Below are 57,671 nucleotides of genomic sequence, written 5' to 3' on the forward strand. Positions count from 1 at the left end.
CATACCCCGTACGCCGGATCCAGTGCCTGTATCAGCACCACCAGGGTCAGCAGTGCCGCGCAAAACGCGAAGGTGCGGATGTGCCCGATGCGATGGGTCAGCCGGGGAACCGTATAGGTGCCAATCAGGAAGCCGGCGTAATACGCCGAGGTCAACACACCGATCATCGCCACCGAAAAGCCGAGCGTGCGGCCTTCCAATGCAATGTGTGTGTGCAGCAGACCCACCCCCATCAGCAGAAAGGCGGTGCTCAACAGCAGCGGCGTGGAAGAGCGGAGACTGGTCAACATGGGCAATCGTCAAGATGAGCGCCTGCCACATGCCCGGGCGGGATGCTTGCGGCGGCAGCGGTGGCGAGGGAACGCGATGGCGCCGGCAGAAAAGAAAGCTGACTGTACGCCAGGCCTCCCCTGAAGCTCCACCCATCGGTGACCACGCCGGGCCAAGCCGCGGGCACGCGTGACACGCTTCGTGCCTGTGAAAGGGTACGGCGCGTTGGGGCAACTCGCACTGAATGCGCCGGCCTCGTCGTTCGATACGAGTCGTCGCACACTCGTTCGGTGGCGCTGAATCCGCTACTGCAGCCACGCCTGCAGATTCAGGCCAGACTGACTACGCATCGACTACCGGCTTGCCGGCCGCAGTGCGGGGACGATCGAACTCGACGTACGTCTCAACGCAATTTCGGCCGCGATCCTTGGCCCGATACAACGCCGCGTCGGCATTCGCCATCAAGGTTGCCAACGCGTATCCGCTAGCCTCGGTCGAGGCCAGGCCGAAGCTCGCCGAGATCACCTCGGTGGAAACTTCACCGTCAAAAGCCAAGCTCGCCAGCGCCTCGCGCATGCGCTCGACAATCTCCCAGCCAACCTGCAACGAACAGTCCGCCAACACCACACCAAACTCCTCGCCGCCCAGCCGTCCAAACACGTCGATTGAGCGCAAATGACTCTGGCACAAACCCGCCACCCTGATCAGCACGGCGTCGCCGGCCGCGTGTCCATAGGTGTCGTTGACACGCTTGAAGTGATCCAGGTCGATCAGCACCACGCAGGCGTTGCGCGATGACTTTTCCGCGTAGCGCAACACGCGCGCAGCCTCGCTGACGAAATGCTGGTGGTTGAAAATGCCGGTAAGGCTGTCGCGACGAGCCAGCTTCTGGAAGCGCAACTGCGATCGCTTGATCCGCACCAGCAAGTAGACGATCGAGGCAAGCACCAGCAGCAACAGGGCGAAGTAGAGCCGGCTCGTCTCCATGGCCTTGCGGTCCAGTGCCTGCTGCAACTCCAACAAACGGTTCTGCTTGCTCAACTCATCCAGCTGCAATTTGCGTATCGCCAATTGCTGGTGGACGGTGTGATAGGCCAGCGCAATGGCCTGCGTATCGGTGACCGAACGCAGCTTCACGTTCTTGTAGTGCCGGTAGTAGTCCAACGCGGCGCGATAGTTGCCGGCCTGCTTTTCCAGCTCGTAAAGCACGCGATAGGTGTATTCGGACTGGCCTTCGAAATCTCCATCAGGGTCCATCGCCAGCGCTGCCAGCGCCCAACGTCGTGCCTGCTGGGCATTCCCGTCAGCCCAGTACGCGTAACCCAGCGTGCTGCGAAGTACGTAGACATGCACCTTGAAATCCTGCGCGAGGACGCTTGGTGCAATCCGCTTGAGCAAGGCCAGCGCATCGCTGGAGTTACCTGCATCCACCTGCCGCCGCGCCAGATCCAATTGCACGGTCTCGGCATACAGCGGCTCCTTCGCCGCGATGCAGGTATCGATCGCCTTGCGGAAAATCGGGTCGCCGGGTTTCAGATCGTCGCCGGCGTTCAACGCGCCAAACAGATAGACGTAGGGTCGGCACAACGAGCCGCCAGGCGGGCCAAAAAGCTCCATTTGTTTGGCATAGCCCACCGCGGGCTCCTTCTGCCCAGCCGATGCCATCAATTGCGACAATTGCGACAGCACCACATAGGTCGTGTGTTGGTCTCGCAGGTTCGGCAAAGTGGTCGCCAGTTGCTCGGCAAGGGTGAACGCCTCCTCATACTTGTCCTGGATCGCCAACATGTTGAGCAACATGCCGTTGGCCAGGCTGCGCTGGTCCAGATCGCGAGCATGCGCAGCCACGTCGCGAAGCAGCGGCTCGGCCTTTGGATAATCACCTTCGAACGATGCCTGCCAGGCATCCAGCAAGCGCAGACGCCATTGCTGATCGGTCGACAGCCGCTCCGGATGCTGGTGCAACTGCTGCAGCAATTGCAGAAACCGGGCGTGGTCGGTGGTACGCAGTGACTGAGCCTGCGTCAGCAGGGCCGCCACATCCACGCTGGGCGGCATCGCGGCACGAAGCGGCCCGCCGCACAAGAACAGTGCAGCAACCAGACCCAGACAGGACAGCCGTCGGCGCCAGGCAAGCTTCAGCCTCATGGAATCCCCCTGCCCGACGATGCCCCATCACCGCCGGTCGATCAGGCAAGTGTACATAGCCGCAGCCAAAAGCGCAGGCAGGCACGCGGAGGTGGACGTTGCCGGACTTCCCGCACGGCTCAAACCCTCGCTAGCGGATTGATTATGAAGGACAACGCGAGAGCAGGCACCGCCGCTGGAGCTGCCATGGCACTCAACGCCTAAAGGAGCGAACCCCGACGCCGTTACAGGGATGGCACAGTTGGCGAATACAGGCGCAGCTGGGCTACCGCCGGGCTATGCCTCTTGTCTCCATCCTTGAACTGACGGCTCCTCCGCACAACTTGATCCTGATGATTCACACCTTGCGAATCCTGTACGTCAAGGACTGCACGCTGACACCCGAGTCGGTGCATCGTGCGCTGGCGGCCGGACTCGACCCGTTCGATCTACAGGTCGCCCGCAACCGCGCGGAGTTCGAAGGGCAGCTTGCCAGCCACCGCTGGGACCTCGTGCTCAGCGGCTACCAGCCACCCGGCTTTGACAGGCTGGAGATTGTCGATGTCGTGCGCGCAGCGAATGCCCGCCTGGCCCTGCTGATTTTCACCGAGCACGGGCAGGAGGCGATTGCCGCCGAAGCGCTCAAGCGCGGTGCGACGGACTACTTCATCCGCCATGCCGAACCCATGTTGCGACTGCCGGAAGTCGCCCGCGCGGCCATGGCGCGGCAACGCGACGTGATGTCCGCCTCGGAATTGCAAGCCGTAGTGGAGGCGGCCGACGACGGCATCCTGGTGCTGTCGGCTGACGGTCGTGTGATCCACAGCAACCAACGCGCGCGTACGCTGTGGAAGCTCCCCGTGCACATGGCCGAGAGTACCGACTTCGGCGCATTGCAGCTGCTGGTCGCCGAGCAGCTGGTCGACCCCGCTGGATTCATCGAAGCTGCGCGCCATTCCTTGCGCTCCAATGCCAGCGCCGCCATGACGCTGGGCTTCCTCGATGGCCGCGTCGTCGAGCGCCACGTGCATCCTCAAATGCTGGGTGACAAACGCCTCGGCTGGGTCATCAGCTACCGCGATATCACCGCGTCGGTGCGTGTTCAAAAGGAGCTTCAGGCAGCGATTGCGCTGCAGCAGGCTACCCTGGACGCCACCGCTGACGGCATCCTGGTGGTCAACCCGCAAGGTCGCGTGGTCGGCAGCAACCGCAAATTCCAGGAGCTGTGGCGAGTACCGGATGCGCTGATGGATGCCGGTGATGACGCGCAGATCATTGCTGCCGTGCTGGACCAACTGGTCGACCCCGGCGCGTTCATCGGAATGGTGGAGTCCCTCTACGCAACGCCCGAAGCCAGCAGCCGTGACGTTCTGCAGTTTCGCGACGGTCGCGTGTTCGATCGCTATTCGCACCCGCAACTGGCAGATGGCGTGCCGGTGGGGCGGGTGTGGAGCTTTCGCGACATCACCGCGATCAAGGCGGTGGAGACGGCCCTGCGTGGCAGCGAGGCGCGCTTTCGCCTGATGTTCGAGCAAACCGCCGACGCGCTGATGATTCTCGATGCTGTCAAAGGACGGTTTCTTGATTGCAATCAGGCCGCCGTAGAGCTGTTTTTTTGCACCGACAAGCAGGAAATTCTGGCCCTGCATCCCTCCGAACTGTCGCCGCCACACCAGCCGGACGGCCGGGCGTCGCTGGAAAAAGCAGAGGCGATGATCGGGCTAGCGATACGCGAGGGCAGCCATCGCTTCGAATGGATGCATTGCAGTTCGAAGCGCGCGCCGTTTACCGCCGAGGTATTGCTGACACCGTTCATGTCGGGACAGCAAAACCTGGTGATTGCCACGTTACGCGACATTTCATCGCGCAAACACCAGGAACGCACCCAGCAAGCCGTGCTCGAAATTTCGCAAGCGGCGCAGTCGACCGAAACACTGGAAGAACTGTACCCACGCATTCATCAGATCGTCAGCGGATTGCTTCCGGCGCGCAATTTCTATGTCGCCATACGCGACGAGAAACGTGGTGAGATCACCTTTCCCTACTACGAGGACGAGTTCGACCCGAATCCTGGCGTGATGAAAACGTCCGACGGCACCATCACGGCGTGGTTGATCGAGCAGGGAGAGGCCAAGCTGTTCACTCCGGAAAGTACCAACGAAGGCGTTCTGGAGGAGCTGCCGTTCGTGGGAACCGGCTCGCTGGACTGGCTTGGCGTACCACTGAAATCCAAGTCGCGCACCTTGGGCGCACTGGTGGTGCAAAGTTATGACGGTAGCGTTCGCTACACCGAAGCGGACCGTGTGCTGCTGGAGTTTGTTTCCAGCCAGGTGGCGGCGGCGATCGAGCGCAAGACGGCGGAAATCAATCTGCGCGAGAGTGAGGCCCGGCTGGAAGAGGCGCAACATCTGGCGCATCTGGGCAGCTGGGAGTGGGACATCCCGGGAAATGTCTGCACGTGGTCAGACGAACTGTTTCGAATCTTTGGCGTCTCGCCGGAACATCACCAGGTCAGCCTGCGTGACTCACTTGAACGCATCCACCCTGACGATCACGTGTCGGTCAGGTCGATGATGGCCAGGGCATTCAAAGAGTGTCGGCCGTTCCGGCTGGAGACCCGCATCATTCGTCCAGACGGCGAAATTCGGCACCTGCACAATGAAGTGGAAGTCCGCGTGGACGCCAGCGGTCGCGTTGCCAGCATGGTCGGCGCGTGTCTGGACATCAGCGCACGCAAGCTGGAGGAGGGGGTGGAACGCGACCGCCGCCAGGTGCTGGAACAGGTCGCCAAGAACGAACCCCTGCAAGAAGTATTGGGCGGCGTGGTCAGCATGCTGGAGCGGCAGATTCCCGGCTCTCGCTGCACCGTCCTGATACTGCGCGACGGTCGGCTGTATGACGGCAGCTCGCTGCACATACCCAAGGCTTATTCCAGTGCGCTGGAAGGATTGCCCATTGGACCGGCGGTGGGCAGTTGCGGCACTGCCTGCTACACCAACAAAACGGTGATCGTCGAGGACATCGCCAGCGATCCGCTGTGGGATGGCTACCGCGACGTGGCCTTGCCACACGGCCTGCGCGCCTGCTGGTCGATGCCGATACCGTCCAGCGACGGTGGTGCGTTGGGGTCATTCGCGGTCTATCTCGATCACCCGTGCGCGCCCAGTGCCGCCGAGCTGGATTTCCTGACCGCGGCAAGCCGACTTGCCGCCGTGGCGATCGAACATCGACTGCTCACCGACCGACTGGCCCATCAAGGCCAGCACGACGCACTCACCGGCTTGCCGAATCGACTGCTGTTGCAGGACCGTCTCGGTCAGGCGCTGGCGCTGGCCCAGCGCAAGCAACATCAGGTGGCGGTGCTGTTCATGGACCTGGATCACTTCAAGCAGATCAACGACACACTCGGCCATTCGCACGGCGACATCCTGCTGCGCGAGGTGGCGCATCGCCTGGAAGGCTGCGTTCGCAAGAGCGATACGCTGGCGCGACTGGGCGGCGACGAATTCATGGTGGTGTTGCCGGAACTGGACAACGCGCAGGATGCCATGCACGTGGCCAGCAAGTTGATCGAGTGTCTACGCGAACCCTTCCGCGTCGAACAACATGAATTTGTGGTCAGCGTTTCGCTCGGCATCAGCATCTACCCGGCCGACGGTCAGACTGCCGATACGCTGATGGCCAACGCCGACGCGGCCATGTATCGCGCCAAGGAAACCGGCCGCGACAACTGCATGTGGTTCACGCCGCAGATGAATACGCGAATGATGGAACGCGTCGAACTGGAGAGTCAGTTGCGCCACGCCCTGGTGCTGGGCCAGTTGAGCTTGCACTACCAGCCACTCTGCGGTGCGTCGGGCGAGATCAAGGGCTTTGAAGCGCTGTTGCGCTGGCAGCATCCCACCCTGGGCATGGTCTCGCCAGGGCGCTTCATTCCGATTGCCGAGGAAAGCGGGCTGATTGTGCCGATGGGTGCCTGGGTACTGCATGAAGCCTGCGCGCGCACGGCTGCATGGCATCGTGCCGGGTATACCGACTTGAGCATTTCGGTGAACGTCTCGGCCGTGCAATTTCGTCGCGGCAATCTGCTGGAAGTGGTGCAGCGCGTGCTGCAGGAAACCGGGCTGGAGCCGACTGCGCTGGTATTGGAAATCACCGAAAGCCTGCTGCTGCAAAACGCCGCCGATGCCTCGGTCAACCTGAGTGAATTGCGCAAGCTCGGCGTAGGCGTCGCGATCGATGATTTCGGTACCGGCTATTCGTCCTTGAGCTATCTGCACAAATTGCCGGTAACCACGCTGAAGATCGACCAGTCCTTCGTTTGCGAAATTGGCACGCCCTCACCGGACGGCCGCGAAGAAGCACCCATCATCCGCACGATTATCGCCCTGGCCCGCAACCTCGGCTTGACCGTGGTAGCCGAAGGCGTGGAAACCGCGGCGCAGTTCAACCTGCTGAAGACGCTGGACTGCGATACGTACCAGGGATTCCTGCTGCACCGACCACTCACCGCAGACGCGGCGAACGACTTGCTGGTTCGGTTGCGCTGAGACCCATCGTCGCTGCGAGGGAGCGGATCAAGCACCTGCGTGTTCCGCGCTGAAGTCTGAAAACGCATGGCGCATCGGTTTTGGGATCACATTGCGTTTTGACCGAACCTGTCGCACGACCGATGGCTCACCCACGCTCTCCGACACCGACTGGCGTGCTCACGGCGCTCTGCGCAAGCAGCGCGGGCGACGTCTGCAGCAACCCCACGCAACCGACCACCGCCGACATCCCGGCAAGAAATAAGCGTCTGCTCAGCGCCCTGTGGCGCATACCCGTAAGTGTCGATGATGCGATGAAGCCTCGAACACACAAGCACCAGACAAAACGTGCCGGTCCGACAGCAAGAGCCACTGCTCTGCTCGGCAGGTGCGTAGCCAACGGCAGCTCATGCTGGCTTGGCCGTTACTTTCTGGCCGCATCGAGCTCGGCCGCTTTCAGCGCGACTTCCTTGATCTTGAGCAAACGCATCTGCTCCGACTTCTTCAATCCTTCGCGCGCCTCCTTGATCACCTCATGGGCCAGATTCTGGCTGGTGTGATGCCGCTTCGCATCGATCGCGGCATCCAGTCGCTGCTGGGCTGCCCTGATCGCCTTGTCGACGCGATAGAGCGGGTCATGCGGGTTCGTAACCAGAGGTGGAGCGTAGCTTTTCGTCATGGTGATTCTTCGTGATCAGGACGGCACGATAGCCCGGTTGACTGCGCGGCGCACGTATCGCGTAGTCGTGGACTTGAGCGTTACGCTTGCGCCAGCCGCCCGCGCGCCCCCGTCTTCCGTGGCTCTCGACGCAGCGAACACATGTGCTTTGGCGGCCTTGCTGAAAGTAGAACAGGAGCAGGCCTGAGCGATGAACACGGTCCAGTACCCGCCATTCCTGTCAGCGCACATGCGTTGCGGCTGGCAATACGGCGACGGCGGCGGCGACTCGCCGCGATGGCGTAACCGAGGTGCAATTCGACCGGCACCCGTGGCTGCCCCACGGACAGCAGTTCCGCCACTTCATTCTCTTCGTTGATCAGCCACGCCGCGGGGGCGAAGGAAGGGCAAATCGACGCGACGAGCTCGGCAAGCATCTGCAATATCTGTGGCAGTGCTGTCGCACGGTCGGAAACCCCACGCAAAAGGGGACCGGCCTAGCCCGTCAGCAGCGGCGCAACGTCCGTTGCTTCAGCTTCAACAAGCATTCCATGTCTTCAACCTCTGCGTGGCGCGAGCGCCGTTGTTGCTCGGCTCGGGGCAACGCGTCAGCGCTGGGGAAAGCAGCGCTGACGTTCCTCTCCACCTTCGTTTTGCGTGCGTGTCAGCGCGAAGTGTTCGCTGGCAGCTTGCCTTGCTGCCGAGGAATGAATACGGTGCGCACGGCCTCGGCCAGTTGCGCCGGAGGCAACAGGCCCTGGCCGATGACGAAATCGTTGAACGCCATCCGCTGGAACTTCGATCCCAGCGCCAGTTCGGTTTCCAGCCGCAACTGTTGCAGACGCATGTAACCGTAAAAGTAGGCGGTGGCCTGTCCCGGCGAGTCATAGCTGTAGCGATTCACTTCCTGCGTCGCCAATGCTTCGGACAGGCCGACGTCGTGGGTCAGCACCTCATGCGCCTGCTCGGGGGTGATCATGCCGAGATTGAGCATCGGGTCGAGCCATGCACGTGCGGCGCGCAGCAGACGCGCTTGCAGCGCGGCAAACTGCCCGGCCGGCGGCTCGTACGGAAGCATCTCCGATTCGGCATACAACGCCCAGCCTTCCACGTTGACGCTGTTGAACGCGAACAGGCTGCGCGCGAGCGAAACGCCGTGTTCGAGCATGGCCGAAAACTGCAGCTCGTGGCCCGGTCGACCTTCGTGCGCGGTCAGTGTCCAGGCCGCCGCCTTGAAGGTGAAGTCGTCGTACGCCTCGCTCTTGTTGCCCTGCGCGGTCGGGTTGCCCATCGTCAGAACGAACGTACCCTGCTCGCCCTGGTTGTTGATGAACGGCGGCGGGTCCATGTGCGGCGCCGGCACCTTGGCCGATTCCGCTTCGGACGCCAGCCGCATCTGCATCGGGCGATTGGGCAGGGTGACGATGTGTTCGCGACGGACGATGGCTTCGATTCGGCCAAGCACCTCGTGATACCAGGGCACCACGTCATCCTTGCCCAGCTGCTGCTTCTTCAACGCCTTGAGTACCTCGCGGTAGTCAGTAGCCTGGATGTGCTCCTGTTTGGCGACCCCCGGCGCCAGCACCTGCAGCATGCCGCGCAGCTCGACAAATTCCAACTGCGCCTGTTTCATCAATTCGCGCGGCGCAATGTCGATGCCCACCTGTCGCAGGTTGTACGCGTACATCGCTTCGGGCAGCCGGAAGTCCGTACGCGAGCGCGGCAACACCGTGCGGCGCACCCACGCGTCGTAGGCGGCGAGCTGACTGTCGAGCGCGTCCAGCGCGGCCTTGCCGCTGGCGTCGTCCAGCTGATACTTGGCGAACAGCTTGCGTATGCCCTTGAGGTAGCGCGTGGTGTTGGCCAGCTTCTGCTCCACCTCGCCCTTGTACGGACCCAGCAGCGCCTGCTCGTTCAACCTGGCCATGGTCTGGGCTTCAGCGAGTTGGGTGATCGGCGTGCAGTCCGGCGCCTGGCCCACGTAGCACTGCAAACGCTTCAACGCAGTAGCGCGGCGCGGCGCAGCCACGTCGTCCTGCAGCAGCGCAAACTCACCGCTGAAGATCAGCTCGCCCACGTCGGTGTAGGGCAAAAGATACTTGGCGTTAAGGTCGATCCCCTCGACTTCCTGCTCGGTAGCGCTGATCAGGATACGCAGATCCTGGCGCACATCCGCGTCCTTCTCCGTGGCGAGCGTTTGCTGCAGTGAAGCTTTCTCGCTCAGCAACGCCGCACGCGAGCGCGCATCGGCACCGGGTCTGAGGTCAGCCACCTTTTCATCGAAGCCGGTCAGACCGAATTCCGAAGCAGATTCGGGACTGAAGCGCGCGATGACATTGAGCAGGCCCTGAGCATCGGCATTGCTTCGAGCCACCCAGGGAGGTGGCGCGGTCTGCGCGTGGAGTGTCCCGCTTATGGCGAGAGTGGCGACAACAACGGCCAGGCGCAGGGACATGAGAGCTCTCTCCAAGTGAGCGTGGAAAGTAGCACTGCGAAATGGCCTTGCCATGTGCCGAACGTCGGCTCCTTCCACCACGAAGACCAGCGCCAGGCAGTGACCAGCTCGGCCTCGGTCTGGAAGTAAACGGCGGCGAGGTCATGCCGTGACGGGCGCAAGCAGAACGCCCGCAAAACCTTTCTCTTATTCCCCACTCACCACCCTTTCACCGCGCACGCCACAGGCTGCAGTACGTCCATCCACTGGAGCAACCCATGGCCAGCAAAAAACCGTCCGGCGCACCATCGCGTGCTTCCGGCGCTGCAACCGCCGCCCGCGAAACACGCGGCAACGCGGACGAACTTCATCAGCTTGCCGGCGATCAGCACCCGCCCCTGACCACCAATCAGGGCGTGCCGCTCAGCGACGACCAGAACTCGCTGCGGCCCTCCCCGCGCGGCCCGACGCTGCTGGAAGACTTCATCCTGCGCGAAAAAATCACCCACTTCGATCACGAGCGCATCCCCGAGCGCATCGTGCACGCACGTGGCTCGGCTGCGCACGGTTACTTTGAACTCACCCGCTCGTTGAAGAAGTACACCCGTGCGAAAGTCCTCACCGAAGTGGGCAAGAAGACGCCGTTGTTCACCCGCTTCTCCACCGTCGCTGGTGGCGCCGGCTCGATCGACACGCCGCGTGACGCGCGTGGCATCGCGGTAAAGCTCTATACCAGCGAGGGCAACTGGGACCTGGTCGGCATCAACTTCCCGGTGTTCTTCATCCAGGACGCGATGAAATTTCCCGACCTTGTGCATGCGCTGAAAATGGAGCCTGATCGCGGCTATCCGCAGGCCGCCAGCGCCCATGACACGTTTTGGGACTACATCTCGCTCACCCCGGAAAGCCTGCATGCGGTGACCTGGCTGATGTCCGATCGCGGTATCCCGCGCTCGCTGCGCATGATGGAAGGCTTCATGATCCACAGCTTCCGCCTGTTGGCCGAGGACGGCAGCAGTACGTTCGTGAAATTCCATTGGCGGCCGAAACTCGGGCTGCAGTCCACAATCTGGGACGAGACAGTCAAGATCACCGGTGCCGATCCGGACTACCACAGGCGTGACTTGTTCGAGTCCATCCAGCGCGGTGCGTTCCCCGAGTGGGAGCTTGCCGTGCAGCTGTTCAGTCAGGAACAGGCAGATGCGTTCCCGTTCGATCATCTGGATCCGACCAAGCTGATTCCGGAGGAACTGGTGCCGCTCACCGTCATCGGCCGGATGGTGCTGGATCGCTGGCCCGACAACTTCTTTGCCGAGACCGAGCAGGTCGCATTCTGCCCCTCGCATCTGGTGCCGGGCATCGACTTCTCCAACGACCCGCTGCTGCAGGGCCGACTGTTCTCCTACCTGGACACGCAGCTTTCGCGTCTGGGCAGCCCCAACTTTCATCAGTTGCCGATCAACGCGCCCAAATGTCCGTTCGCCAACCTGCAGCGCGATGCGCAGATGCAGATGCAGTCGCCGAAGGGCCGCGTGAGTTACGAACCCAACTCGTTGTCATCGGACACCCCGCGCGAAACACCGGCTGGTTTCATGCATGCCGCCGAAGCCACCGAATCAGGCCGCAAGGGACGCCTGCGCGCCGAGTCATTCGCAGACCACTACAGTCAGGCGAGCCGCTTCTATCGCTCGCAGACCAAACCCGAACAGGCACACATCGCCAGCGCGTTCGTGTTCGAACTTTCCAAGGTGGAAACCGTGCAGGTGCGTGAAGCCATGGTGGGCCACCTGCGCCATGTCGATGAAGACCTGGCCGTTCGCGTAGCCAATGGACTGGCACTGTCGCCGATGCCACCTGCACCGCCGGCACGGGTCGCCCCCGTCGATTTGCCGCTATCGCCCGCTCTGCAGTTGATCGGCAAGATGAAGGACACGCTGAAAGGGCGCATGGTGGGCATCCTGATTCACGACGGTTCGGACGCAACCACCATCAAGGCCTTGCGCAAGGCGGTTGAGGCCGCCGGTGCGGCGGTGCAGATCGTGGCGCCAAAGGTCGGCGGGGCGATATTGTCCAATGGCAAGAAGATGCCCGCCGACGGTCAGCTAGCCGGTACACCATCGGTCTTCTTCGACGCCGTAGCCGTGGTACTCAGCGAGGAAGCTGCCAGGCAGCTCACCGGCGAGTCGGCGGCCAAAGACTTCGTCAGCGATGCCTTTGCTCACCTGAAAGCCATTGCGGCCGACCCAGGTGCACAAGCCCTGCTCAAGGTCGCTGGCGTGAAGAAAGATGCCGGCGTGATCGACGCCGCCGACCCCAAGGCGTTCGTGGCGGCCGCCAAGACGCGCCAGTGGGCACGCGAACCTAAGATTCGCATGCTGCCATGAGGTGGTGACAGACGGGCACGCCAGCAGCGACCTGCCAGTCGCCCGTGTCGCACGGCAAGTACTGCACGCCCTGGCTCCGCGGCGAGGGCACAACCATCGGCGCAGCGTGGTGTTGCGCCGGAACCGCTTGAAGGAGAAACCAATGCACAAGATTCCTGCCAACGCCTGGGTCGTGGTCGCCGATGGAAGCCATGCTCGCCTGTTTCAGAACATGGGCAAGCACGACGCACTGCAGCTGAAGCAAGTCGAACTGGTCGAGCCAGACACGGCGGACCCGGAAGGCCAGGGCCCGTCAGGTCAGCGTCCTCCAGAAGCCACCCCCGAGCAAACCGATGAAGCCACATTCGCGAAGCAACTGGTCCGTCGCCTGAACGCGGCCGCGTTGAAGCAGCAGTTTGAACATCTGTTCCTCATCGCCGATCCGAAAACTCTGGGCGAAATGCGGCCGCAGCTGCATATGGAGACCAGCAAGCGACTCTGCGGCGAGTTGGCCAAGACGCTGACCAACTCACCACTTGAGGAGATCGAGAAGCTCCTGGAAGGGCTGGACTAGCCGCGGCTCACCTCGAACCGAAGGCGTCAGATGGATTGGCGCGTTTCGGAATGATGAACCTGTTCCTTTTCTCCGCTTTTCTCGCCTGGCGAAAGCTGGCTCGCCGTCAAAACGGCCCGGCAAAACCGAGCCAGCTCAACTTGCCCACAGCATCCCGCCACCAGCGCGAAATTTGGACGACCGCGAGTGATCCTGAGCGCGTTCCCGGCTTTCACTTGCGCTTCAGCAAATCCGTCCGTGGCCGTTAACTGACTAACGACTACAGGCGAGCTTTGGCACTTCAGCAATGATGGGAGCGTGGAATAGTGTCAACGGAGCATTCCCCCGTGTCAGCGAACCCGATCCCACTCGAGCGGCGTATCGGGCAACTGGTGAAACGCCTGATCGGGGCGCCCGACCTGCCTGCCTTTTCACGTTCCACGGCCGAGTTCCTTGAGGATGAGGGCCTGGTCAACGTGCTTGTCGGCTGGCACATCGCAGCGCCTGTTGCAGAGTTTCATGACGAGTCGCTTATCGGCGAAGGGGACCACGAGTTGGCCCAACGTGCGTGGAAAGCAAATGGCTGGTCGGTGGATGAGGCCCGGCATCGTATCGCGTGCGTGATCTATTCCGACCCGGGCCACTACGAGTTCGGCGTTGTTTGCGATGGAAGCGATGACTCGCGACCACGCATTGAGGAGCTGGCGGAACTGCTGGGACCGCTGGCCGAGACCATGTTCGAAAAATGCCACGTGTCGGATTCGATGCAGCAGCTCGCCCATTCCGAGCAACTGCAGTCGGCCCTGTTCACGATCGCGGACATGGCCAGTTCGCAGATGGATCTGGTCGACATGTTGCACGAACTGCACATCCTCGTCGGGCGTTTCATGTACGCCGAGAACTTTTACATTGCGCTCTACGATGAGCAACAGGACTCGCTTCGCTTCATCTATCTCAAGGACACTACCGATCCAACCGTGCGCGACGCGAACGAGTTCATCCCGATGTCGGTGATGAAAGGTGGACTCACGTGGCACGTCATTCGTGACGGCAAGCCATTGATGGGAACGCTGGACGAGATCGATGCGCAGCTTGAAAGGCCAGCGCGCGATATTGGCATCGACTGCTTCGACTGGCTGGGAGTGCCTGCCATCGTCGGTGATGTGGTGCGTGGTGTCCTGGTGGTGCAGAGCTACGTGGAACGGCCACGCTATACGCCCGCCGACAAGGCACTTCTCACCTACGTGGGTAGCCACATTGTCACTGCCGTGGATCGCAAGCTGGCCCGGGAAGAGCTGGAGCGCCGCGTGGCGCAACGCACCGAGGAACTCGAGCACAGCGTAAGGCTGCAGAAGGCACTGTTCCGCATTGCGGAGCTGTCGCATACCGCGAGGAATCTTGACGCGTTCTACGGTGCGGTTCACCAGGTCATAGGTGAGTTCTTCGACGCCCGCAACTTTTATATCGCCATGCTTTCGCAAGACGGCAAAATGCTGAACTTCCCGTACTTCGTGGATCAGTTCGACACCACGCCGAAGAGCCGCCCAGTGGGGCTCGGTATCACGGAGTACGGTTTGCGCTACGGCAAGCCTCTGAAGCTGGATATGCGCGATCCCGGCGACAGTGCCATGCTTGAAGACCTGCATAGGCGCGGTGAGGTGAAGCTTAGCGGAAAACAAAGTCTTGCCTGGCTCGGTGTGCCGCTGGTGGTGGACGAACGCGTCGTGGGACTGCTGGCGGTCCAGAGCTACGTTGAAGACGTCAGCTTCACCGAGCGGGACCGCGATATTCTGACCTTCATTTCCTACCAAATCGTCAATGGACTGGAGCGCCAACGCGCTGCGTCCGCATTGCTGAACGCCTACGGCGACCTTGAGCGCCGCGTTGACGAGCGAACGGCCGAGCTATCCGAGCAGATTGAAGTCCGCGAGCGCATCGAACAACGCCTCAAGCACCAGGTGCTGCATGACTCGCTCACCGGCCTGCCCAACCGCGCCTACCTGCGCGACCAGCTGGCGCGGGCAATGGCGCAGCACAAACGCGAACCCGGTTGCGACTTCGCTGTGCTGTTCATCGACCTGGACCGGTTCAAGGTCATCAACGACAGCGTGGGCCACCTTGTGGGCGATGCGCTGCTGAAAGAAGTCGCGCGTCGCCTGTCGCGCTGCGCCCGTAGCGGCCGCGACATGGTCGCCCGTCTTGGCGGAGACGAATTTGCCATCTACATGGAGGTCGACGGCACCGATGGTTCCGTGCGCATGGCGCAGCGGATCCTCGATGCGCTAAGCGAGCCCGTGCGCATCGAGGGCAAGGAACTGTTCACCGGCGCCAGCGTCGGTATTGCGATGTACGCGTCTCACTACACCTCACCCGAGGAAATTCTGCGCGACGCCGACATCGCGATGTACCGCGCCAAGGCGGGCGGGCGCCATCGCTTCGAGTTGTTCGACTCGCTGTTGCACGAGCAGGCACTGTCGCTATTGGAAGTAGAGAGTGACCTGCGTCGCGGCGTGACCCGGCATGAGTTCATCCCCTACTTCCAACCCATCGTCCGGCTGCTCGACGCCAGCATCGTCGGCTACGAAGCTCTGATGCGATGGAATCATCCGGACAAGGGCGTTCTTGCACCGGGCGTCTTCCTGCATGTTGCAGAGGCGAGCGGAATGATGGAGACGCTGGACTGGCAGATCTTCGAACGGGCCATGCGGGTGATCCCCGAGCTGTTGGAGCCCGGCCAATACGTCAATCTCAATTTCTCCCCGCGCCATTTCCGCTCGCCTGAAATCGACGTTCGCTTTCTCGATCTGATTGCGACCTGCGGGGTCAGCCCGCGACAGGTTCGCATCGAAGTGACCGAAGGCGCGCTACTGGAGAATCCCGACCAGATCACGGCCGTCTTCCGGCGCCTGCACAACAGTGGCGTAGAGATCGCCCTGGACGATTTCGGCACGGGTTACTCATCGTTGAGCTACCTTCACCGCTTCAGCATGCATACCCTTAAAATCGACCGCTCGTTCGTCTGCGACCTGCACGCCAACGAGGAACGAAGTACCACCGCGGTGGTGCATGCAATCATGGCGTTGGCGAAATCCCAGCGGATGGAAGTGGTTGCCGAGGGCATCGAAACGTCGGAACAGCGCGAAGCACTGATGGCGCTTGGCTGCGAGCTTGGGCAGGGGTTCTACTTCGCCCGGCCACAATCGTTGGCTGCAATACTGGCTTCGCGTCAGCAGGACTGAGATCGCGATGGGAACAACGCCACAAAGAGGCCAGGTGTTGACGCCGGTTGAAAACTGACCACCAAAGAGGGGTTCTGCCGGTTCAAATGTGACCAGGGTGTTCAACCTAACCTGCTGAGCTTTTAACCAGCGGGGAAACGAGGTGATCACATGAGCATGTACGCCAAAGTCCGCCGGATGCACCTGCGCGAGAAGGTGCCGATCAACGAGATAGCCCGCCGCACGAGCCTGTCGCGCAACACGATCAGGAAGTGGCTCAAGGAGCCTGAGCGTAGCGAGCTGAAGTACGCACGACCGGGCGGATGGACCAAGCTCGATCCGTATGTCGACGAGGTCCGTCAGGCGCTGGAGACCGATGCCCACCGGCCCCGGCGGGATCGACGCACGCTGCTGCGATTGTTTGCCCAGATCAAGGCCAAGGGCTACGACGGCGGCTACTCGCAGCTGACCGAGCGCATCCGCCGGTGGCGCGCCGAGGCGGGCTCGGTGACGGCACGCTCGGCCTATGTGCCGCTGACGTTTGGTTGGGGCGAGGCGTACCAGTTCGACTGGAGCGAGGAAGGCATCGTGATCGGCGGCGTCTACCGCCGGATACGGCTGGCGCACATGAAGCTCTGTGCGAGCCGGGCGTTCTGGCTGGCGGCGTATCCCGGCGAAGGCCACGAGATGCTGTTCGATGCCCATACGCGATGCCTGACCGGTCTGGGAGGTGTGGCGCGGCGTGGCATCTACGACAACATGAAGACGGCCGTGGACAAGGTCGGCAAGGGCAAGGAGCGCATCGTCAACGCCCGCTTCGCGGCGATGTGTTCGCATTATCTGATCGACGCGGACTTCTGCAACGTCGCCGCCGGCTGGGAGAAGGGCCGTGTCGAGAAGGACGTGCAGGACAACCGCCGTGGCCTGTGGCAGGAGGCGCTGAGCGAGAGTTTCACCTCGTTCGCCGAGCTCAACGCGTGGCTGGCCGTTCGCTGCCCGCAGGCGTGGGCCGCTGCATCCCATCCGGACTATCCCGGCATGAGCGTGACCGAAGCGCACGAGCACGAGCAGCCGCACCTGATGCCGATGCCGAGCGCCTTCGATGGCTATGTTGAGATCGTCGCCCGGGTCTCCAGCACCTGCCTGGTCACGGTCAAGCGCAACCGCTACTCCGTGCCGTGCCACTTGGCCGGCCATCGCGTCAGCGCGCGGCTGTATCCCGAACGGATCGTGGTCTATGCCGAACAGCAGGCGGTGGCTGACCACCGGCGTGCACTGGATCGTGATCAGACGGTTTACGACTGGTTGCATTACGTGCCGCTGATCGAGCGCAAGCCGGGGGCGCTGCGCAATGGTGCACCGTTCGGCGGATTGCCCGATGCACTACGCACGCTGCAGCTGGCCTTGTTGCGTCGCCCTGGCGGTGATCGCGTCATGGCTGAGGTCTTGGCGTGTGTACCGACCTTCGGTCTGGAGGCGGTGCTGGTCGCTGTCGAGCTGGTCATCGCCTCCGGCGCGATCAGTGTCGATCATGTGCGCAACGTGCTCGCACGGCTGCGCGAGACACCCACTCTCACGGTCGACACCGCGCTGCGTTTGCAGGAAGAGCCGCTAGCCGATCCCGACCGTTACGACCAGCTGCGTCACATGGAGGTGAGCCATGACTGAAGTCATCGCCGATCTGAAGGCGCTCAAGCTGCACGGCATGGCACAGGCCTATGGCGAGTTGCTTGAACAAGGCGGCACCGCCGCCATGCAAGCCTCGCACTGGCTGATCGAGCACCTGCTTCAAGCGGAGCACACCTATCAAGCTATGCGCACCATCGCCTACCAGATGCATACCGCGCGTTTCCCGATCCACCGGGATCTGGCCAGCTTCGACTTCGCCAGCGCCAAGGTCGACCAAGCAATCGTCAACCAGCTCGCCACGTTGGCCTTCACCGACACCGCGCACAACGTCGTGCTGGTCGGTGGCACCGGTACCGGCAGACGCACCTGGCCACCGCGCTGGGCATCAGCGCCATCCAGCATCACGGCAAGCGCGTGCGCTTCTACTCCACTGTCGAGCTGGTCAATACACTGGAACTGGAGAAGGCTGCCGGCAAGCAGGGGCGCTTGGCCTATACGCTGATGCGCATGGATCTGGTGATCCTGGATGAGCTCGGCTATCTGCCGTTCTCGCAGGCCGGCGGTGCCTTGCTCTTCCACCTGTTGTCCAAGCTCTACGAGCACACCAGCGTGATCATCACCACCAACCTGACCTTCGCCGAATGGGCCACCGTCTTCGGTGATGCCAAGCTCACCACCGCCTTGCTCGACCGGCTGACCCACCACTGCCACATCGTGGAGACCGGCAACGCGTCCTATCGCTTCCGCCACAGCAGCGCCACCGCCAAGGCGAAAATCAGCTCACGCGAGCGGACACGCAAGCGGGGCGACGGCAGTGTCGACACCGTCGGAACCGAAGAGGTCATCGATCCGTTCTGAGCGTCAGCGATCTATACTTATCCACAGCCGAGGGGTCTCCCCTCGGCTTCCTTGCCCTGGTCAGTTTTCAACCGGCAGAGGGGGTCAGTTTTCAACCGGCGCCAACACAGCAGGCGGCCAACGCCGTGCGCGAACTGCTGGCCGAAGCGGCCGCTGCCAACACCACGCGAAGTTACGCTGCCGCCCTGCGCTATTGGGTCGGTTGGCACCAAGCACGATTTGGCGTGGAGATGACGCTGCCGGTCAGCGAAACCGTGGCTATCCAGTTCCTGGTCGACCACATTCAGCGCAAGAACAAGTCCGGTCTGGTCAGCGAGTTGCCGCCGGCGATTGATCAGGTATTAGTCACGGCCGGGCTTAAGGCGAAACTTGGGCCGCTCAAACTCTCGACCGTGACCCAACGCGTGGCCGTGCTGTCGACGGCGCACAAACTCAAGCGTCTGACCAATCCGTGCGAGTCGGCCAGCGTACGCACGTTATTGAGCCGCGCGCGCCGTGCCTCGGTCAAACGCGGCGAGCGACCCACCAAGAAGATTGCTATCACACGGCCGGAGCTTGAGGCCATGCTGGCCACCTGCGATGACTCACTCGAAGGTTTGCGCGATCGCGCCCTGCTCTGCTTTGGCTTCGCCAGTGGCGGACGCCGGCGCAGTGAGATAGCCGCCGCGGATAAGCGCGACCTGCGCAAGACCGGCGAGGATGGCTATATCTATCGGCTTGAGTATTCGAAGACGCAGCAAGCCGGCGTGACGGTGGATTCGACACCGGACAAACCGATCTTGGGAATTAGCGCCCGGGCGCTCTCGGCGTGGCTGGAGGCGGCGGGAATAAATGAGGGGGCGATTTTTCGGCGGATATGGAAGGATCGGGTCGGCCCTGCCCTCTTACCGGGTTCGGTGGCGACGATCGTCAAGAGACGGGCCACACTTGCGGGGCTTGATGGGGACTTTGGAGCGCATAGCCTGAGGTCGGGCTTCGTGACGGAGGCGGGCAAGCAAGGCGTGCCGTTACCGGCGGTGATGGCTATGACGGAACATCGTTCCGTAGCCAGCGTTATCGGGTATTTTCAATCTGGAAGTGCCGCCGACAACCCGGCTTCCCGCCTATTGGATCGCAACTGAGACGGTGAGGCGCCGTGGTGAATTGACCATGACTTCGCTCAAGGGAAAAGATATCCATGGATGTCGTGCACTGGTGGTTTTGGCCGTCCATCGGCGTGAGCTTGGCTGCCTTAGCCCTTTACTTGGGCTTGCGCTGTCGGCGGCGGGATACCCGCGCGTCGCATGGCGGAATTGCAATTGGGGGAAACAACTACGGCACGGCTGTGACCAAACGCTCCGAGCATTCGCGCCCGCCCAGTGAAACTTGGACGCTCGTGGTGGCCATTGTCTCTTGTGCGGTGGCGAATCTCGCTTGGCTGTTTCCGCGGTCTTGATGCATGTGGTCTTGGCTGCGCAATTTGCTACCTCATAAACGCGGCGGCGCCCTTGGCGCATCAGCGGACGGCGCAGCGCAGGCTGCCACGGGCGGCGTGGCGATCGGTGGAAACAATTACGGTTCAATCTTTACAGGACCGGTCAACATCCCTTCACGCGAAGAACCCGGCGAGGATGCCGCGTGGGCCGAAGGCCTGGTCCTGTGCGAACGCCTCTTTCGGCAGATCGCCCACGCACGCTTTGACAGTTCCACGGTCGTCTGACCTTGCCCTCGAATTCCGTACCCCATAACCGAGGTCATGAGCTGGCTTGTTTGGTCTGATCGTTCAGCCAGTGTTGCTCGAACTGCATCGGGCTGACGTAGTTCAAGGTGGAGTGTAATCGGGACTGGTTGTACCAGAGGATCCAGGCAATCGTTTCATCCTTGGCATGACGGCGAGTAATCAAGCGTTGACCGTGCAACCGTTCCACCTTCAGTGAGCCGAACAGCGTTTCGCTGCAGGCATTGTCCCAGCAGTTGCCACGCCGACTCATCGAGGCGGTGATGCCACAGTCTTTGAGTCCGTTTCGGAAGTCTTCACTGGCGTATTGGCTGCCGCGGTCACTGTGGAAAATCAATCCGGCGTCCTTGTCGGGATGGCGCCTAAACCATCCCATGCGCAGTGCATCGATCACGAGGTCGCGGGTCATGTCCGCGCGCATCGACCAACCCACGACCTGACGGCTGAATAGGTCGATCACCACGGCCAGGTACAGCCAACCTTCGTCGGTGGGAATGTAGGTGATGTCACCCACCCAGACCTAGTCCGGCTTGGCCACGGTGAACTGGCGGTCGAGCAGATTCGGCGCGATCGGCAGATCGTGGTTGCTGTCGGTGGTGACCTTGAACCGCTTCTTGCCCTTGGCGCGAATGCCGTGCTCACGCATCAGCGCCTGCAGTCGCTGCTTGCCGACGCGCATGCCGTTCTTGCGTAGTTCACGCCAGATGCTTGGCCTGCCGTAAGCACGCTTCGTCTGAGCGTGAATCGCCTTGATGTGCACCAATAGCGCGTCGTCACTCAGGTGGCGGCGTGGCGTCTCGCTGGCCTGCCGCGCCACATGCCCGTGGTAGCCGGTGACGCTCACTTCAAGCAACCGGCATTGCACGGTAATCGGCCACCTCTGGCGGTGACGCTGGATGAAGGCGTACTTCACTTCGCTACCTTGGCGAAGTACGCCGTCGCTTTTCCCAGGATATCGCGCTCCATCTTCACCCGAGCCAGCTCGGCACGCAGCCGGGCAATCTCCATCTGTTCAGCGCTCACCGGCTTGCTGTCGGCACCCTTGAGCTGGCTTTGCCGGCTCAATTTGACCCAGTTGAACAGCGTCTCCTCAACGAGCCCCAGCGTCTTGGCCACCGAGGCTTGGCTTTGACCACCCTCGACCAGCCGCACCGCTTCTTGCTTGAATTCGAGCGTGTAGCGCGCTCGTGCTGTCTTCGTCATGTCGTTCTCCTTGCGTGGATTGAATCACACGGCAAGGGGTACGTTTCTCGGGGGCAAGGTCAGACCTGAGTGCGCCAAACCGTCGATCGAACTATCGATTTTTCGTAGAAATACCGAAATGTTTGCGCGGACGTATGGACGTCCGTTCCAGATTCAATAGATCAGAGCATCCCTATTTGATAGCCCCCTCGACGAGGGATTTGTCATGTCATTATTTCGGTGTCGTGTCGTGAACCTGTGGTTGCTATGTGCAGATAGTCGCAATCAAGTTGATCGAGCGAAGGACAACCGAGTTGCACGAGTACGGAATCCAGTTGTGCGCGTAATAAACCAATGACATCATCGACGCCTCGTTCGCCACGGGCCGCGAGGCCGTACAAGGTCGCACGGCCGAGCATCACGATATCGGCGCCGAGCGCGATGGCTTTGGCGATATCGGACCCTCGACGAAAACCGCTATCGATTAGAATTGGCGCGCGCGTAGCGGCGCGTACGTCGGCAAGTGCCTCGATCGGGGCAATACAATCGTCAAGCTGGCGACCGCCATGATTAGACACGACGACCCCATCCACGCCTAGCAAAACACAACGCGTCGCGTCTGCCGCAGTGAGGAGACCCTTCACGAGCAGACGGTGCGGCCAGAGATCACGCAACCAGGCTAGGCCATTCCAGTCAAATGTTGCATCCATGCTGCGGCTCAAGACCGCAGCTTGCATTTCGATATCGTGCGGATCGATATCGGCGAAGTTCGCCAGCCGCGGCAAACCATGGCGCAGCACGGATACACTCCAGCGAGGATGGGTCAATCCATCCCAGAGCAGGCCAGGCGTAACGCACAATGGCAAGGCGAAACGGTTGCGTAAATCGCGCTCGCGAGTACCGTTCCTTACGACGTCGACAGTCAGCACCAGTGTGGTGTAGTCGGCGGCGAGAGCACGGCGTACCAATTGCTCAGCCAAGCGACGGTGAACCACGTAAAGCTGGAACCAGTGTTCGCCGTCGGCCTGACGGGCGATGTCTTCGATACTGGTGCTTGCGGCAGTCGAAAGCACAAATGGCAAGCCGTGTCGAGCAGCTGATCTGGCGAGAGCGAGATCACCCTGCGGCCAGAAAAGATCATTCAGCCCCGTTGGGGCGATAACTAATGGCAGCGGCAATCTCCGATGAAACAACACCCGCGACATATCACGGGTGCTGACGTCATGCAGTCTCTTAGGCCTGAAACGAATCTTGGCGAAGGCCTCACAGTTATGGCGCAGCCCACGTTCGTCCTCAGCGCCACCTTCCAGATAGTCGAAGACTCTGCGGGGCAGGCGCCGCCGCGCGGCCTTACGATAGTCATCCACATTGATCCATGAATTCACCTGATGCTCCCTGGCGCCTTTCCAGGCGCGGATGTCCCTTGCTGAAGAATTCGGGTGTTCCTTACTGCGGAGGGGACGGCAACACGATCTGCATGTTATCCTGCGAGGCGACCTGGATCGAGTGCTCCCCTTGCTGATTGCGCACGAGCACTGTCATGGTTGGCGGATTTTTCGCGAGAATTCGCGAGAAGAAGCCTGACTATGTCATCGACATGGTCGACGCGCTGGTCTTCGATAGCCATAATCGTATCGCCTTCATGAATCGCCCCGGGTTTCGTGGAGGCTATTTGGTTTAAGTCAGGCCAACACGGTAGCGGGCTGGCTGGCGAGTTGCCGATAGTAGTTTGCCTTAGCCTCTGCCGGTGGGATATAGCCGATGGGTTCGAGCAGCCGGTGGTGGTTGAACTAAGCCACCCATTCCAGTGTGGCTAGTTCCACTGCCTCCCTGGTTTTCCATGGCGCTCGGCGGTGGATCATCTCGGCGTTGTAAAGACCGTTGATGGTCTCGGCTAGAGCATTGTCATAGCTGTCGCCCTTGCTTCCCACGGACGGTTCGATCCCCGGCTCGGCCAGGCGCTCGGTGTATCGAAGCTGACGTATTGCGAGTCTCTGTCCGAATGGTGCACTAACCCGTTGTCGCGCTCAGGTTGTCGTGCGTACAGCGCTTGTTCCAGGGCACCGAGCAAGAAGTCCGTGCGCATCGAGCTACTGACCCGCCACCATCACGGTCGAAACGAGCCTGATCGTCGCAACGGTGCCCCTCGCCGACCCGCAGCGCTACGACACCCTGCGCAAGGAGGTGGGCCATGACTGACCTGGCTGCGGCACTGAAGACGCTGCGCCCGTATGGCATGGCCGGCTGCCATGCCGACTGGGTCGAGCGGGGCGGCACCGGGGGATTGACCACCCGCGAAGCGCTGCTGACCCAGCTGTTGGAGGCCAAGACGACGGATCGGGCGCACCAGCAACGCCCTGGAGCGCGTCAACAAGGAGCTCAAACGCCGCACCCGTGTGGCCACACTGTTCCCCAGCACTACCTCCTGCGAACGCCTAGTGACCGCCGTCGCCATGGAGATCTCCGAGGAGTGGATCACCGGGCGCATCTACCTCGACATGACCGAAAAGGCGTGATCATTAACCCGACGAACGGCTAGCGAAATTACAGAAAGGGTGTTGCTTTATCCGGCAAGACCCATCTGGCCACGGCGCTGGGGGTCGAGGCAGTGACCCGGCATGGCCAGCGCGTGCGCTTCTACTCGACCGTGGAATTGGTCAATGCGCTTGAACAGGAGAAGGCCGCAGGCAAGGCCTGGCGCCTCACCCATCAGCTCATGCACCAGGATCTGGTGATCCTCGACGAGCTCGGCTACCTGCCGTTCTCGCAGGCCGGCGGAGCACTGCTGTTCCATCTGCTCTCGAAACTCTACGAGCACACCAGCGTGATCATCACCACCAACCTGGTCTTCGCCGAATGGAGCCAGGTCTTCTTCGATCCGAAGCTCACCACCGCCCTGCTGGATCGGCTCACGCATCACTGCCACATCATCGAGACCGGCAACGAGTTCTATCGCTTCCGCCATTCCAGCAGCACGGCCGAAGCCCGGATCAAGTCCCGCGAGCAGGGGCGCGAAGCCGCTGCCAAGGAGGTGATCGACGAGCCCTACTGACCGATTCGTCACGACCCACTGTTACACTCTACCCAGGCCGAGGGCATGCGCCCTCGGCCTCCAGCCCTAGTCGATTTTCAACGCGCATGGCTGGCCAGTTTTCAACGTGTCCCAACACTCATGCTTGACGCTCCTGCTCAGAAGACTTTGAATAGTGCGTATTCCGGCCCACCGTGACCGGTCGTTTCGGTAAGACGTGACCGCCTGTTTCGGTTGATCGTGACCGATTTCCGGTGGCGACCGAATGACCGGTCACGGCTTACCGAAACGCAAATTTCGTTGTGCATAACTTCAACGCACGGTCATCCTCCCTAGTTTTTGGAAGGGAAGATGCCGACACCGCGAGTAGCTATGCACAAGATCAAAGAATGTCTCCGACTGAAGCTGGATTGCGAGCTGTCGCATGAACGCATTGCCTTGGCGTTGGGCTTGTCCAAGGGCGTGGTGAGCAAGTACGTGGCCCGCGCCGAGGCGGCGGGGCTGGACTGGCCGGCGCTGTCGGCGCTGGATGAGACTGAGGTGGCGGCCAAACTGTGCGCGCCGGCGCCGGCGCCGGTGGTGCGTGGCGACCGGGCACCGATCGACCTGCCGTGGGTGCACCGCGAACTGCGCCGCAAGGGCGTGACGCGGCAGCTGTTGTGGGAGGAGTATCGGGAGGCAAACGCCGATCGGGCCACCTACCAGTACACCCAGTTCTGCCAGCACCATCAGGACTACGCCGGCTCGCTACACCGTTCGATGCGGCAACTGCATCGTGCCGGCGAGAAATTGTTCATCGACTATGCCGGACCGACCGTCGCCATCGTCAACCCCGACACCGGCGAGTTGCGCCGAGCGCACATCTTCGTCGCCGTGCTCGGTGCCTCCAGCTACGCCTACGCCTGCGCCACCGCCGGCGAGAAACAGGTCGACTGGCTGCGTGGCCTGTCGCAGGCGCTGGCGTTTGTTGGCGGAGTGCCGGCGCTGGTGGTGCCGGACAACCCTCGCGCGCTGATCGCCAACCCGGATCGTTATGAGCCCGAGCTCAACCGGGCGACGCAGGACTGTGCGCGGCATTACGGGATGGCGATTCTACCGGCCCGACCGCGCCGCCCGCAGGACAAGGCCAAGGCCGAAGCCGGGGTTCAGGTGGTCGAACGCTGGATCCTGGCGCGGCTGCGTCACCAGTGCTTCTCACCCTCGCGGCACTGAACCAGGCGATCGCCGAGCTGCTGGCAGACATGAACGCGCGGCCGTTCAAGAAGCTTGATGGTTCCCGCCGCACGTGGTTCGAGACGATCGACCGGCCGGCACTGCTGCCGTTGCCAGTGCAGCCGTACGAGCTGGCGCAGTTCAAAGTGTGTCGGGTCAACATCGACTACCACGTCGACATCGACCGGCATTACTACAGCGTGCCGCACGCGCTGGTGCGCAAGGAAGTCGAGGCGCGCATCACGGACACCATCGTCAAATCCTGCACGCCGGGCAGCGCGTGGCCAGCCATGTGCGCTCGGATGCGCGGGGTCGCCACACCACCGTGGCCGAACACATGCCGGCCGCGCATCGCGCCCATCTGGAATGGACGCCCGGACGCTTCCTGCGCTGGGCCGCAGACATCGGGCCGGCCACGGGCCAACTGGTCGAGCATCTGCTGACTGACCGGCCGCATCCGGAAATGGGCTACCGCAGTTGTCTGGGCCTGCTGTCACTGGCGCGTCACTACGGCCACCCCCGCCTGGAAGCGGCGTGCGCCCGGGCCGTGGCGATCGGCTCGCGCACACGCAAGTCGGTGCTGTCGATCCTGCAGGGTGGGCTGGATCAGCAGCCCTTGCCGACGGTTGAGGTGCAGACCGACTGGGTCAGCCCGGACCACGACAACCTGCGCGGCCCGGCGTACTACCTCGACCCACCACCACCCACTAATCCCACCCACTAAAAGGACACCCCTATGTTGACCCATCCCACCCTGGACCAGTTACGCGTGCTCAAGCTGGACGGCATGGCGCACGCCTTGGAAGAACAGCGTCTGCTACCGGCCTGCCAGGATCTTGCGTTTGAAGATCGGCTCGGCTTGTTGGTGGATCGAGAACGCAGCTGGCGTGATGGCCGGCGGCTGGCGCGGCTGCTGCGATCGGCCAAACTCAAGCACATCGAAGCCTGTCTCGAAGACGTCAGTTACAGCGGCGGCCGCGGGATCGACAAGCGCTTGATCGCGAACCTGTCCGGTGGCGACTGGATCCGGCAAGGTCAGAGCATCCTGCTCACCGGCCCGACCGGCGTCGGCAAGACCTGGCTCGCCTGCGCGCTCGGGCAACAGGCCGGTCGCCAAGGCTTCCCCGTGCTCTACCAGCGCGTGCCGCGCCTGACCGAAACGTTACGCATCGCGCACGCCGATGGCAGCTTCGGCCGTTTGCTCACCCAGCTGGCGCGGGTCGACGTGCTGATCCTGGACGACTGGGGCATGACGCCACTCGATCAGGCGGCACGCCACGACCTGCTTGAAGTCATCGACGACCGCAGCACCAGCAAATCCACCCTGATCACCAGCCAGCTGCCGATCGATCACTGGCATGCCTGGCTCAACGATCCGACCGTGGCCGACGCCATCCTCGATCGCCTCGTCATCGCTCCCATCGCATCAATCTGAAGGGCGAATCCCTGCGCCGAAAACCACTGGACAAGGACAAACCTGGCGACCCATCGTGACCGAACCCGTTACACTTTAATGCAGCGCACAACGATTGGCAGCGACCGGTCACGATCGACCGAAACGAGCGGTCACGATCACCGAAATACCCAGAATAGGCTCTAAGGTCGTGACGCATCGAAGCGCGTCCCCGGATAGGGGTGGATTTGTCGACAGTACGGCAAATGACGACGAGCGATACGGTTGAAGTGTTCCCAGGATTAACAATGACTTTGGCTACGCCGAAGCAGGGCATGTCGCCAAGCGCGACAGACTTCGCTGCGGAAACCTTCCAAACGCTTCAGGTTGCCGGGGAACGCATGGTAGTTGAAGTAACCTTGCACCACACGGTGCAGCCGCTGTCCCACGACGTTGACCGGCTCATGCCGGCGGCGCATCAGCGCCTCCCGAAGTGCAGTCATAGTTGTGCCGGCATCAGCTTCTTGGCCGTGAGGTAAAGCAACCGGAATCCACCATGGCGGGTCACGCCGCAACAATGCGTAAAGCCCAGAAAATCGAAGGTCTCTGGCCTGCCCTGCCCGGGTTTGCGTCGCTTGATAGCCGCAAGTCGTCGAACTTCTGCCTAACCGGCCGTGCCGCGTTTACGGATGTGGGTTCACAAGGTTTACGTAGTCACTGGCTACTACTGTCAATACCTGCTCGGCATGACCGCGCCGCACCTGGATTTTCACGTTGGCGGGTTTGCTCGCTTGCAGTTGTTTGAACAGTTCGCCCACGTGCTTCACGGGATGGCCATCGACGGCGAGGATCACGTCGCCTTGTTGCAGACCCCACAGGTTGGCCGGGTTCACCTTGGTGACTTCGATGCCGGCGTTGTCACTTGAATGCAGATCGAGAATGCGACCGTCCGAGTTGTGCCACGCAAGGCTGTCGCGGGTGTTATGGAAAGTGGTGTACCAGCCGGCATAGGCAGGCATGATGGTCGCGGCAGCTATCGCGAGGACACCGCAAATAATCAGTCGTCGCATGGTGTTTTCTCCAATTGAGTTTGTTTGTTTGGAACTTTGTCCGAGTCTCAATGTGAACTGCCCTAGCTTTTCTGGAGGCTGTTTGGTTTGCGTCAAGCCGCCTTGAGCAGCGCGGCCTGTTGCCGATAGTAAGCCGTTTCGGCTTCCGCTGGTAGGATGTTTCCGATCGTCCCCAGCAGTCGTTGGTGATTTAACCAGTGCACCCAATCGAGCGTAGCCATCTCCACGGCCTCGAGCCTCCACAAGGACTGCCGATTGATCACTTCGGCATTACACAGCCCGTTGATGGTCTCGGCCAGCGCATTGTCGTAGCTGTCGCCCACGTTGCCGACGGAGGATTCGATGCCGGCCTCGGCCAAGCACTCGGTGTAGCGGATCGACACGTACTGCACACTGCGGTCGCTGTTGTGAATGAGCACGTCGTCGCCGTCCCGGCGTCGCGCGTGCTCCAAGGCGTCGAGCACAAAGTCCGTGCGGGCCGAGGACGACACGTTCCAGCCCACGATGCGACGGGCTAACACGTCGACCACGAAGGCCACGTAGACGAAGCCCTACCAGCTGGAGACGTGGGGTGAGTAGGCAGGGAGAGTTGCACCCCAGCCCCTCGCAGAACCGGACGTGAACCTCTCGACTCATCCGGCTCCCATCATCGAGCCGTTCACGTATAACGCAGTTTCCAATGTACAAAAGCCCGGGAATGGACGTTGGCCAGTTGACGAAGTGCTTCCCACGCCCGCGTTTTATGGCGAACGAGGGACTTGTACTTGCGCTGCAGCCACCGCATCAAATACGCATCCAAGTGTTTCCAGACGGTATCCGTCGCGGAGCCGTGGAATCGCTCGTAATAGTTCCTCCAGCCACGCAGCACTGGATTGAACATGCGGGACAGATCGTCGTGTCTGGTTCCGTGTGATTCTCTCTCGCAGCGGGTCTGGCGTTTGAGCGCCGCCCGTGATGCGATGGAACAACTCTGCCAGTCCCTCGGAACCCGATCATGACGCTGACACTACACCCGCTGGCCCGGACCACGCCGCGCATCCTCGCTGAGCTGCGTGCGGAGGAACCGGGCTTGAGCGATGCGGCCCTGGCACGTCGCTACGGTGTCACGGCACCTACCGTGCGCAAGTGGCGCGAGCGCGACTCGACCGCCGATCGATCGCACCGCCCTGACACGCTTCATTGCACGCTGACACCCGCGCAAGAAGCAGTGGCGATGGAAGTCCGCCGCACGCTGTGGCTGCCGCTGGACGACCTGCTGGTGATCGTGCGTGAGTTCCTCAATCCGAAGGTTTCCCGCTCGGGTCTGGCGCGATGCATGAAGCGCCACGGCGTGAACCAGCGCCCGGTAGAGGACAAAGACGCACCGATCGTGCGCAAGACGTTCAAGGACTATGCGCCCGGCTTCGTGCACATGGACATCAAGTACCTGCCGCAGATGGCCGATGAAACGGCTCGGCGTTATCTCTTCGTCGCCATCGACCGCGCCACGCGCTGGGTCTATCTGCGCATCTACGGTGACCAGAGCGAGGCCAGCAGCACGGACTTCCTGCGCCGCGTGAAAGCGGCTGCGCCCATGACCATCGAGAAGCTGCTGACCGACAACGGCAGCCAGTTCACTGACCGCTTCACCAGCAAGCGGAAGGAACCGTCGGGCCATCACGCCTTCGACCGCGAGTGCGCGCTGCTCGGCATCGAGCACCGGCTGATCACGCCACGTCACCCGCAGACCAACGGCATGGTCGAGCGCTTCAATGGCCGCATCAGTGACATCCTGGCCACCACCCACTTCCGCTCACGCGAGGATTTGCAGACCACGCTTGAACGCTACCAGACGCTGTACAACGAACATCTTCCGCAAAAGGCGCTCGGTCACAAGACACCCGTGCAAGCCATCCGTGCATGGCGCAAAGAACGCCCGGAATTGTTCGTCAGAAAATTGAAGAACCAGACGGAACTTGACAACTCGCCACCTGATTAGCGACGACGCTCAGCCATGAAAATTGTCGATGGCACGCAATTTTGGCTCAGGCCAAGGTTTGCACAGCACCATGGCCCGCGCCAGTCGCGGCAGCAACTCGGCGAGGCGAAACCGACGGTTGAACCGGTAGGCCGCCTCGGCCAGGTAGCGCCGCGCGTACTTGGCCTGCCGCATGGCGTGGTAACAGCCGCTGATGGCGCGTTTGACGTTGCCGAGCACCACGTTCACCCAGCGCGCGCCCTTGACCTCGGTCGCGGTACGTCCACCTTCGGTTTCCAGCACGGTATGTGCATGATCCAATTCGACGACGCGCCGGAAGCAGCCCAATCCATCGCTGAAGACTTCCGCATCGGGTGCAAGGCGCCGCTTGCCCCAGTCGGTGAGTGCGACATTGTCGAAGCTACGCACCGGCTCGATGACGGCGAAGGTCGGGTGTTCCAGCGTTTCGTCAGTGGATACGGCCACCACGAACGGCTGTTTGTTTTCCGATCCGCGTCCTGGCTTGCCGCCGTTGCGTTCGCCGCCCAGGTAGGCATCATCGATCTGCACGAAATCCGTGAGTTGGCGCGGTTCTTCACGTTCAGTCATGGTCTGCATGATCTTGTGCTTGAGCTTCCAGGCGGTGTCGTAGCACACGCCAAGGTGCCTCTTCAGTTCCAGCGCGGACATATTGGTCTTGCTGCCGGTCAACAGATGCATCGCCAAGAACCACGTCGTCAGCGGGAGCTTGCTGCCCTCAAACGCCGTCCCGCTGGTCAGCGTCGTCTGATGCCTGCACGTGCGGCATTGGTAGTACACCCGGCCCGCGCGGCGAAACTTCGAGCGCGGCCGGCTATCGCACTTCGGGCAGCGGAACCCCTTCGGCCAGCGCGCCCTGTACAGCGCCCGGTAGCACCTGGCTTCGGTGCCGTACCGCTGGATGAACTGCGCCATCGACAACCCCGCCTGGAACTGCACTTGGTTCATAGCCATGACGACTCTCCGTCTCCTAACATGACATCGAGGCTGCGCCGGGCACGTCTCAAATCACGCGACCGCCAACTGAGCGTCGTCGCTAATCAGGACTCGCCATGCTTGCAGCATGCGATTCACTTCGGTATCGTCTATCAATGTACATTTCAGACACCGCCATTCCTTTGTAATAATATTTGGACCTTGTCGACAGTGTTCTTTAAGGCCCAGATCGGCAGCCCAAGGGATAGTAATGGATTACGACGTTAAATCACCGCTGTCGGCCGAACGCTGTGAATCGGCCTATGGCTCACTCTCCGAAGTCCCCTTTAGGCGCATCGATCACATCGCTCTTGCGGTGCGCGATCTCGAAGAAGCAGTACATCTTTTCGGGAATATCCTTGGCTTCGAGCTAAAAGGCCGCCGACAAATCCGCGGTGCGACCACCGGCATGATCTCTGCCGAAATGGAAATCAACGGCATGCGGTTCGTGCTTTGCCAAGGGACGGAACCCCAATCGCAGGTATCCCAACTGATCGAGAATTTCGGCGTTGGCTTGGCGCATGTGGCATTTGAGGTCGAGGACGTAGAGCAAACGGTCGAGATGCTTCGCAACCGTGGCATGGGCTTCGATACCAATGTCATTCGCGGTTCCGGTCTTACGCAATCGTTCACTACGCGCTGCCACAATACCGGCATGAGTTTTGAGCTCATTCATCGCGAAGGCGAGGATGGTTTTCTCGAAGGCAACGTGCAGGCGTTGTTTGACCAGTTGGAACAGGGTAACAAGTACTGACGCTTTAAATGGATGCTGCCGGGCCGCCGGGGGGTGGCGCTGAGCCGTTGTGAGTGTGCGTTGGAAAATTTATCTGGGGGAGTAATGGCAATTCCGGGGAACAATTCTGTCATGAATTTTCTTAATGAAGTCGCCGAGGCTTATCCAGCGGCGATTTCGTTGGCAGCTGGACGTCCGGGTAACCAGTTATTCGACGAGATTGATACAGAATCCCTGAGTCGCTGGTTGGCCACCTTTCGCGGTACCGCTCCTTTATCGAGCCTGTTGCAGTACGGCCGCACTGCGGGCCTGATTCATGAGCTCGTCGCGCGCCAGATCACCAACGACGACGGCGTACCTGCTTGCGCGGATCGCATGGTCGTTACGGCGGGGTGTCAGGAAGCGCTTGCATTGTGCGTGCCAGAGCTGTGTCGGGAAGCGAGTGATGTGCTGCTGGTGCGTAACCCTTGCTACATCGGCATCACCGGCGCTGCAGCCGGCGCATCAGTCGCGTTGCAGTCATTGGATGGAAACATCTCTGGCATCGATGCACAGATTGAATCGGCCGTTGCACAGTTGACAACAAGTGGACGCAGTGCGCGCGCTGTCTATCTCGTGCCGGATTTTGACAATCCCACCGGCGAAGTTATATCGCTGGAACAGCGCCGCGCGATTCTTGCGATGTGTGCACGTCATCGTATCGTGGTGCTTGAAGACAACCCGTACGGAATGTTCCGCTACGAAGGCACCCCGATTCCACCCATGGCGGCGCTCGACGACACGGGCTGTGTCATCTACTTCTCTACCTATTCGAAGACTATTGCCCCCACCATGCGTGTTGGTGCCGTGATGCTGCCGGAAAGTCTGTTTGGTGATCGTGGCGCATCCGTCGCACTGTACAAGGCGATCGTGGAGCGAAAGAGCTTTGTTACGGTCAATACCAGTCAACTGTGCCAAGCCATTGTCGGCGGCTTGCTGATCGAGCGCGATTGCAGTTTGCGCAGCTGGCTCAGCCCCACCGTGGAGATGTACCGGCGCAATCGCGACGAAATGCTTGCGCAGCTCGCCGAGAGTTTCCCCACTGGCAGGGCAGCGGTTAACTGGAACCAGCCTGAAGGTGGCTTTTTTCTTTGCGTGGATGTGCCGATGCGCTTCGATGGCGACGCTGCCACCGAGTGCGCTACCCGCGATGGCGTGATCGTGTTGCCGATGTCCTTCTTCGCGTTCGACGCGACACAGGACCAGCGGATCCGTCTCGCATTCAGCGCAGTCGAGCCGGATCGCATCCGTGCCGGTATTGTTGGACTGTCCCGATTCGTCGCACGCCGTGTCGGGACGCACGTTCGCCGCGAACATTCCTTGGCGATCTGATAACGGGGCGACGCGGTGAATTTCTCCGTGTCTCTCCTTCGCAAACCAACGATCGCGGAGAATCGGCATGGGAATGCCGGCAAAGCGCGGCGTACCTGACTACGTGAGGGATGGCATGAAGCTGAGTCACATTGAGCACTATCTGATGCAGGGCATCCAGACGCTACGTCGCGACGACCCGGAACTGTTCGACATTCTCGAACGCGAGCATCAGCGGCAATCGGAGTCACTTTCTCTTATCGCCTCCAGCGGCGGCACCGATTCATCAGTGCTAGCGACGGTAGGCAGCACCATCGTCAATGTCACGGCCGAAGGGTATCCGGGCAAGCGCTATCACGCAGGCTGTCGATTTGTCGACATGGCCGAACAGCTCGCCATCGATCGCGCGAAGAAGGTATTCGGCGCACGCTACGTCAACGTGCAGCCGCATTGCGCAAGTTTCGCCAATCACACGGTGATGCAGTCCCTGCTCTCGCCCGGCGACACGATCCTCGGCATGTCGCTGGATCAAGGCGGCCATCTGACCCATGGATCCCCGGTCAATCTCAGCGGCAGGCTTTACAGGGCCATCGGCTACGGCCTGGATTCAAAGGGACTCATTGATTATGGCCAATTGCGCGAGCAGGCCCTCGAACATCGTCCGGGACTGATCGTTTGCGGCACAACCTCCTACACTCGTGTCATCGACTTTGATCGCATTCGTGGTGCAGCCGATGAAGTCGGTGCCTATGTGCTTGCCGACATCACGCATATCGCAGGCCTGGTAGCAGCCGGCGTCCATCCAAGCCCTATCGATGCGGCACACTTCACCACCACCTGTACGTTCAAGCAACTCTACGGCCCGCGTGGCGCGCTCATCATGATGGGGCGCGACGCCGATACCATCGGGCCTGATGGCGCGCGCACCTTGTCCAACGGCATCCAGAGCGCCGTGTTTCCGCTCATGCAGGGCTCTCCCGAAGTGCACACCATTGCCGCCAAAGCGCGTGCCATGGGCCGTCTGCTCGAGCCAGAGTTTCGCGACCTGGCGCGCCGCATCCATGCCAACGCGGCAACGCTTGCCGATGCCCTGCAGGCGCGCGGCTACGAAGTCATTAGTGGCGGCACCGATAACCACATTGTCCTGTTCCGCGTGCCGTCGCATCTCAACGGAGAGGTAGCGACACGTGCACTGGAGCACTGCGGGATCCTGGTGAATAAGAACAAGATTCCTGGCGACTACCGAAGCGCGGCAACTGCGAGCGGTCTGCGTCTGGGCAGCAATACCGTATCGCTGCGCGGCATGGGCAAGAAGCAGATGCACGAGGCCATCGAACTGATTGATGTCGTGCTTAAGCATGCGCATGCCAGCGGCGGTGGCAGTTTCGAGCTCGATGAAAACGTGTACGACCAGGTGAACGGCAGCGTGCGTGAGCTATGCCGCATGTATCCGATGCCGTACGACGCGCTGCCATCGATGCGCGTCGAGCCAGGCCAAGCCGTCACGGAGCCTGCTGTCGCACTTGCGCCTTGATTCACACGTTGAAACGCGCCGTGCAATCCACGGTGCGACGGTTCGGTTTTTGCCAATTTCAAGGATAGTTACCTTGCACGAGTCCATTCCGTCCCCCGAACGCCATTCCATCCCTTCGGATACGGAAGAAGACTTCTGGCGTGATTACCTTGCTGGCCTGCTAACGACAACGCGAATCGGAATGGAGCGCGAAGACGCACTATCGCCTGACGAGTTCGCCGTCGTTCGTACGACACTTGATGCCAGCTCGCTGGATGGCGATGCGGCTCTTGAAACGTATGCTTGCGCGGCGTGGGCCCGCCTGCTTGCCACGTACAGCGGTGAAAACGATGTTGTTTTCGGCGTTGCAGGAGGGCGACCGCTACGCGTACGCGTGGATCCTGCGCAGCGTATCGCTACTTTTCTGGAAACGGTCGCGACGACTATTGCCGACGTATCGGTGCGGCGAGCCACCCCACTCGCTCGCCTGCGTGAGCTGGCAAACCTCGAACCGGGCACGCCACTGTTTGACACCGCCTTGTACGTTGGAAAGCAACAAGGCGTTGAAACAGATGCGGCGTCATCGTCCCTCATTGTGTCGATCGTTGGTGCTCCGACGGTTGAGATCACATTGCGTTACGCAGTGGCCCGCATGAGCGCCACGGCAGCGGCAGAAGTGCTTGATCAGCTGCGCATGCTGGTCGAAGCGCTATGGGGGCGTGGCGACAGCACGTTGCATGCCGCACCCACTGTGGCAGGACCTTACGCCGCGCGGGCACTGCACGAATGGAATGCCACTGCGGAAGCTTATGACGATCAGGTGACCCTGCATGGCCTGGTTGAGCGGCAGGCCACTGCGCATCCGCAGCGCCTGGCCGTCGTCGCCGACGATGGCGCATGGAGCTACGACGAACTGGATCGACGCGCAAATCAGGTTGCACATCGCCTGGTTGCGCTTGGTGTAAGGCCCGGCGATCAGGTGGGACTCTGCGCGGAGAAATCGGCAGCAACGGTGGCAGGCATGCTCGGCGTGATGAAAGCCGGCGCCGCCTACGTGCCCATCGATCCGGGCTACCCGGCAAGTCGCATCAGTTACATGGCCGGCGACGCACAATTGAGTGCATTGCTGACCTGGGGCCAGGGCGCAGTCGCCACGGCAGAACTCAAACTTCCTCGCATCGCGCTCGATGAATGGAGAACCCTCGCCGAGTATTCGGTGAAACCGTTGTCGCACAACGTGCCCGCAGACGCATTCGCGTACGCAATCTATACCTCTGGCTCCACCGGCCAACCCAAGTGCGTGCTGCTCAATCATCGCGGCCGCATCAACAACATCGAGGACTACTGCCGCCGCCTCGAACTCGGCGAAACCGATCGCGTCTTGTGCGTCTCATCGCTGAGTTTCGATATTTCTGTGTGCAACATTTTCTGCATGTTCCGCTCGGGCGGTTGCGTGATCTTTCCGTCGCTCGATCACCTGAAGGATCCGGACCATTGGCTTGACGTCATGCAGGAGAGGTCGGTGACATTCTGGCATTCCGCACCCGCGCTGATGGATGCGTTGCTGGAGGCCGCCAGTGAGCGTCGCTACGACCGCAACAGCTTGCGTGTCGCGCTACTGGGTGGTGACTGGGTTCCGCTGTCGCAACCAAACCGTGCGCGCGCGGCGTTCCCGCGAATGCGCTTCGTCACGGCCGGTGGCGCCACGGAACTGTCGATCGATTCGACTTTTTATCCGGTCGACGAGATTGATCCCGCGTGGCGAAGCATTCCCTATGGCCGACCGCTCGCCAACCAAAGCGCACTGATCCTCGATGCGGACATGGCACTCCTGCCACCGGGCGTACCTGGCGAATTGCATCTGGGTGGTGCCGGCATGGGCGCCGGCTACATGAACAGGCCAGCCCTCACCGCCGAGAAATTCATTCCGCATCCGTGGCCAACGATACCGGGTGAACGCCTCTACCGTACCGGCGATCTTGCGCGGTACATGCCCGATGGGACAATCGAGCTGCTTGGACGCATGGATTTCCAGGTAAAGATCCGCGGCATGCGCATCGAACTGGGCGAACTGGAATCGGTACTCATCGAGCACTCATCGGTCACGGCGTGCCTCGCCAGCGCGCCGCATGATGGGGCCGGCGACCGTCGGCTGGTCGCTTACGTGGTGCCTGTTCCCGGAACCGATAACCGTCTGCATGCATCGTTGCACGAGTGGCTTGCCGCGCGGCTTCCCGTGCATCTGGTACCCGAGGCTTTCGTCACGCTGGAACGGCTGCCGCTCACACCGAACGGGAAAGTCGACCGCCGCAACCTGCCTGCTCCCGATCCGGATGCTTACTGCGCCGAGCGTGCCTACGAGCCGCCGCAGGGCGATACCGAACAAAGCCTGGCGGCCCTTTGGCAGCGGTTGCTCGGTGTGAGTCGCGTGGGCCGACACGATCACTTTCTCGACCGGGGTGGCCATTCGCTGCACCTTGTCCGCCTGCTCAGCCGGGTCCGTCGCACATTTGGTGTCGAACTGGCACAGAGCGCACTGGCAGGTACGCAATCGCTCGCCGACATGGCAACGCTGATCGCCGGCGCTGATTCGGCATCCAGCGAAACGGGGCTGGTGCCGCGGCGTCCGGGCACTCCCGCATCGCCGTCGTTCGCTCAGAAACGCCTGTGGTTCATCACTCAGATGGAAGACCTTGGTGCGGCTTATCACATGCCCGCCGCATGGGTTTTGCATGGTGCGCTCAACGAAACTGCACTGCGCGGAGCACTGAATGGCGTTCTCGATCGGCACGAGGGTCTGCGTAGCCGCTTCATAACCGTCGATGGCGAACCGGTGCTGCTTATCGATCCGATCGGAACACCGATGCCGCAATCGTTCCACGATCTGCAAGGCCGGTCCGACGCTGCGCAGGTCCTTGACCTCATTCTGGCAAACGATATCCAAGCTCCATTCGATCTCGCCAGGGATACGCTCGCGCGTGCCAGTCTGATCCGCATGGATGCGCATGAGCATGTGCTTTTACTCGTCCAACACCACATAGTGTCGGACGGCTGGTCGTACGCGCCGCTGCTGCGCGATATCGGCGAGCTTTACGACGCTTTGGTGAAAGATGGTACCGCTTCCCTGCCGCCCTTGCCGTTGCAATACGCCGACTACGCCGCATGGCACGGTACATGGCTTGCGGGCGAACGTGAACGTGTGCAGTCGGACTACTGGCGGCGTGCACTTGCCGGTGCACCCGCGTGCATCGCGCTGCCGACCGATCGCGAACCGCCCGCACAGCAATCGCCGAAGGGTCGCGGGCATCCCGTGCATATCGATGTCGAACTCGCGCGACGCCTTCGCCGCGTGGCCCAGCACCACGGCACCACGCTTTTCGCTGTTGTCCTCGCGGGTTGGTCCGTGGTGCTGTGGCGTCTGTCGGGACAGCACGACTTGGTGATCGGCGGAGTCACCGCCAACCGCGGGCAGGTCGAAACCGAATCGCTCATCGGCTTCTTCGTCAACGCGCTTGCGTTACGCGTCGATCTTTCGGGCGATCCGAGCGTGACCGAACTGCTCGAGCGCGTTCGCCACACCGTGCTTGGCGCACAGGATCACGAGGACCTTCCGTTTGAGCGGGTTGTCGAGCTGTCTCAGGTCGAGCGCCTACCAGGACGCACGCCACTGTTCCAGACGATGCTCGCGTGGCAAAGCCACGACGAGGGGAGTCTCCGACTGGCCGACCTCGCCACGGTGCCCCGGCCCGTCGCGCACGAAACGGTACGTTTTGAATTCGAACTCACCTTGCGCGAGCAGGATGAGGCGATCGTCGGCGAACTCAACTACACCACAGCGCTGTACGACCATGCAACGGTGGCGCGCTACCGCGACTACTTCGTTCGCGTGCTTGTCGCCATGGCGGCCGATCCGGCTCAAGCGGTCGGACACATCGCTCTAATGGGCGACGGCGAACGCACGCAGTTGTTTGAGACCTTCAACGACACCGTCGCACAGTATCCGCACGATGTCGGCGTGCATGTGTTGTTCGAGGAACAGGTGGGCCAACGCCCTGACGCCGTGGCACTCGTCGACGGCGATGCTTCGCTCACTTACACTGAGCTTAACACGCGCGCCAATCGCATCGCCCATCGGCTGATCGCCATCGGCGCCGGTTCAGGTGACTTCGTAGCGGTCCTGCTTGAGCGCAGCGCCGACCTGGTCATCGCTCAATTGGCTATTCTCAAGGCGCGTGCCGCTTATGTGCCGGTCGACCCGCAACTTCCCGAAACGCGTCAAGCGTGGTTGGTCAAAGATGCTGGAGCGCGCTGGGTGATTGCTGCTTCGGCACATGCCGCGCCGGCCATCGGTGCGCCGGTGGTGGGTATTGACGAACTACTGCATGGTGAGAGTCGCGTCGACAACCCGCATCGCGAAGTCGATGCCGGTTCGGTCGCTTACGTGATGTACACCTCAGGCTCCACCGGTCTACCCAAGGGTGTGCTGGTCCCGCATCGCGCGATCAACCGTTTGGTGCGCAACAACGGTTATGCCGCATTTGGTCCGGACAGCCGGGTGGCCTTCGTCTCCAATCCCGCGTTCGACGCCGCCACTATGGATGTGTGGGGTCCGCTGCTCAATGGAGGCGTCGCCGTGGTGATCGATCACGCCACCGTGCTCTCCGTCCAGGCGTTCGTCGAAACACTGCGCCGCACCGCGGTCGATACCATCTTCCTGACAATCGCCCTGTTCAACCAGATCGCCGATGCACTGACGGCGGTGATGCCGCAGTTGAAAACCCTGATCACCGGTGGCGAAGCCTTCGATCCCACGGTGATCGCCCGCGTGCTCAAGGGACCGCACCCGCAGCGTCTGCTCGCCGCCTACGGACCCACCGAAGCGACCACATTCACGACCACGTATCTCATCGAGGGCCATGCGCGGGAAACCAAGAGCATTCCGATCGGTCGCCCCATCAGTAATGCGCGTCTGTATGTCTTGGATGCACATCGCCAACCGGTGCCGATGGGTGCGGTGGGGGAGTTGTATATCGGTGGCGCTGGCGTGGCGCTCGGCTACCTCAATCGTCCGGAACTAACCGCCGAACGTTTCCTGCCCGATCCGTTCGATGCACGGCCCGATGCACGCATGTATCGAACCGGCGATCTGGTCCGCTATCTGCCCGATGGCAACTTGGTTTTCATGGGGCGTGTCGATGATCAGGTGAAGATCCGCGGCTATCGCATCGAACCGGGCGAGATCGAAGCGCGATTGGCCGAGCATCCGGCGGTACGCGAAGTCGTCGTGTTGGTGCGTCAGGATCCGACCGGCGACAAGCGCCTGGTAGCTTATGTGGTGGTCGGCGCGGATGCGTCGGGCAATCTGGCGGCGGCTTTGCGTGCGCATCTGGCGCCACGTCTGCCCGACTACATGATTCCAGCTGCCTACATCGGCATGGCAGCGTTTCCGCTCACGCCAAATGGCAAACTCGATCGCAAAGCGTTGCCGGTTCCGGACGACGAAGCCTTTGCCCGTTTGGGGTATGAAGCGCCGCACGGCGAGGTCGAAACCATCCTCGCCGGTATCTGGCAGGAACTGCTCGATATCGAGCGCGTCGGCCGTCACGATCATTTCTTCGAGTTGGGAGGTCATTCGCTGCTCGCCGTGCGATTGCTTAGCCGCATCGCACAGGCATTCGGTGTCACGCTGCCCTTGTCGGCACTGTTCAGAACGCCGCAGATCGATCGCTTGGCGTTGGCGATCGATGTGGCGCGCACAAATAACGATACAAAGGTGTTGCCGCCGATAGTACCCATCCCGCACGAAGGCGCGCTGCCGCTTTCCTTCTCGCAACGGCGTCTCTGGTTCCTCGCTCAGTTCGAGCGGATCAATCCGACCTACAACATTCCATTGCAGTTTCGTCTGTGTGGCACGTTGGACGTAGCGGCGCTAAGCCGTGCATTCAGCTTGCTGTTTATGCGGCATGCCAGCCTGCGCACCGTATTCAGCATGCGCGATGGCTTGCCCGAAGCCTACCTACTTACACCCGATGCGCTGCCGGTCTTACGTGCAGAAGACATACGCGGCGATACTTCCTCGCTAGAGGCAGTCCTCATTTCCGAAGCGACAGCACCGTTCGACCTGGCTGCAAGCCCGCTCATTCGTGCGCGCACACTGCGCGTCGCGCAAGACGAGTATCTGTTGTTATTGACCCTTCACCATATTGTTGCAGACGAATGGTCCATCGGCCTGCTGACGCAGGAACTCGGCACGCTCTACCGCTCTTGCCGCGACGGGGTCAACGATACCCTGGCGCCGCTAGACATCCAGTATCCGGACTTCGCCGCCTGGCAGCAGCGCTGGTTGACGGCGGCCGCGCTCGATCACCAAGCGACCTATTGGCGCGAGCGACTTACCGGTGCGCCGCCCTTACTGTCGCTTCCGCTCGATCACCCGCGACCGCCCGAACAAAGCTACGTGGGTGACGTTGTGCTGGTGACATTGGATGCTGCGCTGAGCGAAGACATCCGGCAGCTGGGGCGCGCACACGGCGCAAGTCCTTTCATGACGGTATTGGCCGCGTGGTCGGTAGTGCTTTCCCGTATGTCGGGGCAATCCGAGGTGGTGATCGGTGTACCCACAGCGAATCGTAGCCAGCACGCGCTGGAGCCGTTGATAGGCTTCTTTTTGAACACGATAGCCCTGCGTATAGATCTCAGCGACGAGCCGGATGTCGCCGGACTGCTTTCCCGTGTCGCACGAACCACCCTCGATGCGCAGGCGAACCAAGACCTGCAAATCGAACAAGTGGTCGAGATCATCAATCCGCCGCGGCGGCTCGACCATGCGCCCTTGTTTCAGGTGATCCTCGCTTGGCGCACCCATGCGGCGCAGGAGCTCTCGCTTGTGGACTTAAGCGTTGAGACGCTCCCGCTTGCCACGCACAGCGTCAATTTCGACCTTGAGCTGAGTCTTGGCGAACGTGACGGCGCGATCGTCGGCGGACTCGCTTATGCCACCGCCCTTTTCGACCGGGCCACCATCGAACGGTACACGGGCTATCTGGAGGCAACGTTACGCGCCATGGTGGCGGACGCGGGAAAACCTGTATCGCGCATAGCGATACTTCCGCAAGCCGAACGGAATCTGCTGCGGACTCGCAACGACACGTATGTGCAGTGGCCGCGCGAGCTGCGCATCCATGGGGCATTCGAACAACATGCCGCACATTCACCCTCCACGATTGCTGTGGTCGCCGGCAGTGAGTCGCTCACCTATGCAGCATTGAACACGCAAGCCAATTGCCTTGCCCATCATTGCATCGCGCTAGGTGTTCGCCCGAATACCCATGTCGCGCTATGTGTCGAACGCGGTGTCGTGATGGTCGTCGCGATGCTCGCCATACACAAGGCCGGCGGCGCTTATGTACCGCTTGATGCCTCCTATCCGGCCGCACGGCTGCGCACGGTGCTCGACGACGCGGATGTCGTGCTGGTTCTTGCCGACAGCGCTGGACACAACGCAATGGGTCGGGAGTTACTCGCCACGCGAACCATCGTCGATCTCGACCATCCGCACGCTTGGTCGACGCAGCCGGATAGTAACCCGGATTTGCGTACACTCGGCGCACGCGAGAGCGATGCGGCCTATGTCATCTATACCTCGGGGACCACCGGCATACCGAAAGGCGTGATCGTCGAGCATCGGCAGGTGCTTAACTTCTTGAACGCGATGGCGCATGAACCCGGTCTCACCGCGCATGATCGCCTGCTCGCTGTAACCAGCATTTCGTTCGATATCGCCGGCTTGGAGATCCATCTCCCCCTATCACGTGGCGCACGTCTCGTGTTGGCTGGGCGGGATGATACGGCGGATCCGGCGCGCTTGCGCCGCTTGCTGCACGAACAAGACATCACAGTCATGCAGGCCACACCGGCCGGGTGGCGCGCACTGCTAGATAGCACGGGCGAGGCACTACCGGCTGGTTTGCGCGTGCTGTGCGGCGGCGAAGCGCTGAGTCCTGCGCTCGCTGTACGGTTGTGCGAACGCTTCGACGAGGTCTGGAATCTGTATGGTCCGACTGAGACGACGATCTGGTCGACGATTGCACGCGTGGACATGCGCGCGCCGCAGATGGCGGCGAATCTTTCCATCGGCCGGCCGATTGCCAACACCCACATCTATCTGCTCGATTCCCATGGCGAGCCGGTGCCGCTGGGTGCTGTCGGCGAATTATATATCGGTGGTGACGGGGTTGCGCGCGGCTATCACGCGCGGCCGGAACTCAACGCTGCGCATTTCGTACCCGATCCGTTCAGTCCGTTCGCCGCCGCACGCATGTATCGCACCGGTGACCAGGTACGCTACCTTGCCAACGGCGAGCTGGAGTTCCTCGGGCGCAACGATCATCAAGTAAAGGTGCGCGGGTATCGCATCGAGCCGGGCGATATTGAAGCGCGTTTGCGCGAACATTCGGCTGTACGCGATGCGGTAGTGGTCGCCCGCGATCATGCCGGTGAACAACGCCTGGTGGCTTACGTCATCCCCCGTGACGAGCGCGTACGCGACGACCTTGCGGTATCGCTCAAGTTGCATCTGACTCACACGCTGCCCGCCTACATGCTGCCCACGGCTTTCGTGACGCTGCCTGCGTGGCCACTGACGCCGAACGGCAAGCTGGACCGGGCAGCGCTTCCTGTGCCGGGCGATGATGCGGTGTCTCGGCAAACGTACGTGGCCCCGCAAGGTGAGACCGAAACCATGCTTGCCGGACTTTGGTGCGCGCTGCTGGAGGTCGAGCGGGTCGGTCGCGACGACAACTTCTTCGACCTCGGCGGCCACTCGCTGATCGCCATACGTCTGATCAGCCGTATCGACGCGGAAACGGGACTCCGGCTCGAACCGTCGGTGCTATTCCGTTTTCCCACGCTCGCCGAGCTTTCCCGGCAGGTACTGCTTGCGCAGCTCGCGCAGGAATTCGATCCCGATCAACTCAATCAACTCGCGCTTGCGGATGAGAACACGCCATGACTGATCTGACTTCTCCTTTCGACGGCCTAGATACCCTGGCGATCGAAAAGCTTCGCCGATTAGCGAAGGCACGTGGGGTAGCCACGCGGAAAACATCAGACGAGCGCATCGAAGCCGCTCCCCGCGAAGGCGATCTGCCACTGTCCTTCTCGCAGCAGCGGCTCTGGTTTCTCGCGCAGATGGACGGTGTCAGCGTCACTTACAACGTACCGCTAGTATTGCGCTTCACCGGTTCGCTTGACGCCACTGCGTTACGCCACGCGTTGAACCGCATGCTCGCGCGGCATGATGGCTTGCGCACCGTGTTCTTTACGCGCGAAGGCGAGCCGCACTGCCGGGTCATGCCTGCCGATACCGCGATGCCCTGGCATGATCAGGACCTGTCGAGCACAGCCGCGCCGCACGATGCCGCTATGGCTATCGCGCAGCGCGAGGCGCGTACACCGTTCGATCTCGCCGAGGGACCGCTTATCCGCGCGTGCCTGCTGCGCGTCGCCACGCATGAACACATCCTTCTTCTTATCCATCACCACATCGTTTCGGATGGCTGGTCGATCGGGCTCATCACGCACGAACTCAACACGCTTTATACAGCTTTTCGCGAGGGACGCGATGACCCGCTGGCACCGCTCGAAGTGCAATACCCCGACTATGCGATCTGGCAGCGGCGCGCATTGGACGGCGATCGCATGGCCGCGCAGGCCTCGTTCTGGCAGCGCACATTGGCCGATGCACCGACGCTGTTGGCCATTCCAACGGATCGTCCGCGACCGCCGCAGGCCACGTTTGAAGGCGATAGCGTACCCTTGCATTTCGATGCAGCGATAACCGAACAGCTCAAGCGTCTGAGCCGCGAACACGGAACGACCCTGTACATGACACTGCTAGCCGCATGGGCGGCCGTGCTTGCACGCGTCAGTGGCCAGGACGACATCGTGATCGGCAGTCCGGTTGCCAATCGCGGCCGTCGCGAGATCGAACCGTTGATCGGCTTCTTCGTCAATACCCTCGCGATGCGCATCGACCTCTCGGGTGAGCCAAGCATTGCACAAGCATTGGCCCGCGTACGCAAAGCCACCCTTGAAGCACAGGATCATCAGGATCTGCCGTTCGAGCAGGTCGTGGAGCTGGTCAAACCGGAGCGGCGGCTCGACCAGACGCCGTTATTCCAGGCCATGTTCCTCTGGCAGGCGAACCAGAGCGAACTCGCCGACATGAGTGGACTGCATGTTAACTATGTCGAACTGCCGAGCTCCTATGCCCGCTTCATGCTGGAGCTGGACTTGTTCGAACACGACGATGTCATCGAAGGTTCTCTGCGATACGCCAGCGCGCTGTTCGATCGCGATACCATCCAGCGTCAGGCTGGCTACCTGCGACTGATGCTGCAAGCAATGATAGACGGCACAGCCGATCCGCTGGCGCGTGTCGACATACTCGGCGCAGACGAACGTCGCCTGTTGTTGCAGACGTTTAACGAGACGGTGGTCGATTATCCGCGCGACCAGTGCCTGCATCAGCTATTTGAAATACAGGCCCGCCGCCGTCCGGACGTCATCGCCATCGATACGGGCGAGAGCACGCTTACCTATGCCGAACTAAACACGCAGGCCAACCTGCTTGCACATCATTTGATAGCACGCGGCGTGTGCCCGGATCGTGGTGTGGCAATCTGCGCTTGCCGCGGCGCGCCGGCGATCGTCGGCATCCTCGCGACCCTGAAGGCCGGGGGCTATTACATACCGCTCGATACCGCCTATCCGGCGGAGCGGCTTCTGCGCATTCTGGACGATGCACAACCTGCGGTCGTAATCGCCGACCCGGCCGGTTACGAAGCGATCGGTTCGGCCGCGCTGACCGCACGCGTTGTCATCCAACTCGCCGAACCGGACGGATGGTCTAGGGAATCGAAGACAAATCCGGACCATCCGGCACGCGCAATGCACTCGGGGCAGCTTGCCTATGCCCTGTATACATCCGGCTCCACCGGTGTGCCCAAAGGCGTGGAGATGCCGCATCGCGCACTGGTCAACTTGCTGACTTGGCATCACCGACAGATTCCAGGTCGCGAAGGTGGTCGTATCGTCCAATTCACGGCACTCGGCTTCGATGTTTCGGCACAGGAAATCTTTGCCGCCTTGCTGCATGGGAAAACGCTGGTTATCCCAGACGAAGACACTCGCCGCAATCCTGCCAACTTCGTAACGTGGTTGGCAGCGATGGCGGTAGAGGAGCTTTATGCGCCCAACCTGGTCATCGACGCCATCCGGGAAGCAGCCGTCGAGGCTGGGACCGATTTGCCGTCACTGGTAGTGATCGCGCAGGCTGGCGAAGCACTAGAATGCGGACAGGGTTTGCGCAGCTGGATCGGCAAAGTATCGTCGCGACGCTTGCACAACCATTACGGACCGACCGAAACCCATGTCGCGACCGCCTACACTCTACCGGCCGATCCACGCGACTGGAGCAAAGAGGCTCCGCCGATCGGACGCCCGATCGCCAATGTCCGCACTTACGTATTGGACGCCCATCGTCAACCGGTTCCGCGCGGCACCATCGGCGAACTCTATATCGGTGGCGACGGCGTCGCGCGTGGTTACCTCAACAACCCGTCATTGACCAAAGAACGTTTCGTCCCCGATCCGTTTGATGGAAAACCCGATGCACGCATGTACCGCACCGGCGATCTGGTCCGTTTCCTTGCCGACGGAAATCTTGCGTTCGCAGGCCGCAACGACGACCAGATCAAGCTGCGCGGCTTCCGCATCGAACTGAGCGAGATTCAGAGTCACCTGCTGGAACATTCGGCACTTGGTGAGGCGGCAGTGCTTGTCCGTGAGGATGTTCCTGGCGAACGGCGGCTGGTTGCCTATGTCGTACTCGCGGGAAGTGATGCATGTGCCGATACTGCCGCCATCACCGCGACGCTGCGTGCCCACCTTGCCACACGACTGCCTGATTACATGCTACCTGCGGCATTCGTGGTGCTTGATCATCTGCCGCTGACCGCCAATGGCAAGCTCGATCGCAGGGCATTGCCTACCCCCGATGAGAACTCCATTGTTCGCCAACTTTACGAAGCACCGGCAAGCGATGCTGAAGCGATGGTCGCCGGGCTATGGCAGGAACTGCTCGGTGTAGAACGCGTTAGCCGTCATGATCACTTTTTTGAACTGGGTGGACATTCGTTGCTGGCTGCGCGGGTAACCAGTCGCCTGGCGAAAGCCTATGGAACCGCACTACCCCTGTCGCTGCTGTTTGAGCGTCCGATCCTGCGCGACTTTGTAGAAGGCGTCGCCGGATGTCAGGGCCATGCGGACGAACTGCCGCCCATTCCGGTCGCCACACGCGACGGCTTGCTCGAATTGTCGTTTGCCCAGCAGCGCTTGTGGTTCTTGGCGCAGCTGGACGATGTAGGCGCGACGTATCACATCCCGCTGGCGTTGCGTCTGCGCGGAACACTGCGACTTCCCGCGTTGCGCGAAGCGTTAAATCGGCTGTTTGCGCGCCACGAAGGTCTGCGCACGGTGTTTCGCGCTCACGATGGCGTGCCTCATGTGCAGCTGCTGGATACCAGTCACGGCATGCCCATGCCGGAGCACGACTTCACGGCGCATGCCGATGCCGAAACGGCATTGGCCGCGTTGCTCGACGAAGAGGTCCACGTCGGTTTCGATCTCGCCACCGGCCCGCTCATTCGCGCGCGCCTGATTCGCATTGCCGAAGACGAACATGTCTTTGTGCTCAACCAGCACCATATCGTTTCCGACGGCTGGTCCATTGGCATCATCGTTCGCGAGCTGACTGCTCTTTACAACGCGTTTGCCGATAGCCGTCCCGATCCGTTGCCGCCCTTGGGCATCCAGTATCCGGATTACGCGGCATGGCAGCGGCACTGGATGACGGGCGAACGTCTGCGGGAGCACGCGGATTACTGGCGTCGCAGGCTTGCCGGCGCACCCTCCCTACTCGCGCTGCCCGCGGACCGTCCGCGTCCTCCCGAACAATCCTATGCGGCGGCGTGGGTACCGATGTCCGTGGACGCATCGCTCGTGCAAGCCCTCAAACGCGTGGGCCAACGGCATGATGCGACGTTATACATGACCGTGCTCACCGGCTGGGCAGCCGTTCTCGCGCGGCTCAGTGGGCAGGATGATCTTATCATCGGTACCCCGACGGCAAACCGCAATCGGCGGGAAATCGAATCCCTGGTTGGTTTCTTCGTCAACACGCTTGCATTGCGCATCGATCTGTCCGGTGAACCCCGTGTCGCGGATCTTCTCGCTCGTGTCCGGGATGTTTCGCTTGGCGCACAGGCGCATCAGGACCTTCCGTTCGAACAGGTGGTCGAAATTGCACAGCCACCGCGACGGCTGGATCTCACTCCGCTCTTCCAGGTCATGTTTGCTTGGCAGAACAACGACGAGGGCGTGCTTGATTTCAAGGGTCTGCATGTCAGTCAGCAGGAGCTTCCCGCCGATCTGGTGAAATTTGACCTGGAGCTGACCCTAAGCGAGGTCAACGGACGGATCGAGGGTGGCTTCAGTTACGCCACCGCGCTGTTCGATGAAGCCACGATTGTGCGGCAGCGCGATTATCTCGTTGCCATGCTTGAAGCGATGGCGACCGATGCTACACAAGCCGTTGCAGCGATTGACTTGCTTGGCGCCACCGAGCGCACCCAGCTGCTGGAGACCTTCAACGGCGGTCCGGCACCGTCGTATGCGACGCGATGCCTGCACCTGGACTTCGAAGCGCAGGCACGCGACCGCGCCGAGGCGATCGCGTTGGTTTGCGGCGATCGCCAGATCAGCTACGGCGCGCTCAATCGCGACGCCAATCGTCTTGCCCATCACCTGATCGCATTGGGCGTGCGCCCGGACAGCCGTGTCGCCCTGTGTGTCGAACGCGGCATCGCGATGGTCGTAGGCCTGCTGGCCATTCTCAAGGCCGGCGGCGGTTATGTGCCCCTGGATCCGGCGTATTCCTCCGACCGCCTGACGTTGATTCTCGATGACGCTGCACCGGTGTTGCTGTTGACCGATGCCCATGGCCGTGCCGCGCTCGGCGATGCGCAGCTGCCCGAGTGCGTGCTCGATCTGCAGGCCGACTGCGATCGTTGGGACAGCCTGCCCGACAGCAACCCGCACGTTGCCGACCTCACCGCCGCCCATCTTGCCTACGTCATCTATACCTCCGGCTCCACGGGCAAGCCCAAAGGCGTGATGGTGGAGCATGCCCAGGTTGCGCGTCTGTTCGAGAGCACCCGCGATTGGTATGGCTTCGATGAGCACGATGTGTGGTGCCTGTTCCATTCCTTCGCCTTCGATTTTTCCGTGTGGGAGCTGTGGGGCGCGCTGCGTTATGGCGGCCGGCTGGTGGTGGTCACGCACGATGTCGTGCGTTCCATGCCCGAGTTCCATCGCCTGGTCTGCGATCAGGGTGTCACCGTGCTCAACCAGACGCCCAGCGCCTTCAAGGCGTTTATCGAAGCGCAGGGGCAGGACCCGCGGTCCGACCGGCTGCGCTACGTCATCTTCGGTGGCGAGGCACTGGAACCGGCCATGCTGGCACCCTGGTATGCGCGCCGCGGCGATGTGTCGCCGCGTCTGATCAACATGTATGGCATCACCGAAACCACCGTGCACGTCACGTACCGGCCGATGTCGCACGCCGATCTCACCCGCAGCGGCAGTCCGATCGGGGAGCGTCTGCCGGATTTGCGTCTGTACTTGCTCGATGCACATCGCCAGCCGGTCCCGCTGGGGGCGGTGGGCGAACTCTACGTCGGTGGTGCCGGGGTCGCCCGCGGATATCTCAACCGTCCGGAACTGACCGCCGAACGCTTCCTGCCCGATCCGTTCGACCCACGCCCGCAGGCGCGTCTCTATCGCACCGGTGATCTGGGCCGTTACCTGCCCGACGGTCAGCTGCTGTACCTGGGCCGCAACGATCATCAGGTGAAGGTTCGCGGCTTCCGCATCGAGCTGGGCGAGATCGAGGCGCGGTTGGCCGAGCATCCGTCAGTCCGCGAAGTGGCGGTGCTGGCCCGTCAGGATGGCGGGACCGACAAGCGGCTGGTGGCGTATGTCGTGGCCCACACGGAGGCCCCGGCGGACCTGGCGGCGGTGTTGCGCGCACATCTTTCCACGCGGTTGCCCGATTACATGTTGCCGGCGGCGTACGTGGCCCTGGACACCTTCCCGCTCACGCCCAACGGCAAACTGGATCGCAAGGCCCTGCCCGCACCGGACGGCGACGCGTTTGCCCGCCACGGTTACGAGGCACCGCGCGGCGACATCGAAATCACGCTGGCCAATCTGTGGCAGGACCTGCTCGGTATCGAGCGCGTCGGACGGCACGATCACTTCTTCGAACTGGGCGGCCATTCTCTGCTCGCCGTGCAGTTGATGGAACGCCTGCGCCGCCTTGGTCTGGGCACCAGTATTCGCGCGCTGTTTGCCACGCCGGTATTGGCTGATCTGGCGACCACGCTGGGCAGTCATCGCGAGGTGGTCGTACCACCCAACCGCATCGCCGCCGACACCACCGTGCTGACGCCGGATCTGTTGCCGCTGATCGACCTGACCCAGGTCGACATCGACACCATTCTCGCGCGTGTTCCCGGCGGCTTGGCCAATGTGCAGGACATTTACGCCTTGGCGCCGTTGCAGGAAGGCATTCTTTTCCATCACCTGCTTGCCCAGGAAGGCGATCCGTACCTGCAAGTGATCCAGCTTTCGTTTACCGACAGCACCTTGCTCGAGCGTTACCTGGGGGCGTTCCAGCGCGTCGTCGATCGTCACGACATTCTGCGCACGGCGTTCGTGTGGGAAGGTCTGACGCACGCCGCGCAGGTGGTGCTTCGCCATGCGCCGCTGTCGGTCGAGAGGATCGATCTCGATCCGGCACACGGACCGGTCAGCGAGCAGCTGCAGCGCCGCTACGACCCACGTCATCACCGCATCGATCTGGGTGAGCCACCGCTGCTGCGCTTTGTCGTGGCACGTGATAAGCCCAATGATCGCTGGCTGCTGCTACAGCTGCAGCACCATCTGATCGACGACGTATCCTCATTGCGAACACTCAACAGCGAGGTTCGAGCCTTCCTTCGTGGCGAAGGCGATGCGCTGCTGCCACCGCAACCATTCCGCAACCTCATTGCGCAGGTGCGGCTTGGTGTGACGACCGAGGATCACGAGCGATTCTTCCGTACGACGCTCGGCGACATCGACGAGCCCACGCTGCCGTTCGGCCTTAGCGACGTGCATCTGGATGGCACCCGCGTCGGCGACGTCCACCGCATGTTGCCCGCGTCGCTGAACGATCGTTTGCGCGATCGCGCCAAACGGTTAGGCGTGAGTCTTGCCAGCCTCTGCCATCTGGCTTTCGCCAACGTCGTCGCACGTACCAGTGGCCGCGAACAAGTCGTCTTCGGCACCGTGCTGTTCGGCCGCATGAACGCCGGCGAAGGCGCCGATCGCGCCATGGGTCTGTTCATCAATACGTTGCCGCTGCGGGTGGATATTGACGACACGGGCGTCGAGGCCGCGTTGCAGCGTACCCAGCAGAGTCTGGCGGATTTGCTTCGCCACGAGCACGCGTCGCTGTCGCTCGCGCAGCGTTGCAGCGGTGTCGCCGCGCCCGCACCGCTGTTCGGCGCACTGCTCAATTACCGTCATCAGGATGGTTCCGCTGCTGATGAGGCGACGGTTGCCGATTCGCTCGGTGACATCACCTGGCTCGACGCGGGCGAACGCACGAACTATCCGCTTACGTTGTGTGTGGAAGATTTGGGCGATGCGCTTGGTTTGACCGTACAGGCAGTCGAACCGCTCGACCCGGAACATCTCTGCGATTACATGCAATGTGCGCTTGAGAACCTCCTCGACGCGCTCGAATCACATCCACTGTCACCGCTGCGCGAATTGGGCATCTTGCCGATTGCCGAGCGCAGGCACCTGCTGGAAACCTTCAATGAAACGAAGGCGCCGTATCCACGCAACAGCAGCGTGCATGCGCTGTTCGAGGAACAGGTCCGTCACCGTGCCGACGCCGTGGCGCTCGTTCACGGTGACATCGCACTGAGCTACGCCGAGCTGAACACACGCGCCAATCGCGTGGCCCATCAGCTTATCGCCCGCGGGGTGTGTACCGGCAGTTTCGTGGCCGTCCTGCTCGAACGCAGCATCGATCTGATCGTGGCGCAGCTGGCGATTCTCAAGACCGGCGCCGCCTATGTGCCGATCGATCCGCAATTGCCCGAAGCGCGCCAGGCTTGGCTCATTGAGGACGCCGGTGCGCCGTGGCTGCTCGCCCCCACGCGCCATGTCGCAGTAACTGGCGCCGCCAAGGTCTTGGGCATGGACGAGCTGCTTCTCGGCGACAGCCTTATCGACAATCCGCAGCAACAGGTCGACGCCGGTGATGTTGCCTATGTGATGTACACCTCCGGTTCCACCGGGCTGCCCAAAGGTGTGCTGGTGCCGCACCGGGCAATCAACCGCCTGGTGCGCAACAACGGCTATGCGCACTTTGGCGAGGACGACCGCGTCGCCTTCGCCGCTAATCCCGCGTTCGATGCCGCAACGCTGGAAGTGTGGGCACCCTTGCTCAATGGCGGCACCCTGGTGGTCATCGATCCGGCCACCCTGCTCTCCACCCCGGCGTTCATCGATACGCTGCGCCGCACTGCTGTGGACACTATGTGGCTGACCGTGGCGCTGTTCAATCAGCTGGCCGAGGCGCTGGCTCCGGTGCTGCCGCAGCTGAAGACCTTGATTGTCGGCGGCGACGTCCTGGATCCGGCGGTGATCGCACGGGTGCTCAAAGGCCCGCGGCCCCAACGCCTGCTCAACGGTTATGGTCCGACCGAAACGACGACCTTTGCGACCACGTATACAATTGAAGGGCATGCGCGCGAAGCGCACAGCATTCCGATTGGCCGTCCCATTGGCAACACCCGCCTCTACCTGCTCGATGCGCATCGCCAGCCGGTCCCACTGGGGGCGGTGGGTGAGTTGTACATCGGCGGCGACGGTGTGGCGCTGGGCTATCTCAATCGTCCGGAACTGACCGCCGAACGTTTCCTGCCCGATCCGTTTGCGGCCCAGGCGGATGCCCGCCTGTACCGGACCGGCGATCTGGCGCGTTATTTGCCGGACGGTCACGTGGTCTTCCTAGGCCGCAACGATCATCAGGTGAAGATTCGCGGCTTCCGCATCGAGCTGGGCGAGATCGAGGCGCGGTTGGCCGAGCATCCGTCAGTCCGCGAAGTGGCGGTGCTGGCCCGTCAGGATGGCGGGACCGACAAGCGGCTGGTGGCGTATGTCGTGGCCCACACGGAGGCCCCGGCGGATCTGGCGGCGGTGTTGCGCGCGCATCTTTCCACGCGCTTGCCCGATTACATGTTGCCGGCGGCGTACGTGGCCCTGGACACCTTCCCGCTCACGCCCAACGGCAAACTGGATCGCAAGGCCCTGCCCGCACCGGACGGCGACGCGTTTGCCCACCACGGTTTCGAAGCGCCGCGCGGCGACATCGAAATCACGCTGGCCAACCTGTGGCAGGACCTGCTCGGTATCGAGCGCGTCGGACGGCACGATCACTTCTTCGAATTGGGCGGCCATTCTCTGCTCGCCGTGCAGTTGATGGAACGCCTGCGCCGCCTTGGTCTGGGCACCAGTATTCGCGCGCTGTTTGCCACGCCGGTATTGGCTGATCTGGCGACCACGCTGGGCAGTCATCGCGAGGTGGTCGTACCACCCAACCGCATCGCCGCCGACACCACCGTGCTGACGCCGGATCTGTTGCCGCTGATCGACCTGACCCAGGTCGACATCGACACCATTCTCGCGCGTGTTCCCGGCGGCTTGGCCAATGTGCAGGACATTTACGCCTTGGCGCCGTTGCAGGAAGGCATCCTTTTCCATCACCTGCTTGCCCAGGAGGGCGATCCGTACCTGTTGATCGGCCAGATGGCTTTCGCCGATCACGCCTTGCTCGAGCGCTACCTGGGGGCGTTCCAGCGCGTCGTCGATCGTCACGACATTCTGCGCACGGCGTTCGTGTGGGAAGGTCTGACGCACGCCGCGCAGGTGGTGCTTCGCCATGCGCCGCTGTCGGTCGAGAGGATCGATCTCGATCCGGCACACGGACCGGTCAGCGAGCAGCTGCAGCGCCGCTACGACCCACGTCATCACCGCATCGATCTGGGTGAGCCACCGCTGCTGCGTTTTGTCGTGGCACGTGATGAGCCCAATGATCGCTGGCTGCTCGTGCAGCTTCTGCATCATCTCATCGGTGATCACTCGACGTTCGAGATGATGCTCGAAGACGTACGTCTATTGCTCGATAGTCCGACGGTCGAGCCACCGCCATCGCAGCCGTTCCGGCAGATGGTAGCGCAGGCGCGCCTTGGCGTCGCCCCCGGTGAACACGAACGTTTCTTTCGCGATGCGCTCGGCGACATCAACGAACCCACGCTGCCGTTCGGCCTTAGCGACGTGCATCTGGATGGCACGCATGTCGGCGAATGCCACCGCATGCTGCCGCAGGCTCTTAACGATCGTCTGCGCGAACGCGCCCGGCGCCTGGGCGTCAGTCTCGCCAGCCTGTGCCATTTGGCTTTCGCCGGCGTCGTCGCACGCAGCAGTGGCCGCGAACAGGTTGTCTTCGGCACCGTGCTGTTCGGCCGCATGAACGCAGGCGAAGGTGCCGATCGCACCATGGGCCTGTTCATCAACACGTTGCCGTTGCGTGTCAATGTCAGCGGCACCTCGGTCGAGGACAGTGTGCATGAGATGCAACACAGTCTCGCCGGCCTGCTCGATCACGAACACGCACCGCTGTCGCTTGCGCAACGTTGCAGTGGTGTTGCCGCGCCCGCGCCGTTGTTCAGTGCGCTGCTTAATTACCGGCACAACCAGATGGCGTTCGAGGGCGAGGCATCCACAGCGGCTGCGGCTGGTTTCGAATGGTTGAGCCTTGAGGAACGCACCAGCTATCCGATCACTCTCTGCGTTGAGGACTTTGGTAGCGCACTCGGCCTCACCGCACAGGTAGCAAAAGCCGTATCAGCCGAACGCGTCTGCGATTCCATGCAGCGCGCACTGGAAAGCCTGCTGCATGCGTTGGAAGAAACGCCACGGCTGCCCATGCGCGAGTTGGATGTTTTGCCGCCCACCGAGCGCACCCAGCTGCTGGAGACCTTCAACGGCGGTCCGGCACCGTCGTATGCGACGCGATGCCTGCACCTGGACTTCGAAGCGCAGGCACGCGACCGCGCCGAGGCGATCGCGTTGGTTTGCGGCGATCGCCAGATCAGCTACGGCGCGCTCAATCGCGACGCCAATCGTCTTGCCCATCACCTGATCGCATTGGGCGTGCGCCCGGACAGCCGTGTCGCCCTGTGTGTCGAACGCGGCATCGCGATGGTCGTAGGCCTGCTGGCCATTCTCAAGGCCGGCGGCGGTTATGTGCCCCTGGATCCGGCGTATTCCTCCGACCGCCTGACGTTGATTCTCGATGACGCTGCACCGGTGTTGCTGTTGACCGATGCCCATGGCCGTGCCGCGCTCGGCGATGCGCAGCTGCCCGAGTGCGTGCTCGATCTGCAGGCCGACTGCGATCGTTGGGACAGCCTGCCCGACAGCAACCCGCACGTTGCCGACCTCACCGCCGCCCATCTTGCCTACGTCATCTATACCTCCGGCTCCACGGGCAAGCCCAAAGGCGTGATGGTGGAGCATGCTCAGGTTGCGCGTCTGTTCGAGAGCACCCGCGATTGGTATGGCTTCGATGAGCACGATGTGTGGTGCCTGTTCCATTCCTTCGCCTTCGATTTTTCCGTGTGGGAGCTGTGGGGCGCGCTGCGTTATGGCGGCCGGCTGGTGGTGGTCACGCACGATGTCGTGCGTTCCATGCCCGAGTTCCATCGCCTGGTCTGCGATCAGGGTGTCACCGTGCTCAACCAGACGCCCAGCGCCTTCAAGGCGTTTATCGAAGCGCAGGGGCAGGACCCGCGGTCCGACCGGCTGCGCTACGTCATCTTCGGTGGCGAGGCACTGGAACCGGCCATGCTGGCACCCTGGTATGCGCGCCGCGGCGATGTGTCGCCGCGTCTGATCAACATGTATGGCATCACCGAAACCACCGTGCACGTCACGTACCGGCCGATGTCGCACGCCGATCTCACCCGCAGCGGCAGTCCGATCGGGGAGCGTCTGCCGGATTTGCGTCTGTACTTGCTCGATGCACATCGCCAGCCGGTCCCGCTGGGGGCGGTGGGCGAACTCTACGTCGGTGGTGCCGGGGTCGCCCGCGGATATCTCAACCGTCCGGAACTGACCGCCGAACGCTTCCTGCCCGATCCGTTCGACCCACGCCCGCAGGCGCGTCTCTATCGCACCGGTGATCTGGGCCGTTACCTGCCCGACGGTCAGCTGCTGTACCTGGGCCGCAACGATCATCAGGTGAAGGTTCGCGGCTTCCGCATCGAGCTGGGCGAGATCGAGGCGCGGTTGGCCGAGCATCCGTCAGTCCGCGAAGTGGCGGTGCTGGCCCGTCAGGATGGCGGGACCGACAAGCGGCTGGTGGCGTATGTCGTGGCCCACACGGAGGCCCCGGCGGACCTGGCGGCGGTGTTGCGCGCACATCTTTCCACGCGGTTGCCCGATTACATGTTGCCGGCGGCGTACGTGGCCCTGGACACCTTCCCGCTCACGCCCAACGGCAAACTGGATCGCAAGGCCCTGCCCGCACCGGACGGCGACGCGTTTGCCCGCCACGGTTACGAGGCACCGCGCGGCGACATCGAAATCACGCTGGCCAATCTGTGGCAGGACCTGCTCGGTATCGAGCGCGTCGGACGGCACGATCACTTCTTCGAACTGGGCGGCCATTCTCTGCTCGCCGTGCAGTTGATGGAACGCCTGCGCCGCCTTGGTCTGGGCACCAGTATTCGCGCGCTGTTTGCCACGCCGGTATTGGCTGATCTGGCGACCACGCTGGGCAGTCATCGCGAGGTGGTCGTACCACCCAACCGCATCGCCGCCGACACCACCGTGCTGACGCCGGATCTGTTGCCGCTGATCGACCTGACCCAGGTCGACATCGACACCATTCTCGCGCGTGTTCCCGGCGGCTTGGCCAATGTGCAGGACATTTACGCCTTGGCGCCGTTGCAGGAAGGCATCCTTTTCCATCACCTGCTTGCCCAGGAGGGCGATCCGTACCTGTTGATCGGCCAGATGGCTTTCGCCGATCACGCCTTGCTCGAGCGCTACCTGGGGGCGTTCCAGCGCGTCGTCGATCGTCACGACATTCTGCGCACGGCGTTCGTGTGGGAAGGTCTGACGCACGCCGCGCAGGTGGTGCTTCGCCATGCGCCGCTGTCGGTCGAGAGGATCGATCTCGATCCGGCACACGGACCGGTCAGCGAGCAGCTGCAGCGCCGCTACGACCCACGTCATCACCGCATCGATCTGGGTGAGCCACCGCTGCTGCGTTTTGTCGTGGCACGTGATGAGCCCAATGATCGGTGGCTGCTCGTGCAGCTTCTGCATCATCTCATCGGTGATCACTCGACGATGGAAGTCATGCTCGGCGAGGTGAGTTCGTTCCTCGACGAAGCCGAACCCGTCCTGGCGCCACCGCAGCCGTTCCGCCACATGGTGGCGCAGGCACAGCTCGGACTTACTGAGGAAGAACACGAACGTTTCTTCCGCGATATGCTCGGCGAGATCGACGAGCCCACGTTGCCGTTCGGGATCGGCGACGCGCATCGCGATGGCACGCGTGTTGTGGAATCGCATCGTATGCTCCCGCAATCCTTGAACGATCTTTTGCGA

At 61.9% G+C, this 57,671-nt stretch carries 21 protein-coding genes and 7 pseudogenes (2 of these 28 cut by a window edge); 17 read left to right on the forward strand and 11 right to left on the reverse strand.

The window, feature by feature from the left end:
• On the reverse strand, positions 1-290 hold the beginning of the coding sequence (locus PY254_RS17900; protein WP_281013412.1) for an MFS transporter. The gene continues 934 nt to the left of window position 1, outside the view; the window shows 290 of its 1,224 coding nt (coding positions 1-290); the start codon lies at positions 288-290; its stop codon lies off the left edge, out of view.
• Positions 291-612: 322 nt separating this feature from the next.
• On the reverse strand, positions 613-2,418 hold the full coding sequence (locus PY254_RS17905; RefSeq protein WP_281013413.1) for a GGDEF domain-containing protein: 1,806 nt from the start codon (positions 2,416-2,418) through the stop codon (positions 613-615).
• 332 nt (positions 2,419-2,750) lie between these two features.
• Between PY254_RS17905 and PY254_RS17910 the strand changes: the two genes are divergently transcribed.
• Positions 2,751-6,947 carry an EAL domain-containing protein gene (locus tag PY254_RS17910; protein ID WP_281013414.1) on the forward strand — a complete coding sequence of 1,399 codons (4,197 nt, stop codon included), beginning with the start codon at positions 2,751-2,753 and terminating at the stop codon, positions 6,945-6,947.
• A 403-nt stretch (positions 6,948-7,350) separates the two neighbouring features.
• On the opposite strand, the gene PY254_RS17915 is transcribed toward PY254_RS17910, so the two are convergent.
• Positions 7,351-7,605, reverse strand: a complete 255-nt coding sequence (locus PY254_RS17915) for a hypothetical protein (protein WP_281013415.1) — start codon at positions 7,603-7,605, stop codon at positions 7,351-7,353.
• Between the two features lie 643 nt (positions 7,606-8,248).
• The gene (locus PY254_RS17920; protein WP_281013416.1) at positions 8,249-10,039 is read right to left on the reverse strand and encodes a DUF885 domain-containing protein; all 1,791 of its coding nucleotides are present in this window, start codon (positions 10,037-10,039) and stop codon (positions 8,249-8,251) included.
• Positions 10,040-10,296: 257 nt separating this feature from the next.
• Between PY254_RS17920 and PY254_RS17925 the strand changes: the two genes are divergently transcribed.
• The 7 genes and pseudogenes from PY254_RS17925 to PY254_RS17955 all read left to right on the forward strand — a co-directional run bounded on the left by PY254_RS17925 (position 10,297) and on the right by PY254_RS17955 (position 20,338).
• Positions 10,297-12,402 carry a catalase gene (locus tag PY254_RS17925; protein WP_281013417.1) on the forward strand — a complete coding sequence of 702 codons (2,106 nt, stop codon included), beginning with the start codon at positions 10,297-10,299 and terminating at the stop codon, positions 12,400-12,402.
• 142 nt (positions 12,403-12,544) lie between these two features.
• Positions 12,545-12,955, forward strand: a complete 411-nt coding sequence (locus PY254_RS17930) for a host attachment family protein (protein WP_281013418.1) — start codon at positions 12,545-12,547, stop codon at positions 12,953-12,955.
• Between the two features lie 326 nt (positions 12,956-13,281).
• Positions 13,282-16,173, forward strand: coding sequence for a sensor domain-containing phosphodiesterase (locus tag PY254_RS17935; protein WP_281013419.1), 2,892 nt, complete (start codon positions 13,282-13,284; stop codon positions 16,171-16,173).
• Positions 16,174-16,323: 150 nt separating this feature from the next.
• The gene (gene istA, locus PY254_RS17940; RefSeq protein ID WP_281013420.1) at positions 16,324-17,820 is read left to right on the forward strand and encodes an IS21 family transposase; all 1,497 of its coding nucleotides are present in this window, start codon (positions 16,324-16,326) and stop codon (positions 17,818-17,820) included.
• Positions 17,813-18,639 (forward strand): annotated as a pseudogene (istB, locus tag PY254_RS17945) (IS21-like element helper ATPase IstB). The gene istA (PY254_RS17940) and the pseudogene istB (PY254_RS17945) overlap by 8 nt, the downstream one beginning before the upstream one ends.
• Before the next feature lie 56 nt (positions 18,640-18,695).
• Positions 18,696-19,760 carry a site-specific integrase gene (locus PY254_RS17950; RefSeq protein ID WP_281015271.1) on the forward strand — a complete coding sequence of 355 codons (1,065 nt, stop codon included), beginning with the start codon at positions 18,696-18,698 and terminating at the stop codon, positions 19,758-19,760.
• A gap of 317 nt (positions 19,761-20,077) precedes the next feature.
• Complete coding sequence (locus PY254_RS17955; RefSeq protein WP_281013421.1) at positions 20,078-20,338, forward strand: hypothetical protein; 261 nt, start codon at positions 20,078-20,080, stop codon at positions 20,336-20,338.
• A gap of 34 nt (positions 20,339-20,372) precedes the next feature.
• Here PY254_RS17955 and PY254_RS17960 read toward each other — a convergent pair.
• The 3 genes and pseudogenes from PY254_RS17960 to PY254_RS17970 form a co-directional block, all read right to left on the reverse strand.
• Positions 20,373-21,559 (reverse strand): annotated as a pseudogene (locus tag PY254_RS17960) (IS3 family transposase).
• A gap of 203 nt (positions 21,560-21,762) precedes the next feature.
• A complete protein-coding gene (locus PY254_RS17965) occupies positions 21,763-22,923 on the reverse strand; it encodes an alpha-hydroxy-acid oxidizing protein (RefSeq protein WP_281013422.1) in 1,161 nt (386 codons plus the stop codon).
• A gap of 297 nt (positions 22,924-23,220) precedes the next feature.
• Positions 23,221-23,642, reverse strand: a pseudogene (locus PY254_RS17970) (DDE-type integrase/transposase/recombinase); the annotation flags it as partial.
• A gap of 462 nt (positions 23,643-24,104) precedes the next feature.
• On the opposite strand from PY254_RS17970, the pseudogene PY254_RS17975 reads away from it, so the two are divergent.
• The 3 pseudogenes from PY254_RS17975 to istB (PY254_RS17985) all read left to right on the forward strand — a co-directional run.
• Positions 24,105-24,590, forward strand: a pseudogene (locus PY254_RS17975) (ATP-binding protein); the annotation flags it as partial.
• A 330-nt stretch (positions 24,591-24,920) separates the two neighbouring features.
• A pseudogene (gene istA / locus PY254_RS17980) lies at positions 24,921-26,627 on the forward strand (IS21 family transposase).
• Positions 26,569-27,275 (forward strand): annotated as a pseudogene (gene istB, locus PY254_RS17985) (IS21-like element helper ATPase IstB). Before istA (PY254_RS17980) ends, istB (PY254_RS17985) begins: the two co-directional pseudogenes overlap by 59 nt.
• Positions 27,276-27,857: 582 nt before the next feature.
• On the opposite strand, the gene PY254_RS17990 reads toward istB (PY254_RS17985), so the two are convergent.
• The 3 genes and pseudogenes from PY254_RS17990 to PY254_RS18000 form a co-directional block, all read right to left on the reverse strand.
• A complete protein-coding gene (locus PY254_RS17990) occupies positions 27,858-28,244 on the reverse strand; it encodes a PDZ domain-containing protein (protein WP_281013423.1) in 387 nt (128 codons plus the stop codon).
• 92 nt (positions 28,245-28,336) lie between these two features.
• Positions 28,337-28,813 (reverse strand): annotated as a pseudogene (locus PY254_RS17995) (DDE-type integrase/transposase/recombinase); the annotation flags it as partial.
• A gap of 89 nt (positions 28,814-28,902) precedes the next feature.
• Positions 28,903-29,205: a group II intron maturase-specific domain-containing protein gene (locus tag PY254_RS18000; protein ID WP_281015272.1), complete on the reverse strand. Its 303-nt coding sequence runs from the start codon at positions 29,203-29,205 to the stop codon at positions 28,903-28,905.
• 33 nt (positions 29,206-29,238) lie between these two features.
• Between PY254_RS18000 and PY254_RS18005 the strand changes: the two genes are divergently transcribed.
• Complete coding sequence (locus PY254_RS18005; RefSeq protein WP_281013424.1) at positions 29,239-30,222, forward strand: IS481 family transposase; 984 nt, start codon at positions 29,239-29,241, stop codon at positions 30,220-30,222.
• Positions 30,223-30,231: 9 nt separating this feature from the next.
• Here PY254_RS18005 and PY254_RS18010 read toward each other — a convergent pair whose 3' ends face one another.
• Positions 30,232-31,194: an IS1595 family transposase gene (locus PY254_RS18010; RefSeq protein ID WP_281013425.1), complete on the reverse strand. Its 963-nt coding sequence runs from the start codon at positions 31,192-31,194 to the stop codon at positions 30,232-30,234.
• A gap of 232 nt (positions 31,195-31,426) precedes the next feature.
• On the opposite strand from PY254_RS18010, the gene PY254_RS18015 reads away from it, so the two are divergent.
• The 5 genes from PY254_RS18015 to PY254_RS18035 form a co-directional block, all read left to right on the forward strand.
• Positions 31,427-31,969, forward strand: coding sequence for a VOC family protein (locus PY254_RS18015; protein WP_281013426.1), 543 nt, complete (start codon positions 31,427-31,429; stop codon positions 31,967-31,969).
• Between the two features lie 84 nt (positions 31,970-32,053).
• Complete coding sequence (locus PY254_RS18020; protein WP_281013427.1) at positions 32,054-33,319, forward strand: aminotransferase-like domain-containing protein; 1,266 nt, start codon at positions 32,054-32,056, stop codon at positions 33,317-33,319.
• Positions 33,320-33,386: 67 nt separating this feature from the next.
• Positions 33,387-34,832 (forward strand): serine hydroxymethyltransferase, encoded by a 1,446-nt coding sequence (gene glyA, locus PY254_RS18025; RefSeq protein WP_281013428.1) that lies wholly within the window; start codon positions 33,387-33,389, stop codon positions 34,830-34,832.
• A gap of 631 nt (positions 34,833-35,463) precedes the next feature.
• Positions 35,464-43,821 (forward strand): non-ribosomal peptide synthetase, encoded by an 8,358-nt coding sequence (locus PY254_RS18030; protein ID WP_281013429.1) that lies wholly within the window; start codon positions 35,464-35,466, stop codon positions 43,819-43,821.
• Positions 43,818-57,671 carry the 5' portion of a non-ribosomal peptide synthase/polyketide synthase gene (locus PY254_RS18035; RefSeq protein ID WP_281013430.1) on the forward strand. It continues 5,622 nt past the right edge of the window, so the window shows 13,854 of its 19,476 coding nt (coding positions 1-13,854); it begins with the start codon at positions 43,818-43,820; its stop codon lies off the right edge, out of view. Before PY254_RS18030 ends, PY254_RS18035 begins: the two co-directional genes overlap by 4 nt.

Origin of the sequence: Rhodanobacter sp. AS-Z3 (assembly GCF_029224025.1) — a bacterium.
Classification (GTDB): domain Bacteria; phylum Pseudomonadota; class Gammaproteobacteria; order Xanthomonadales; family Rhodanobacteraceae; genus Rhodanobacter.

What these genes read in the sequence shown, in the direction of transcription:
- PY254_RS17905 (WP_281013413.1), bottom strand. Translation starts at nt 2,418, where the DNA reads ATGAGGCTGAAGCTTGCCTGGCGCCGACGGCTGTCCTGTCTGGGTCTG.
- PY254_RS17910 (WP_281013414.1), top strand. Translation starts at nt 2,751, where the DNA reads ATGATTCACACCTTGCGAATCCTGTACGTCAAGGACTGCACGCTGACA.
- PY254_RS17915 (WP_281013415.1), bottom strand. Translation starts at nt 7,605, where the DNA reads ATGACGAAAAGCTACGCTCCACCTCTGGTTACGAACCCGCATGACCCG.
- PY254_RS17920 (WP_281013416.1), bottom strand. Translation starts at nt 10,039, where the DNA reads ATGTCCCTGCGCCTGGCCGTTGTTGTCGCCACTCTCGCCATAAGCGGG.
- PY254_RS17925 (WP_281013417.1), top strand. Translation starts at nt 10,297, where the DNA reads ATGGCCAGCAAAAAACCGTCCGGCGCACCATCGCGTGCTTCCGGCGCT.
- PY254_RS17930 (WP_281013418.1), top strand. Translation starts at nt 12,545, where the DNA reads ATGCACAAGATTCCTGCCAACGCCTGGGTCGTGGTCGCCGATGGAAGC.
- istA (WP_281013420.1), top strand. Translation starts at nt 16,324, where the DNA reads ATGAGCATGTACGCCAAAGTCCGCCGGATGCACCTGCGCGAGAAGGTG.
- PY254_RS17955 (WP_281013421.1), top strand. Translation starts at nt 20,078, where the DNA reads ATGTGGTCTTGGCTGCGCAATTTGCTACCTCATAAACGCGGCGGCGCC.
- PY254_RS17990 (WP_281013423.1), bottom strand. Translation starts at nt 28,244, where the DNA reads ATGCGACGACTGATTATTTGCGGTGTCCTCGCGATAGCTGCCGCGACC.
- PY254_RS18005 (WP_281013424.1), top strand. Translation starts at nt 29,239, where the DNA reads ATGACGCTGACACTACACCCGCTGGCCCGGACCACGCCGCGCATCCTC.
- PY254_RS18010 (WP_281013425.1), bottom strand. Translation starts at nt 31,194, where the DNA reads ATGGCTATGAACCAAGTGCAGTTCCAGGCGGGGTTGTCGATGGCGCAG.
- PY254_RS18015 (WP_281013426.1), top strand. Translation starts at nt 31,427, where the DNA reads ATGGATTACGACGTTAAATCACCGCTGTCGGCCGAACGCTGTGAATCG.
- PY254_RS18020 (WP_281013427.1), top strand. Translation starts at nt 32,054, where the DNA reads ATGGCAATTCCGGGGAACAATTCTGTCATGAATTTTCTTAATGAAGTC.
- glyA (WP_281013428.1), top strand. Translation starts at nt 33,387, where the DNA reads ATGGGAATGCCGGCAAAGCGCGGCGTACCTGACTACGTGAGGGATGGC.
- PY254_RS18030 (WP_281013429.1), top strand. Translation starts at nt 35,464, where the DNA reads ATGAGCGCCACGGCAGCGGCAGAAGTGCTTGATCAGCTGCGCATGCTG.